63 protein-coding genes and 1 pseudogene are annotated in these 55,603 nt (G+C 39.6%); 15 read left to right on the top strand and 49 right to left on the bottom strand.

Annotated features, from left to right (window positions below):
- The 26 genes from CH76_RS05535 to CH76_RS05655 all read right to left on the bottom strand — a co-directional run.
- A partial coding sequence (locus tag CH76_RS05535; RefSeq protein WP_036144036.1) for an NUDIX domain-containing protein occupies window positions 1-119 on the bottom strand: 119 nt, incomplete at its 3' end.
- Window positions 120-375: 256 nt separating this feature from the next.
- Window positions 376-1,329, bottom strand: a complete 954-nt coding sequence (gene trxB / locus CH76_RS05540) for a thioredoxin-disulfide reductase (RefSeq protein ID WP_036144038.1) — start codon at window positions 1,327-1,329, stop codon at window positions 376-378.
- A 157-nt stretch (window positions 1,330-1,486) separates the two neighbouring features.
- A complete protein-coding gene (locus CH76_RS14060) occupies window positions 1,487-2,167 on the bottom strand; it encodes a hypothetical protein (RefSeq protein WP_235190359.1) in 681 nt (226 codons plus the stop codon).
- Window positions 2,168-2,205: 38 nt separating this feature from the next.
- Window positions 2,206-2,994 (bottom strand): lipopolysaccharide assembly protein LapB, encoded by a 789-nt coding sequence (locus CH76_RS14065; protein WP_235190360.1) that lies wholly within the window; start codon window positions 2,992-2,994, stop codon window positions 2,206-2,208.
- An 80-nt stretch (window positions 2,995-3,074) separates the two neighbouring features.
- A complete protein-coding gene (gene hisIE / locus CH76_RS05550) occupies window positions 3,075-3,689 on the bottom strand; it encodes a bifunctional phosphoribosyl-AMP cyclohydrolase/phosphoribosyl-ATP diphosphatase HisIE (protein WP_036144040.1) in 615 nt (204 codons plus the stop codon).
- A complete protein-coding gene (gene hisF / locus CH76_RS05555; protein WP_036144042.1) occupies window positions 3,686-4,447 on the bottom strand; it encodes an imidazole glycerol phosphate synthase subunit HisF in 762 nt (253 codons plus the stop codon). Before hisF ends, hisIE begins: the two co-directional genes overlap by 4 nt.
- Window positions 4,447-5,181 (bottom strand): 1-(5-phosphoribosyl)-5-[(5-phosphoribosylamino)methylideneamino]imidazole-4-carboxamide isomerase, encoded by a 735-nt coding sequence (gene hisA / locus CH76_RS05560; protein WP_036144045.1) that lies wholly within the window; start codon window positions 5,179-5,181, stop codon window positions 4,447-4,449. The genes hisF and hisA overlap by 1 nt, the downstream gene beginning before the upstream one ends.
- Window positions 5,178-5,774 (bottom strand): imidazole glycerol phosphate synthase subunit HisH, encoded by a 597-nt coding sequence (gene hisH / locus CH76_RS05565; RefSeq protein ID WP_036144047.1) that lies wholly within the window; start codon window positions 5,772-5,774, stop codon window positions 5,178-5,180. The genes hisA and hisH overlap by 4 nt, the downstream gene beginning before the upstream one ends.
- On the bottom strand, window positions 5,771-6,361 hold the full coding sequence (gene hisB / locus CH76_RS05570) for an imidazoleglycerol-phosphate dehydratase HisB (RefSeq protein ID WP_036144049.1): 591 nt from the start codon (window positions 6,359-6,361) through the stop codon (window positions 5,771-5,773). The genes hisH and hisB overlap by 4 nt, the downstream gene beginning before the upstream one ends.
- A complete protein-coding gene (gene hisD, locus CH76_RS05575; protein ID WP_036144052.1) occupies window positions 6,358-7,629 on the bottom strand; it encodes a histidinol dehydrogenase in 1,272 nt (423 codons plus the stop codon). Before hisD ends, hisB begins: the two co-directional genes overlap by 4 nt.
- Window positions 7,626-8,261, bottom strand: a complete 636-nt coding sequence (hisG, locus tag CH76_RS05580) for an ATP phosphoribosyltransferase (RefSeq protein WP_036144055.1) — start codon at window positions 8,259-8,261, stop codon at window positions 7,626-7,628. Before hisG ends, hisD begins: the two co-directional genes overlap by 4 nt.
- Window positions 8,254-9,411, bottom strand: coding sequence for an ATP phosphoribosyltransferase regulatory subunit (locus CH76_RS05585; RefSeq protein WP_036144057.1), 1,158 nt, complete (start codon window positions 9,409-9,411; stop codon window positions 8,254-8,256). Before CH76_RS05585 ends, hisG begins: the two co-directional genes overlap by 8 nt.
- A gap of 174 nt (window positions 9,412-9,585) precedes the next feature.
- Window positions 9,586-10,116, bottom strand: coding sequence for a DapH/DapD/GlmU-related protein (locus CH76_RS05590; protein WP_036144059.1), 531 nt, complete (start codon window positions 10,114-10,116; stop codon window positions 9,586-9,588).
- A gap of 2 nt (window positions 10,117-10,118) precedes the next feature.
- Entirely contained in the window at window positions 10,119-10,760 is a 642-nt protein-coding gene (ppaX, locus tag CH76_RS05595) for a pyrophosphatase PpaX (RefSeq protein ID WP_036144061.1), read from the bottom strand.
- Window positions 10,761-10,771: 11 nt separating this feature from the next.
- A complete protein-coding gene (gene lgt / locus CH76_RS05600; RefSeq protein ID WP_036144063.1) occupies window positions 10,772-11,590 on the bottom strand; it encodes a prolipoprotein diacylglyceryl transferase in 819 nt (272 codons plus the stop codon).
- A gap of 14 nt (window positions 11,591-11,604) precedes the next feature.
- On the bottom strand, window positions 11,605-12,540 hold the full coding sequence (gene hprK / locus CH76_RS05605; RefSeq protein ID WP_036144066.1) for an HPr(Ser) kinase/phosphatase: 936 nt from the start codon (window positions 12,538-12,540) through the stop codon (window positions 11,605-11,607).
- A 61-nt stretch (window positions 12,541-12,601) separates the two neighbouring features.
- The gene (locus CH76_RS05610; RefSeq protein ID WP_036144069.1) at window positions 12,602-12,949 is read right to left on the bottom strand and encodes a cytochrome c; all 348 of its coding nucleotides are present in this window, start codon (window positions 12,947-12,949) and stop codon (window positions 12,602-12,604) included.
- A gap of 134 nt (window positions 12,950-13,083) precedes the next feature.
- Window positions 13,084-14,313: an EAL and HDOD domain-containing protein gene (locus CH76_RS05615; RefSeq protein ID WP_036144073.1), complete on the bottom strand. Its 1,230-nt coding sequence runs from the start codon at window positions 14,311-14,313 to the stop codon at window positions 13,084-13,086.
- A gap of 185 nt (window positions 14,314-14,498) precedes the next feature.
- On the bottom strand, window positions 14,499-15,143 hold the full coding sequence (locus tag CH76_RS05620) for a DedA family protein (protein ID WP_036144075.1): 645 nt from the start codon (window positions 15,141-15,143) through the stop codon (window positions 14,499-14,501).
- 129 nt (window positions 15,144-15,272) lie between these two features.
- Window positions 15,273-16,823, bottom strand: coding sequence for a fatty acid--CoA ligase family protein (locus CH76_RS05625; RefSeq protein ID WP_036144077.1), 1,551 nt, complete (start codon window positions 16,821-16,823; stop codon window positions 15,273-15,275).
- Window positions 16,824-16,928: 105 nt separating this feature from the next.
- Window positions 16,929-18,848, bottom strand: a complete 1,920-nt coding sequence (locus tag CH76_RS05630) for an FtsX-like permease family protein (RefSeq protein ID WP_036144079.1) — start codon at window positions 18,846-18,848, stop codon at window positions 16,929-16,931.
- Window positions 18,820-19,596, bottom strand: coding sequence for an ABC transporter ATP-binding protein (locus CH76_RS05635; protein ID WP_036144152.1), 777 nt, complete (start codon window positions 19,594-19,596; stop codon window positions 18,820-18,822). Before CH76_RS05635 ends, CH76_RS05630 begins: the two co-directional genes overlap by 29 nt.
- A gap of 7 nt (window positions 19,597-19,603) precedes the next feature.
- Window positions 19,604-20,014 (bottom strand): hypothetical protein, encoded by a 411-nt coding sequence (locus tag CH76_RS05640; protein WP_036144083.1) that lies wholly within the window; start codon window positions 20,012-20,014, stop codon window positions 19,604-19,606.
- Window positions 19,992-21,002 carry a sensor histidine kinase gene (locus tag CH76_RS05645; protein ID WP_036144085.1) on the bottom strand — a complete coding sequence of 337 codons (1,011 nt, stop codon included), beginning with the start codon at window positions 21,000-21,002 and terminating at the stop codon, window positions 19,992-19,994. The genes CH76_RS05640 and CH76_RS05645 overlap by 23 nt, the downstream gene beginning before the upstream one ends.
- Window positions 21,002-21,706: a response regulator transcription factor gene (locus CH76_RS05650; RefSeq protein ID WP_036144087.1), complete on the bottom strand. Its 705-nt coding sequence runs from the start codon at window positions 21,704-21,706 to the stop codon at window positions 21,002-21,004. The genes CH76_RS05645 and CH76_RS05650 overlap by 1 nt, the downstream gene beginning before the upstream one ends.
- A gap of 140 nt (window positions 21,707-21,846) precedes the next feature.
- Window positions 21,847-22,839: a lipoate--protein ligase gene (locus CH76_RS05655; RefSeq protein ID WP_036144090.1), complete on the bottom strand. Its 993-nt coding sequence runs from the start codon at window positions 22,837-22,839 to the stop codon at window positions 21,847-21,849.
- A 140-nt stretch (window positions 22,840-22,979) separates the two neighbouring features.
- Between CH76_RS05655 and yhfH the strand changes: the two genes are divergently transcribed.
- A complete protein-coding gene (gene yhfH, locus CH76_RS13690; protein WP_081892634.1) occupies window positions 22,980-23,105 on the top strand; it encodes a protein YhfH in 126 nt (41 codons plus the stop codon).
- A gap of 192 nt (window positions 23,106-23,297) precedes the next feature.
- Here yhfH and CH76_RS05660 read toward each other — a convergent pair whose 3' ends face one another.
- The 7 genes and pseudogenes from CH76_RS05660 to hemE form a co-directional block, all read right to left on the bottom strand.
- Window positions 23,298-23,729 (bottom strand): FixH family protein, encoded by a 432-nt coding sequence (locus CH76_RS05660; RefSeq protein ID WP_036144092.1) that lies wholly within the window; start codon window positions 23,727-23,729, stop codon window positions 23,298-23,300.
- Window positions 23,730-23,735: 6 nt separating this feature from the next.
- Window positions 23,736-25,034, bottom strand: coding sequence for a cell wall metabolism sensor histidine kinase WalK (locus CH76_RS05665; protein WP_235190361.1), 1,299 nt, complete (start codon window positions 25,032-25,034; stop codon window positions 23,736-23,738).
- A gap of 88 nt (window positions 25,035-25,122) precedes the next feature.
- Window positions 25,123-25,806: a response regulator transcription factor gene (locus tag CH76_RS05670; RefSeq protein ID WP_036144094.1), complete on the bottom strand. Its 684-nt coding sequence runs from the start codon at window positions 25,804-25,806 to the stop codon at window positions 25,123-25,125.
- A 2-nt stretch (window positions 25,807-25,808) separates the two neighbouring features.
- Window positions 25,809-26,753, bottom strand: a complete 945-nt coding sequence (locus tag CH76_RS05675; protein WP_036144095.1) for a YncE family protein — start codon at window positions 26,751-26,753, stop codon at window positions 25,809-25,811.
- A gap of 105 nt (window positions 26,754-26,858) precedes the next feature.
- Window positions 26,859-28,292: a protoporphyrinogen oxidase gene (gene hemG / locus CH76_RS05680; RefSeq protein ID WP_235190362.1), complete on the bottom strand. Its 1,434-nt coding sequence runs from the start codon at window positions 28,290-28,292 to the stop codon at window positions 26,859-26,861.
- Window positions 28,293-28,307: 15 nt separating this feature from the next.
- A complete protein-coding gene (gene hemH, locus CH76_RS05685) occupies window positions 28,308-29,234 on the bottom strand; it encodes a ferrochelatase (RefSeq protein WP_036144100.1) in 927 nt (308 codons plus the stop codon).
- 23 nt (window positions 29,235-29,257) lie between these two features.
- A pseudogene (gene hemE / locus CH76_RS05690) lies at window positions 29,258-30,315 on the bottom strand (uroporphyrinogen decarboxylase).
- A gap of 204 nt (window positions 30,316-30,519) precedes the next feature.
- Between hemE and CH76_RS05695 the strand changes: the two are divergent.
- Window positions 30,520-31,032 (top strand): antibiotic biosynthesis monooxygenase, encoded by a 513-nt coding sequence (locus CH76_RS05695; protein ID WP_036144102.1) that lies wholly within the window; start codon window positions 30,520-30,522, stop codon window positions 31,030-31,032.
- Window positions 31,033-31,111: 79 nt separating this feature from the next.
- Here the strand turns inward: CH76_RS05695 and CH76_RS05700 are convergent, their stop codons facing one another.
- Both CH76_RS05700 and CH76_RS05705 read right to left on the bottom strand, forming a co-directional pair.
- Entirely contained in the window at window positions 31,112-32,296 is a 1,185-nt protein-coding gene (locus CH76_RS05700; RefSeq protein ID WP_036144103.1) for an ABC transporter permease, read from the bottom strand.
- The gene (locus tag CH76_RS05705; protein WP_036144106.1) at window positions 32,289-33,029 is read right to left on the bottom strand and encodes an ABC transporter ATP-binding protein; all 741 of its coding nucleotides are present in this window, start codon (window positions 33,027-33,029) and stop codon (window positions 32,289-32,291) included. Before CH76_RS05705 ends, CH76_RS05700 begins: the two co-directional genes overlap by 8 nt.
- 103 nt (window positions 33,030-33,132) lie before the next feature.
- Between CH76_RS05705 and CH76_RS05710 the strand changes: the two genes are divergently transcribed.
- The 8 genes from CH76_RS05710 (at window position 33,133) to CH76_RS14070 (ending at window position 37,376) form a co-directional block, all read left to right on the top strand.
- Window positions 33,133-33,549 carry an HIT family protein gene (locus CH76_RS05710; protein ID WP_036144107.1) on the top strand — a complete coding sequence of 139 codons (417 nt, stop codon included), beginning with the start codon at window positions 33,133-33,135 and terminating at the stop codon, window positions 33,547-33,549.
- 119 nt (window positions 33,550-33,668) lie between these two features.
- Window positions 33,669-34,202 carry a tryptophan transporter gene (locus tag CH76_RS05715; RefSeq protein ID WP_036144109.1) on the top strand — a complete coding sequence of 178 codons (534 nt, stop codon included), beginning with the start codon at window positions 33,669-33,671 and terminating at the stop codon, window positions 34,200-34,202.
- A gap of 99 nt (window positions 34,203-34,301) precedes the next feature.
- Window positions 34,302-34,676 (top strand): YtxH domain-containing protein, encoded by a 375-nt coding sequence (locus tag CH76_RS05720; RefSeq protein WP_036144112.1) that lies wholly within the window; start codon window positions 34,302-34,304, stop codon window positions 34,674-34,676.
- Between the two features lie 179 nt (window positions 34,677-34,855).
- The gene (locus tag CH76_RS05725; RefSeq protein WP_200877335.1) at window positions 34,856-35,413 is read left to right on the top strand and encodes an HTH-type transcriptional regulator Hpr; all 558 of its coding nucleotides are present in this window, start codon (window positions 34,856-34,858) and stop codon (window positions 35,411-35,413) included.
- Window positions 35,414-35,492: 79 nt separating this feature from the next.
- Window positions 35,493-36,038, top strand: coding sequence for a DUF3267 domain-containing protein (locus CH76_RS05730; RefSeq protein ID WP_036144114.1), 546 nt, complete (start codon window positions 35,493-35,495; stop codon window positions 36,036-36,038).
- Window positions 36,039-36,103: 65 nt separating this feature from the next.
- Window positions 36,104-36,289, top strand: coding sequence for a hypothetical protein (locus CH76_RS13695; protein ID WP_081892637.1), 186 nt, complete (start codon window positions 36,104-36,106; stop codon window positions 36,287-36,289).
- A 122-nt stretch (window positions 36,290-36,411) separates the two neighbouring features.
- The gene (locus CH76_RS05735) at window positions 36,412-37,218 is read left to right on the top strand and encodes a peptidylprolyl isomerase (protein WP_235190363.1); all 807 of its coding nucleotides are present in this window, start codon (window positions 36,412-36,414) and stop codon (window positions 37,216-37,218) included.
- The gene (locus CH76_RS14070; RefSeq protein WP_235190364.1) at window positions 37,212-37,376 is read left to right on the top strand and encodes a hypothetical protein; all 165 of its coding nucleotides are present in this window, start codon (window positions 37,212-37,214) and stop codon (window positions 37,374-37,376) included. The genes CH76_RS05735 and CH76_RS14070 overlap by 7 nt, the downstream gene beginning before the upstream one ends.
- Before the next feature lie 20 nt (window positions 37,377-37,396).
- Here the strand turns inward: CH76_RS14070 and CH76_RS05740 are convergent, their stop codons facing one another.
- A complete protein-coding gene (locus CH76_RS05740) occupies window positions 37,397-38,329 on the bottom strand; it encodes a TDT family transporter (protein ID WP_036144115.1) in 933 nt (310 codons plus the stop codon).
- A gap of 109 nt (window positions 38,330-38,438) precedes the next feature.
- Between CH76_RS05740 and CH76_RS05745 the strand changes: the two genes are divergently transcribed.
- Window positions 38,439-39,251: a LysR family transcriptional regulator gene (locus tag CH76_RS05745; protein ID WP_036144117.1), complete on the top strand. Its 813-nt coding sequence runs from the start codon at window positions 38,439-38,441 to the stop codon at window positions 39,249-39,251.
- 67 nt (window positions 39,252-39,318) lie between these two features.
- Here CH76_RS05745 and yhaM read toward each other — a convergent pair whose 3' ends face one another.
- From yhaM to CH76_RS05790, 9 genes are all read right to left on the bottom strand, one after another.
- Window positions 39,319-40,257: a 3'-5' exoribonuclease YhaM gene (gene yhaM, locus CH76_RS05750; protein ID WP_036144119.1), complete on the bottom strand. Its 939-nt coding sequence runs from the start codon at window positions 40,255-40,257 to the stop codon at window positions 39,319-39,321.
- Window positions 40,258-40,272: 15 nt separating this feature from the next.
- Entirely contained in the window at window positions 40,273-42,918 is a 2,646-nt protein-coding gene (locus tag CH76_RS05755) for an ATP-binding protein (protein WP_036144121.1), read from the bottom strand.
- An 11-nt stretch (window positions 42,919-42,929) separates the two neighbouring features.
- Window positions 42,930-44,093 carry a DNA repair exonuclease gene (locus tag CH76_RS05760; protein WP_036144122.1) on the bottom strand — a complete coding sequence of 388 codons (1,164 nt, stop codon included), beginning with the start codon at window positions 44,091-44,093 and terminating at the stop codon, window positions 42,930-42,932.
- Window positions 44,094-44,166: 73 nt separating this feature from the next.
- Window positions 44,167-45,417: an ABC transporter permease gene (locus CH76_RS05765; protein ID WP_036144124.1), complete on the bottom strand. Its 1,251-nt coding sequence runs from the start codon at window positions 45,415-45,417 to the stop codon at window positions 44,167-44,169.
- Complete coding sequence (locus tag CH76_RS05770; RefSeq protein ID WP_036144126.1) at window positions 45,410-46,309, bottom strand: ABC transporter ATP-binding protein; 900 nt, start codon at window positions 46,307-46,309, stop codon at window positions 45,410-45,412. Before CH76_RS05770 ends, CH76_RS05765 begins: the two co-directional genes overlap by 8 nt.
- A 52-nt stretch (window positions 46,310-46,361) precedes the next feature.
- The gene (locus CH76_RS05775; protein ID WP_036144128.1) at window positions 46,362-46,673 is read right to left on the bottom strand and encodes a hypothetical protein; all 312 of its coding nucleotides are present in this window, start codon (window positions 46,671-46,673) and stop codon (window positions 46,362-46,364) included.
- A gap of 5 nt (window positions 46,674-46,678) precedes the next feature.
- Complete coding sequence (locus CH76_RS05780) at window positions 46,679-46,990, bottom strand: hypothetical protein (protein ID WP_036144130.1); 312 nt, start codon at window positions 46,988-46,990, stop codon at window positions 46,679-46,681.
- Window positions 46,990-47,190, bottom strand: a complete 201-nt coding sequence (locus CH76_RS05785; protein ID WP_036144133.1) for a helix-turn-helix transcriptional regulator — start codon at window positions 47,188-47,190, stop codon at window positions 46,990-46,992. Before CH76_RS05785 ends, CH76_RS05780 begins: the two co-directional genes overlap by 1 nt.
- Window positions 47,191-47,199: 9 nt before the next feature.
- Entirely contained in the window at window positions 47,200-47,574 is a 375-nt protein-coding gene (locus CH76_RS05790; protein WP_036144135.1) for a hypothetical protein, read from the bottom strand.
- A 133-nt stretch (window positions 47,575-47,707) separates the two neighbouring features.
- Between CH76_RS05790 and CH76_RS05795 the strand changes: the two genes are divergently transcribed.
- A complete protein-coding gene (locus CH76_RS05795) occupies window positions 47,708-47,893 on the top strand; it encodes a YhzD family protein (RefSeq protein ID WP_036144137.1) in 186 nt (61 codons plus the stop codon).
- Between the two features lie 74 nt (window positions 47,894-47,967).
- A protein-coding gene (locus tag CH76_RS13700) for an IS3 family transposase (RefSeq protein WP_152553292.1) occupies window positions 47,968-49,325 on the top strand; the annotation gives its coding sequence in 2 pieces (ribosomal slippage) (window positions 47,968-48,421 and window positions 48,421-49,325; 1,359 coding nt in all).
- Between the two features lie 62 nt (window positions 49,326-49,387).
- Here the strand turns inward: CH76_RS13700 and CH76_RS05810 are convergent.
- A complete protein-coding gene (locus CH76_RS05810; protein WP_036144143.1) occupies window positions 49,388-49,960 on the bottom strand; it encodes a DUF1269 domain-containing protein in 573 nt (190 codons plus the stop codon).
- Between the two features lie 91 nt (window positions 49,961-50,051).
- Between CH76_RS05810 and CH76_RS05815 the strand changes: the two genes are divergently transcribed.
- Window positions 50,052-50,999, top strand: coding sequence for a PD-(D/E)XK nuclease family protein (locus CH76_RS05815; RefSeq protein ID WP_051910254.1), 948 nt, complete (start codon window positions 50,052-50,054; stop codon window positions 50,997-50,999).
- Here the strand turns inward: CH76_RS05815 and CH76_RS05820 are convergent.
- Window positions 50,975-51,760: an enoyl-CoA hydratase gene (locus CH76_RS05820; protein WP_036144145.1), complete on the bottom strand. Its 786-nt coding sequence runs from the start codon at window positions 51,758-51,760 to the stop codon at window positions 50,975-50,977. The genes CH76_RS05815 and CH76_RS05820 overlap by 25 nt on opposite strands.
- Before the next feature lie 689 nt (window positions 51,761-52,449).
- On the opposite strand from CH76_RS05820, the gene serA reads away from it, so the two are divergent.
- On the top strand, window positions 52,450-54,054 hold the full coding sequence (gene serA, locus CH76_RS05825) for a phosphoglycerate dehydrogenase (RefSeq protein WP_036144147.1): 1,605 nt from the start codon (window positions 52,450-52,452) through the stop codon (window positions 54,052-54,054).
- Window positions 54,055-54,097: 43 nt separating this feature from the next.
- On the opposite strand, the gene CH76_RS05830 is transcribed toward serA, so the two are convergent.
- Both CH76_RS05830 and CH76_RS05835 read right to left on the bottom strand, forming a co-directional pair.
- Entirely contained in the window at window positions 54,098-54,736 is a 639-nt protein-coding gene (locus CH76_RS05830) for an FMN-dependent NADH-azoreductase (protein ID WP_036144149.1), read from the bottom strand.
- A 110-nt stretch (window positions 54,737-54,846) separates the two neighbouring features.
- A complete protein-coding gene (locus CH76_RS05835) occupies window positions 54,847-55,548 on the bottom strand; it encodes a DsbA family protein (protein WP_036144150.1) in 702 nt (233 codons plus the stop codon).
- Window positions 55,549-55,603 lie beyond the last annotated feature (55 nt).

Here is a 55,603-nt window from a genome sequence, read left to right on the forward strand (position 1 = left end):
TAAATTGATTCGCCACGCTCCATTTTACCACCAGGGGCTACATACCAGCCTCGTCGTGGTTTTTGTAATAATAATACCTTGCCGTCTTTCACGGCTATTAAATTTGCGATGCGCTGCATAGCTCACCACCTCCTAGCTTCAATCTATTTTAATTATAACAATTTTTTTGTTATACGACCAAAACAAGCGCGCATACAAAAAGAGATCACTGCCGCCTAGCGCGACAGTGACCTAAAATTGTTGCTACGTGTAACCAGGGGATAAATCGTTACACCCTTAGTATAACCGTTTTTCATTACAGAGCAGCTACAATATCATCAATACTTTATTACATAACTTACTTTTTTTATAGTTGTAAGCGATAAAAAAGCAATATTATACTAAGCTGTATTTTTCTTTAAGTTCTTCTACGTAACCTTGTGCTGCTTGTGCTGCAATACTACCGTCACCTGTTGCTGTAACAATTTGGCGTAGCATTTTTTCACGTACGTCACCTGCCGCATAAATACCTGGCACTGCTGTTTCCATACGCTCGTTTGTTTCGATATAGCCGTTTTCGTTTAAAATATTTAAACCAGCAAACGGTTTAGTTAATGGTAGCATACCAACATAAACAAAAATACCATCTGTTTTAAGGTCTGTTTCTGTGCCATCTTGTGTATCTACTACCGTTAAGCTTTCAACTTTTTGATCGGCATTGCCATTAACTTGCTTCACTGTTTTATTCCAAATGAAGCTCATTTTTTCATTAGCAAATGCACGGTCTTGAAGAATTTTTTGTGCGCGTAATTTATCGCGACGGTGTACTACTGTTACTTTGCTAGCAAAGCGTGTTAAGTACATACCTTCTTCAACTGCTGAGTCACCGCCACCTACAACGATTAACTCTTTGCCTTTAAAGAATGCTCCGTCACATACCGCACAGTAACTTACACCGCGACCTGTAAGCTCTTGCTCACCAGGTACGCCCATTTTTTTGTACTCTGCACCTGTAGAGATAATGATTGTGCGTGTTTTATATTCTTTAGCGCCTGATTTAATTACTTTATATTCTTCGCCGTCAATGATTTCTGTTACGTCGCCGTAAGCATACTCTGCACCGAATTTTTTAGCGTGCTCAAACATTTTAGTTGAAAGGTCTGGACCTAAAATATGTTCATAGCCTGGGTAGTTTTCTACTTCCTCAGTGCTTGCCATTTGTCCGCCTGGCATACCGCGTTCTAACATTAATGTTGATAGGTTAGCACGTGACGTATATACTGCTGCTGTCATACCTGCTGGACCTGCTCCGATAATTACTACATCATAAATTTTCTCTTCTGTTGACATTCTTTATTGCCCCTTTCGATTGTCGTGCCTCTATTTTACCCCAAGCACAAGGGTAAGTCATTTACTTGATACTTTCACTTTACGGCATAGCGTTCGTTATTTCAAATTATATGCCTATGGGGGTATTATTAAGCATAAAAAAAGAGCGCTCACACGCTCATTCAAATACTGGTAGGTAATCTAATAAATCATCAATGTATTTGGTTAAGGTGCTCGTGCTCATACTGTATTTTTCGGCTAAGCCTTTTTTAGTAACAGGCTCATCATGTGCCGACAAAAATAAATATTCATTAGCTGCTGCAAGTGCTTTAGGGTTTTTAAATTGATAACCTTGATTAATAGCATTTTCATACAATACAAACCACAGTTGGTAAAGCGGTAATGTCGTTACACTTACTGGCACATACTCATATAATAGCTCAGCTACTTCACTCGCACGCATAAATACCTTTTCTAATGGTTCTTCCATTAAAAATTCATGCCCTAAAATATAAGCAAGGTACATTTTTTCTAGCCCTGTGTAAGAGCTTAAGTCAATTAAATCAGACTGACTTAAAATTTCGATTTTATATTGCGACTTACTAATTAAAAATAAAGCGAAAAGGTGGTCACTGCTATATTCACTAGCTAGCTTGTCTTCGATAAAAGCAAGCTCCTTTGTTTCGGCAACGTCATCACTATAATGTTGCTGCCATGGCGCATAGCCTTCCTTTTCAGGATCCATAGCAACTAAGCTCGCCCAAGCGCGCTCTCCTTGCTCCTTAGCTCCCGAAAAATAAGCGGCATGTGCAAGCCAAAAATAAAAGCCTGGGTCACCTTCGTAGCCTCGCTTTTGCATACTGTTTAGCCATTTGTAAGCACCTTTATACTCACCAATTAAGCTAATGTTGCGCCGAGTTTATAGCGGTTTTCCCATGCATAAGGCTGAATTTTATTTAATAGCGTCACATAACTCTCAAGCGCTGCTGTGTCTTTTTCGTAGTAAGCAATGACAGCTAAATTACAAAGCGCATGCAAATTACCCTTGTCACCGCGTAAAACGGTCGCGAGTGTTTCTTTGGCATCATTAGCTTCACCAATGTAAAAATACGCGAGCGCTAAGTTATTATAAGCTGACCAAAATTCAGGATATGTGATAAGTACATCCTCTAAAATCCCAATAGCCTTTTCAAACTCACCTTGCTCCATTAAAATGCGCGCTTTTTCTTGCGCTTGAATTTCTTCTAATGAGTGCTCCTCTGTCCCTGGCATAGCTTCTGCTTCGTAATCGAAAAATGTAATAATTTCTTCGGCTTCCTCAGCATAAGGACCTTTGGGAGCGATTGCTAAATATTGTGTCGCATAGCTTTTAGCTTCTTGTACAAGACCTAAGCAACCTGCGCTTTCAGACATAAAGAAAATAGCCTCCGCATTTGTAGGCTCTAGCACATGTGCCTTTGCTACAAAGTCGTAAGCTTCGTGATAGTTTTCAACTTCTAAAGCTAATATCCCAAGCTGTAAAAAGCTTTTGGCATCTTCTGGTTCTAGCTCTACAGCTCGTAAAAAATATTTACGCGCTTTTTCTATTTGTCCAAAATGCATGGCATCCATGGCTTTTGTATAATAAAAATCACCCGTCGGAAGAAATGAAATAACGTTTTGTGGTTGTTGTTTATTATTTTTCAATCATTTTTCCTCCAAAACAAGAAATAAGGAACGCATGACACGTTCCTTTACAAAGTAAACTTTATTATACCATAGGTTGTTTATTTTTCCTCGTGACGTTTCTCTAATACTTGTAAAACATCATAGAAGCTAACTTTTTGTTCTTGCAGTAAAACTAGTAGGTGATACAGTAAATCTGCCGATTCCCATTTTACTTCTTCCGTATCACGGTTTTTTGCGCCAATGACTACTTCAGTTGCTTCTTCACCAACTTTTTTACAAATCTTATCAATGCCCTCTGTAAATAAATACGTTGTGTACGCACCCTCTGGCATTGCTTGTTCACGCTCAGCAATTACAGCCATTAGGTGTGGCAAAATGCCAACTGATCCCGCTTTAGTATTTTCTTGTAGCAGTTCTGTAAAGCAAGAACGAGCGCCTGTATGACACGCTGGTCCGCTTGGTAATACTTCAATCACTAATGCATCTTGGTCGCAATCTGTACGAATACTTACAACTTGCTGTGTGTTACCACTTGTTGCACCTTTATGCCATAGTTCTTGGCGTGAGCGGCTATAAAACCATGTCTCGCCTGTAGTCATTGTTTTTTCAAGTGATTCTTTATTCATATAAGCTACGGTTAATACTTCTTTAGAGCGCGCATCTTGCACAACTGCTGGTGCTAACCCTTGTTCATCAAATGTAATTTCAATCATCGTACCGCTACTCCTTTATCACGTAGGTAGCTCTTTACTTCAGCTACACTCGTCTCTTTATAGTGGAAAATCGAAGCAGCAAGTGCTGCATCTGCTTGTACATCCCCTGTTAATACTTGATAAAAATCTTCTGCACTACCCGCTCCGCCACTCGCAATAACAGGTACGGTTACTGCCTCGCGTACAGCACGCGTTACAGCTAAATCAAAACCTGATTTTTCGCCGTCACGGTTCATGCTTGTTAATAAAATCTCACCCGCGCCTAAACGCGTAGCTTCTTGCGCCCAGTCTACAACTGACCAAGTCGTTTTATTGCGACCACCATGTGTATACACCATCCATGTTTGGTCTTCCTCACTATATTTAGCATCAATAGCAATGACAATGCACTGTGCCCCAAACTTTTTAGCGCCTTCTGTTAGTAAACTAGGGTTATCAAGTGCAGCCGTATTGACAGACACTTTGTCAGCACCTGCGCGTAAAATGCGCTCGATATCTTCAACTGTGCGAATACCGCCGCCAACCGTAAAGGGAATGGCTAATGCTTTAGCTGTTTCACGCACAACATCAACCATAGTAGCCCGTCCTTCATGCGATGCCGAAATATCTAAAAACACTAACTCATCTGCACCTTGTTCATCATAGTATTTAGCCAGTGCTACAGGGTCACCTGCATCACGTAGGCCTTCAAATTGAATGCCCTTTACTACACGACCATCTTTAACATCTAAACAAGGAATAATACGTTTTGTCACCATTACTTTGCCTCCTCAAGTGCCTGCTCTAATGTAAAACGATTAGCGTATAGCGCCTTACCAATAATGACACCACCAACCGTTGTTGTAGTACTTGCCTCACGCACTGCTGTAATATCCTCAAGTGAGCTAATACCACCTGACACGATAATGTTAGCGCCTGTTGCTTCAGCTAATGCCTTATTGGCTGCAACATTTGGTCCTGCTAATGTGCCATCTGTTGCAATATCAGTAAAGATAAAGTGCTTAGCACCTGCCTCAACAAAATACTTACCTACATCAATCGCCGATTTATCGGAAGTTTCTAACCAACCATGTGTTGCTACCATACCGTCTTTAGCATCTAGACCAATAACAATGCGCTCTGCACCAAAATCTTTAATCATTTGTGCAACAAGCTCTGGCTCACGAATGGCTAAACTACCAATAATGACACGGTCTACACCATTATCTAAATAAAAGCGTACGTCTTCTTCTGTACGAATACCGCCGCCAATTTGCACACGTAAAGGCAGCTCTTTCGCTACACGAATGACATCTGCCGAATGCACACGCTCGCCGTCCTTTGCGCCGTCAAGGTCCACCATATGAATATTACTAGCTCCTGCTTCAGCAAATTTTTTTGCCATCTCAAATGGTGAATCACCATAAACGGTTTCTTGCTCATAATCCCCTTTAAATAAGCGCACACATTTGCCGCCTAGCATATCGATTGCTGGGTAAATTTCAATTGTCATTTCGCCACGTCCTTTAACCATCGTTTAAGTAGTTGTTTGCCTAACTCGCCTGATTTTTCAGGGTGAAATTGCATGCCTGTAAAGTTAGCATATTGCACAACTGCAGGGACTTGTACATCCCCGTACTGAGCGCTAGCTACGATATCCGCTTCATTTGTTTGCGTTGCATAAAACGAATGTACAAAGTAGACAAAGTCTGTCGTACTTTCTACGTACGGTTTATGCCAAGTTAACTCACTCCAGCCAATGTGCGGCACACGTACAGCTTTTGCATCAAATGTTGTAATATGTCCCTTAATAACACCAAGCCCACTTGTTGGTTGCACTTCTTCACTTGCCTCAAATAATAGCTGCATACCTAAACAAATACCAAGCACTGGTTTTGTTTGTTGCGTAATAAATCCATCAAGCTTTGTTGCACGTAACTTATCCATCGCATCAGGAAATGCACCCACACCTGGCAAAATTAACGCATCTGCCTCGGCTAGCGCTTCGCTGTCACCTGCAATAAAGTAATCGCAACCGAGGCGTTTAATTGCCTCGGCTACGCTAAATAAATTACCCATACCATAATCGATAATGCCTATGTTCATCCCAACAGTCCTTTCGTAGAAGGTACTCCTTTAACGCGTGGATCAATTTGGATTGCCATATCAATCGCACGTGCTAACGCTTTAAAGATTGCTTCAATAATATGGTGTGTATTATGACCGTATGGCACAATAACATGCACATTCATACGTGCTTCTAACGCAAACTTCCATAAAAACTCATGTACAAGCTCTGTATCAAAAGTGCCGACTTTCTGCTTTAAGTCAGGCGTGCGGATTTCTAAATGGGGACGATTTGAAAAATCCACTACCACTTGCGCTAACGCATCATCCATTGGTACAAAGGCATTACCATAACGCTTAATACCAACCTTATCTCCCAATGCCTCACGAATAGCTTGCCCTAATACAATACCTAAATCCTCTGTTGTATGGTGGTCATCAATATGTGTGTCACCATTTGCAATAATCGTACCGTCCATTAAGCCATGCTTAATAAATAAATCGAGCATATGGTCCATAAATGGCACGCCTGTTTCGATTTTTGATTGACCTTCACCATCTAAATTTATTTCAACTGCTACTTGTGTTTCGCTTGTAGTGCGTGTGATCTTTGCTGAACGTGTCATTTTTCCCATCCTCTCGATTCTACTGCGCGCGCATGTCCTTCTAAACCTTCAAGACGTGCTAGTCGTGCAATTTTAGGCGCGTTGTTTGCCCAAGTTTTTTCGCTGTAATATACAATGCTTGATTTTTTGACAAAATCATCTACACCTAGCCCACTCGCAAAGCGGGCTGTGCTGTTCGTTGGTAGCACGTGGTTTGTCCCTGCAAAATAATCACCTACAGGCTCTGACGAGTAGCGCCCGATAAAAATACCGCCCGCATGGCTAATTTGCTCAGCCACAACCTCTGCATGCTTTGTCATAATTTCTAAATGCTCTGGCGCTAATGTATTTACTGCCGCTACTGCCTCATCCATAGTTTTTGCTACATAAATTGTACCGAAATTTTCGATTGCTTTACGTGCAATAGCCTCACGCGGCAATGCTTGTAGCTGTTGCTCAACCTGCTCGGCAACTGCTGTAGCTAATGCTTCACTTGTAGTTACTAAGATGGCACAAGCCATTGTGTCATGCTCTGCTTGCGATAATAAATCTGCCGCTACTTCATCTGCATAAGCTGTATCATCAGCAATAATCGCAATCTCGCTTGGCCCTGCAATCATATCAATGGCTACTTCACCAAATACTTCTCGCTTTGCTAATGCTACAAAAATATTACCTGGGCCTGTAATTTTATCTACAGGCGCAATCGTTTCTGTACCATAGGCTAATGCTGCAATAGCTTGTGCACCGCCAACCTTATACATTTCGGTAATACCTAAAATATGTGCGGCTACTAACACACCTGCTGGTACAACACCCTCTTTATTAGCTGGTGAAGTGATTACTATACGCTTTACACCTGCAACCTGTGCAGGAATAACATTCATTAGCACACTTGAAGGATATGCCGCAGTACCACCTGGTACATAAAGCCCTACTGCATCAATTGGTGTGATTTTTTGCGCAAGGTAAGAGCCATCTGCAAGTGGCATCGTATAGCCATCGCGTTGTTGGTAACTATGATACGCTCGAATATTTTCAGCTGCTTCGACAAGATCTTGGTAAAGTTGTTTATCAAAGGCGCTAACTGCTGCTTCTATTTCAGCTGGTGTTACTTGCAAGCTCGCTAACTCGAAGCCATCCCACTGCTTAGTGTAGCGCTTCACTGCAACATCACCCTGTGCTTTAACATCAGCTAGCACTTGGCGAACGGTTGTTAGTTGTTGTTCATTACCTTGCTCAAGTGGGCGCTTTAAGGACACACCCTGTTGTAGTGTTACGATTTTCATTTAACGCCCTCCTCAATTGTGTGTTTCAAGCGCTTTGCTAAATCTAAAATGCGTGCACTCTTCATACGGTAACTTACGGGATTAGCAATTAAGCGGGAAGAAATATCGGCAATATGCTCATACTCCACTAAGCCGTTTTCTTTTAATGTTCGACCTGTAGATACAATGTCAACAATACGGTCAGCTAGGCCAATCATTGGTGCAAGCTCAATCGAACCATTGAGCTCAATAATCTCTACTTGCTCGCCAATACCTTTATAATATTTGGTTGCGATATGTGGATATTTTGTCGCTATACGTGGTGCGATTTCGTCCATTTCTGTATTAGGTAAACCTGCTGAAGCTAAGTAACAAGCACTTATTTTTAAATCTAATAACTCATGCACCTCACGTTGTTGCTCAAGCAGTACATCCTTACCAGCAATACCGATATCAGCTACCCCATGCTCAACATAAGTTGGTACATCCATAGGCTTTGCTAAAATAAATCGGATGTTTTCTTCTGGTATTTCAATCATTAGTTTACGAGACATCTCAACCTCTGCTGGAAGGTTAAAGCCTGCATCAATTAGCATTTGATAGGCTTCTTCAAAAATACGCCCCTTAGGCATCGCAATTGTTAACTCACTCATTTGTCATCGCTCCCTTTGTTGCTTGTACAATACGTGTAAAGTTACCCTCACTTACTTTTGTAGCAACGGCACTTAACGTAACACTTGTACCTTGTGCTCTTAGCTCACGTGCCAACTGTAGCGCTGCGCCAAAGGTATCATCTGTAAAAGTAACTAATACACGCTCTTGTGCCACTACTGGTAACGGTAATACCTCAAGCAAGCGATCTACGCGTAGACCAAAGCCTGTTGCACCTGTTTGCACGTCAAACTCTGTAAGCAGACCATCATAGCGCCCACCATTACCTAATGCAAAACCACTGCCACTCGCAAATACTTCAAATAACATACCTGTGTAATAATTCATATGACTTGAAAGGGTGAAATCAAAATCAATATATGCGCCTAAACCTGCTGCTGTTAATAGCTGGTCTAGCTTTTGCATATATTGTAGTGCTTCGTTTTTACGCACATATTTTTCAATGTCTTCGATTTTTTCGATGTTCGTTGCCTCACCAATAAATTGCATAAGCGCATCTGATTTAGCTTTTGGTAAATCAAAAGCATACACAGCTTCCTCAAAGCCTACATAATTACGCTTAACTAATAAGTTACGTAGCTCATCCGCTTCACTTTGACTCTCTGTATAGTCACGTAGGACGCATTGTAAAATACCTGCATGCCCAATCGTCACCTTAAAGTCATTTACTTGCAATTCTTGTAACAACTCAATTGCTGTCGCCACTACTTCGGCATCCGCATAGACCGTCTCGTCACCAATTAACTCAATGCCCATTTGCTCAAACTCTGCAGGACGCCCACCTTCTACTTCTTGTGCACGAAATACATTAGAGAAATAGCCTAAACGTAGCGGGGTTTGTTCTTTTAATAACTTGGATGATGCCGCACGGACGATTGGTGTCGTCATCTCTGGACGCAATACTAATGTGTTACCTTGATTATCAAATAACTTAAAGAGCGATGCATCTTGAATAGCTGAGGCTTTACCGATCGTATCGTAATACTCTACACTTGGTGTTTTGATAAAATCATAGCCACGAACGCGTAAAAACTCACGTGTTTGTTGGCGCAGTGCCGCTGTTTTATCATAAATTTTTGGTAGCGTATCGCGCATACCGACTGGTTTTTCAAACATTTTAATTGAAGACATACCTGTCACCCTTTCACTTTAGTTCACTAGAGAGCTAGAACGTTAAAGTAATTTTATCGCAAACATTTTTGGAAGTCAACGGAATTTACCGATTATTATCTGTATTATCACATATTTCACACTTGTTAATTGTTACTAATTACCGACGTTTATAAAAAAAGAGCCAGCATCGCGCTAGCTCTTAAAAAATGCATCGTTTTTACGACGCTCATCCATCTGTTCTTTTGTATAAATAATTTGCATAGGGTTACCACCTGCTAAGCAGCCCGCTGGTACATCACGATGCACTAAGGTCATGGCAGACACAATAGCACCGTCACCAATCGTTACACCAGGCAAAATGGTTGAGTTTGCGCCAACCATTACATTTTTGCCGATGATGACATCACCTAGTCGATATTCTTCGATTAAATACTCATGCGCTAAAATTGTCGTATTAAAACCAATCACACTATTATCACCAACTGTAATACGTTCTGGAAACATAGTGTCAGGCATTACCATTAAAGCAAGCGATGTTTGTTTGCCAAGTGTCATACCTAAAAATGTACGGTACAAAAAATTTTTAACACGCAGTGATGGCATAAAACGCCCTACTTGAATTACAACAAAGCATTTCATCACCTTAAAAAAGGAAACGGTACGGTACAGCTGCCATAAAGAGTTAGACCCTTCAACAGCGTAGCGTTGTGTTTTACGTGCCATACTTACTCCCCCTTAACAAGAGGAATAAAATCACGCATATCTTGCACAATATAAGTAGGATTAAAGCTACGTAAGTAGGCTTCTCCCTTTAGTGCCCACGCTACACCTACAGAAGCAACGCCCGCATTATTACCTGCTTCAATATCATGTGAGTTATCACCAATCATCAGCGCTTTGTCTTTTGTTACGCCTAATTGACGTAAGGCTAACTCAACAGGCTCTGGATGAGGCTTAACATGTCTTACATCATCCGAGCCTATCTTAACATCAAATAACGCAGTGATACCCAATCGTTGTAAGCCTAGTTCAATCATATCATTACGTTTTGTTGATACAATCGCAAGCTTAGCTCCCATTGCCTTTAATGCTGTTAAGGTTTCCACAACATGCGGGTACTCAGTAATTAACGCATCGTGATTTGCTTCATTAAATGCACGGTACGCTGCAATAAGTTGTTCAGTTTCACTTGGCGCAAGCGCATCAAATGTTTGCTTGAGCGAAGGCCCAATAAATTGCGCACAGTCTGCTACTTGGTATTGCCCAGGAAATCTTTCGTTTAGCACATGGTGAAACGATTGTAAAATCAATTCATTTGTATTAAGTAATGTCCCATCAAAATCAAATAACAATGCCTCATATCTCATAGCTGTCACTCCTACTTATCTTTATAACGCACCACTGGTTTAATCATCGTACGACGGTAAACAAATAAAATAATACCTACCGCAATCGCAATAATTGATACAACTTGCGCTGAGCGTAATTCGCCCACTAAATACAAGCTATCCGTACGTAGCCCCTCAATAAAGAAGCGACCAATAGAGTACCAAACTAAATAGAAAATAAATAATTCACCACGACGTGGATTTAAACGACGGATGGCTAGTACAATAAGTAAACCAATCACATTCCAAAAAGACTCGTAAAGGAAGGTTGGGTGCACATAGCTACTTAATTGTTCTACATACATTTGTTCAATCAACCAATTTGGCAAGTGTAGGCCCTCTAAAAATGAACGTGTAACCTCTCCACCATAAGCCTCTTGATTAATAAAGTTACCCCAACGACCAATAATTTGACCGACTAAAATACTCGGGGCAGCAATATCAGCTAATTTAAAGAAACTAATATTTTTTTTGCGCGTGAAAATATACGCTGTAATAAAGGCACCAATTAAAGCACCATGGATGGCAATACCGCCCTCCCATATTTGGATAATACGCTCAGGATGCACACTATAATAATCCCAACGCATAATTACGTAATACGCACGCGCTGAAAAAATAGCAATAGGCACTGCCCATAATAATAAATCGGCAATCGTGTCTTCTTCAAAGCCGAGCTTTAACGCCTCTCTTTGTGCCATCAAATAAGCAATAATAATCCCTGACACAATTAATACACCGTACCACTGTACAGGGATTGGCCCTAAATGAAAGGCAGTTGGGTCAATACGTAATAATAAAAATTCCATAACTTGCCCCTTCCTTAATAATCTTCACTTTCGTTGGCATTAATGACATCATCTAAACGGCGAGAAAACTCCTCTGCTGCATTAATGCCTAGACGCTTTAGGCGATAATTCATCGCCGCTACTTCTAATAACACTGAAACGTTTCGACCAGGACGTACAGGAATTGTTAGCTTAGTTAATTCAGTATCAATAATTTTCACTTTTTCTTCCTCTAAACCTAGACGATCATATACCTTTTCGTCATCCCATATTTCTAGCTCAACTACTAGGGTAATACGTTTGTATGGTCTCACAGCACTTGCGCCAAACAATGTCATAATATCAATAATACCGATACCACGTATCTCAAGCAAATGTTCGAGCAGTGGTGGTGCACTACCTACTAAAAAATCCTCTGCTTCTTGTCGAATTTCCACGCTATCATCCGCCACTAAACGATGTCCCTTTTTAACGAGTTCTAGTGCTGTTTCACTTTTACCTACGCCACTCTTACCAACAATAAGCACACCAATACCATACACATCGACTAACACACCATGTACAGCTGTAGTTGGTGCTAATTGGCTCTCTAAATAATTGGTCAACTTACTCGAAAAACGCGTAGTAGTCATCGTTGTTGTTAACACAGGCACTTGCATCTCATTAGAGGCTTCTATTAATGCCTCTGGTACATGCATATCACGCGCTACAATAATCGCTGGCGTATCAGGCGAGCAAAGCCTAAGCATACGCTCTTTCTTTACTGAGTCATCAAGCATGTCAAAAAAAGATACTTCAGTCTTACCTAAAAGCTGTACGCGGTCTGCTGGATAGTGCATAAAATATCCTGCCATCTCCAGCCCAGGTCGTGATAAATCACTAGTCGCAATATACCTACCAAGCCCCTCATTGCCGCTTACTACCTTTAAATTAAAGCGCTCCATTACATCTCTCGTCGCTACTACTGGCATTTAATTCACTCCTTTATGTAAAAAAAGGTTGTTGGCGCATGCACCAACAACCTTACTGTTATTATTTTTGATCTGCTAACCATGTTGCTACTTCTTTAGCGTCGTCGCCTTTAATAAGACCCGCTGGCATACCTGGAAGATCTGGGCTACCATTTTCAATGATGTCTTGGATTTCTGCGGCATCTTTACCTGTGCCGATTAGTGAAGGCGTACTGCCTTGACCTTTAAGGTCGCCACCGTGACAAGAGATACATTTTTGCTTAGCGATTGCTTCGCCTGCTGCTACCTCAGTTGTGTTGCCACCATCATTTGCTGATGTGTCTTTGTCTTTAGCAGCGTCATCGCCACCGCCACATGCAGCTAGGAATAATGCTGAACCGAATACTGCTGTTAATAATGCTTTCTTCATTTGAACCCCTCCAAATAATAGTAGTAAAACGTACATCTCTTAGTATAACAAATCTCTTTTACATTATTAAAGAGAAAGACCCCAGTATACAAAGAAAGCATACGCCTATACATCATATGTTCACAATTTTTGCATTATGCAAACGCGTTTTCTGCCCATTCATTAGCTTCGTTATGAATTTCCTCTAATTTTTTAGGTGTAATATCAAAGTAATGCATACCCTCATCAATCTTAGTCCAATCAATTTTATCCATACCTACCGCTAAATTTAAATAAGGTGACATTGTCGTTGGTTGCCCTGAAATCGTCTCCATAATTTCTTCGGAAAATGGCATCTGTTGCATAATCAAATACATAGGGCGCTGTAATAATGTGTCCATTAAAGAGAACATCCCAATTAAAAAATACTCTGAGAAGTTACTATGCTTATCATGTTTTGCTAAAATCTCACATACTTTGGCACGGTAAAGCGCTGAGTGCATAACCTCTGTAAAGACATCACTGTCATGATTTTTATTATTTTCGCGCATAGCTAATAGATAAATCCAGTTACGTAACTGCGCGATACCCAACATCATTACAGCCTGCTTAATTGAACGCACCTTTGTACGACGGCGTGGTGATGTATTAATTAAATGTAGTAGTTTATAGCTGAGTGAAATGTCTCGCTCAATACTCTCTGCTACGACATCCATATTTGGCTCTTCCTCACGCAATAACGAAATAAGCTGGAAGTATTGAATTGTGTTAACTGGGATGTCTGTAGACATAATCACCTGTGGTTGCTCAAAGAAGTAACCTTGAAACAACTCATAGCCCGAAACTTTAGCAATTTCAAATTCTTCGCGTGTTTCTACCTTTTCGGCAAGCAAGGCAATATGTGGGAAGGAGGTTTTAACACGGTTTTCGATTTCTAAACGCTCTTTTAATGGCGAAAGTAAAAAATCCACCTTAATGTAGTCAATATGCTCAAATAATTCGTCATAAATTTCTACAGACTCATCTAACACAAAGTCATCTAGTGCCACTTTGTAACCTTTTGCCTTTAATTTAATAACGCGCTCAATTAAATCATAGGTAATCGCAACGTCCTCTAATATTTCAATCACAACTTGTGATGGGTTTAAAAAATCTGCTAAATTACTCATTAAAAGATTTTCGGTAAAATTAACAAAGGCTGGGCGTCCCTTAGTGACCTCGTCAATGCCAATCGACAAGAACGAATTGATTAGCACATCTACTGTGGCTGCATCTGAGTCAACTAGAGGAAACGAATTTTTATTTTTACTACGATAGAGTAATTCGTACGCTACAATATTTTCATTTATATCTAAAATAGGCTGTCTGCCAATAAAAACTTCCACTGTTATTCCTCACTTTATAATTAGATTATACTGCTTCATTATACCATTCGTTATTACTAAATACTTATTGTTTTTACTTTTATACGTTATTTTCCACATACTAGCTTTATATACCCAGCTTGCCTTACTCATAGCCTATAAGTCGTCTTGCATAAAAAAAGAGAATGTACCTTAGGGCTGCATCCTCATTTTTTTCCAAACTTTGCTTTAATGATACCAATCACTGCTGGTAGCACCGAAACAAAAATAATAATTAATAATACAACAGAGAAATTATCCTTCACGACAGGGATATTACCAAAGAAATAACCCAAGAATGTACAGATGAACACCCATAGCACTGCACCAATTACGTTAAACATAATAAAGTAACGATAATTCATGCGGCTAGCCCCTGCAACAAACGGAATAAAAGTACGAATGAATGGCATAAAGCGCGCAATAACAATCGTTTTACCACCGTGCTTATTAAAGAAGTTTTGTGCAATCTCTAAACGCTCACGATTAATGACACGTCCAAGGAAACTGTTTTCAGGAATTGCCATGCCAACTTTATGACCAATGTGATAATTTACAGTATCACCAATAATAGCGGCACTTAAAAATACTACCAATAAAATCGGTAAGTTAAAATGACCGAGCGCAGCAAATGTACCACTCGCAAATAATAATGAGTCACCTGGTAAGAATGGAAAAATAACGAGCCCTGTTTCGACAAAGACAATCGTAAATAAAATACCGTATGCCCATGCGCCAAACTTCTCGATGATTTCGCCTAGGTGCACATCAATGTGCATAATAAAATCAAACAAAAAATAGATAATATCCATTGTATAGCTCGCTTTCATAATGTTGTAATTACTGTAACGTTACTGATTCAAAAAGGTTTCGGCTTTTATCATAGCATATTTTGCACAAAAAAATTCTTCTTACATTAGCATAAGAAGAATTTTTTTCATTTATGACTTACGTTGCTCCTTTAAAGAACGACGTAATATTTTGCCCGTTGTATTTTTAGGAAGCTCCTCAATGATTTCGATTTCCTTTGGTACACGGTATTTCGCTAAATGCTCTTTGCAGTAGGCCATCAGCACTTCTTCTGTTACTGCTTCGTCCTTCACTACTACATAAGCATGCACGGCCTCGCCAAAGTCAGGATCAGGGAAGCCAACAACTGCCGCTTCGATGACTTCAGGATGTGCATAAAATACTTCTTCTACCTCACGTGGATAAACATTATAGCCGCCTACAATAATCATATCCTTTTTACGGTCTACAATATAAAAGTAGCCTTCTTCATCCATGCGCGCAAGGTCGCCCGTGTATAACCAACCATCTCGTAAAGCAAATGCAGAGTCCTCTGGCATTTTATAATAGCCTTTCATAACATTTGGGCCGCGTACGATTAATTCGCCCACTTCACCAACAGGCACTTCCTCACCATACTCATTAACTACTTTATTTTCTACGTTATTAATGGACATGCCAATTGAGCCTGCTTTGCGCTCGCGTACTAACGGGTTAAAACATGTCACTGGTGAAGCCTCGGATAAACCGTAGCCTTCTGAGATGCGTACATTAAATTTATTTTCAAAGTTATGAAGCAGTGATACAGGCATCGCTGCCCCACCTGATATAGCTAAACGAATCGTTGCGAAATCAGCAACATCACTATTTGGTAATTGATATAAGAAGTTAAACATCGTTGGCACACCAGCAAATACAGTTGCCTGTTGCTCCTTAACTAAATGGAAAACTTCCTTAGGACTAAACTTTGGAACTAAAATAATCGTTGCGCCACTAATTAATGGTGCATTAACAACTACGGTTAATGCAAAAACATGGAATACAGGAAGCGTTGCGATAACTTTATCATTCGCTGTGTATTGTAAATATGCGCCAATATCACGAGCGTTAGAGTACAGATTACCATGCGTTAGCATCGCTCCCTTTGGAACACCTGTCGTACCTGAAGTGTATAAAATAACCGCAGTATCATCAATCGTCACAGGTGTAATAGGCGCAACCTCATGCGCTGCGTGTAGCAATGCTTGGAATAATGATGTCTTGGCATGAATCATCGTAGGTAAAAGCTCTACACGCTCCATAACATCATCTTGTGTTTCACAAATAATATAATGCTCAACTTTCGGGAAAAGCTGCTCGCCTTCCGCCACTAAAGGTACTAGCAGGTCGAGTGCGATAACTACCTTAACATCCCCGTTGTTTACGATATAACTAATTTCACTTGGCGTATAAATTGGATTAACTGGAATTACTGTAGCGCCAATGCGCATGCTAGCATAAAGCGATACGATAAAGTGCGGCGTGTTACCAAGTAGTAAAGCAACATGATCGCCTTTCTTTACACCAAGCGTTGTTAACGCCTGAGCAAATTTCCCTACTGCATGCTCTAATTCACCATAGCTCGTATCCTTCCCCATAAAGTGATACGCAATCTTGTTTGGCTGTTGCTCAGCTTGACTTTGTAAACTCGTTACTAAATTCATTACTACCATCCCCTTTGTGAAATGAATCGTCATTCAGCATTATTATACAAAAATAATCTTAGTAAAACAACATATTTCCGTCATTAATGTAACATTTTACGTATTTTACGAGCGAACATGCGCAATATAGCGCCAACGAATCAAGTAAAAATAAATCACTTGAATAGCTACAAGGAAGCTAAATGCTAACAGCACTTCCTTCGCAATTGAAATATTTACAAGGTCTTTTAAAAAGACTTGTAGCGCAGCAAAGGCAAAAGTACAGTGCAGTAAAGCTAAGCCCCATGGAATAAAGAATTGCGGGAATAAATAACGGTTCACTAATTTTTTTAGCTCACTGTCGGTTAACCCCATACGGCGAAGCACAGCAAATTGTTGTTGATTACGCTCCAAGGCTGCATGTAATTTAAAGTAAATAAAACTACCTGATGCTAGTAAAAATACCGTAGCAACAAGTAATACTACCAATGTAAATAATGAATACGTCGCCACAATATAGGAATAATTTAAGCCTGCATTTTCAAGCTTGTATGGCGGATTTTGCCCAAATATCGTAGTCCCCTCACTTGCGAGCGCAATATCCTTTGTTTCCATCCAGTTGTTAACATCAAAAGTAAAGAGGTGATACACAGGTTGTGCTACAGTTGGATCATTTGTGATATACCAAAGTTTTTCAAAATCCTCATCACTTAAAATAATAGAGTTTACGCTAATAACAGCTTTAGGAAAAATAACCTTTGGGTACACACGGTCAATCTTTATAGCAATATCATTTTCCTCAAGTACTGTATGCACAACCTTATCTTTTAATACCCGTAAATCCTCCTCCGTATTGGGGATAAACATCGCCTCTCCCTCTAGAAGGTTAACCATTGGGTAGTTGTAAGAGTAAAGCAGACGATTAATATCTGACTCACGCAATACTTCAACTTCATTTTTGGTTGCTGATGACGTCTGCTTAATGACAACGAAACGTGTTAAATGATAAGAAAGCCCTCGCTCTTCAAGTTGCTCCGTTAATGAACGTATATGCTCACCCTCATAAGGATTGTCCGCATCTCCTTTATAAATTAAGCCCATTGGATTAATTAAATTATACTGTGTGGTATAGGACGACATCGTCGCTAATACACCTACAGATAAAAAGGCTAATGTTGATACCATTGTGACAATGAAAAACATTTTGGCGTTATTTTTCATAATGTGCATTTGTTCAGCAATAGCTAATAAGCGAAAGCGTCGCCAGTTTACTTTGCGCTTGCGACGCACTGCATCTAAAATAAGCAACGTTGTATCACTAAAAAAGTAATACGTACCAAAGGTAATAAATAAAGGAACAAAAAGGGTCAATGTAATGTAATGCGTAAAATAAGAAGTAAAAATAACAAGACCATACGCAAAGACAATATAAGCAACGCCCTTAACCGCACGTTTGACAGAGTAGCTTGAGCCTGTTTCGATTTGGTCAATACCACGCAGTAAGTCTAATACTTTGTGCTCCCGTGAAAACGATACACTTAAATACGAAATCATCACAAATGCGCTTGTAAATACACCAATTGTTAATAAAAATGGTGACCACCCTAAATATAAAGGCAAGTCTTCTAAATACAGCATTTCACGCACAATCATAAAGAAAAACTTTGAAAAGGAAAAACCGAAAATAATACCAATAATGATTGAGGTAATACCAATAAGCATTGTTTCGATAAATACGAGGCGGTTCAGTTGCATGCGCTCCATACCGAGATGTAGTAATATCCCAAATTCCCTTGAACGTGCTGCTAAAAAAGCACTCATAGAATAAAATAAAAAGAATAGCGTAAATAGCACTAAAATAACTTCAGCGCCCGCCATCCCCACTAACGAAACTTCGCCAAGCACACCTGCGCCTAAAGCGGGGTGAAACATTAGCATTGAATAGATAAAAAATACCGCTACTGAAAAACAGCTCGCCATAAAGAAAGCTGCATAAATACGGCCATTTCGAAATACATTACGGTAAGCGAATTGTCGAAAGGTCACCGACTTGCCCTCCTCCAAGTAGACTGAGTACATTTAAAATACGTTGGAAAAACATTTGGCGGCGATCATCCTTATAAATCTCGTTATAAAATTCACCGTCTTTAATAAATAATACGCGGTCGCAATAACTTGCCGCGATTGGATCATGCGTCACCATAACAATCGTCGTCTTTTGTTCTTCATTAACATGTAATAATAGCTCTAGCACATCACGCGAAGTATTAGAGTCTAAATTACCGGTAGGTTCATCCGCTAAAATTAAACTCGGACGATGAATCAATGCACGGCCAATTGCCGTACGTTGTGCCTGTCCGCCTGAGATTTCATTTGGTCGCTTATGCAAAATGGACTGCAGATGCAAGCGCTCTGCAATAACCGCTAAGCGCTCCTCCATCTCCTCTAACGGCAAGTTGTCTAATGTTAACGGAAGAATGATATTTTCTTCGACCGTTAAAGTTTGTAGTAAATTAAAGTTTTGAAATACAAAGCCAAGCTGGCGACGTCTAAAGTACGCCAGCTCGTTTTCTTTTAATTGGTGTGGGTTGACGCCATTCATTAAAATCGTACCTGACGTTGGCTCATCCACAGTAGAAATCATATTTAATAAAGTTGTTTTACCGCTACCTGAAGGACCCATCACTGCCAAAAACTCACCTTCCTCTACGGAAAAGCTTAATTGATTAATGGCACGATGGGTAACCTTTCCCTCGTACACCTTCGTCATATTGTCGATTTCTAAAATTGGCATCATTTACTCACTCCATTACAGCTACTTTTGGTAATACTACTTCAAATGCAATTTCAAAGGTATTGCCGCTAAATGGTTTCGTCACGTCACCTTCATTCATTAATGAAAAGCAATGCTCCTCTACTACAATGTCCCACGCATCTAGCTCACCTTTAATAATTTCACCTTGCACACAGTAATGCCCTGTATACATAATTTTTTGGCCTTCTACCTCAAATGCATTAATACGGCATGGATTTAATAAATCAATACCTAGCTTAGCAGCAAAAGCAATGACGCTTGCTGACATTTGCTCGGTAACATACCGAAAGTTTTTACACTCACCACATAAGCAGCAATTTTCCTTATTAGCATAGGCTGCTTGTGTTGCCGCTAAATCTACTTCTAGTTCCCAATCATGCACGAGAATGCTCGTCATGTAACTCCCCCTTAAATGTGACGGTTACTGCTGTGCCTTCACCCACATTTGAAGTTATCACTAAGCCATGCCCTAGCTTTTCGCATACCTCTTGTGCTAAATATAAACCCATACCCGTAGATTCGCCTGTTTTACGCCCGTTTTCTCCTGTAAAAAATGCTTTCGTTACGCGGCTTAAATCCGATTTAGGGATACCAATGCCTTCGTCCCTAATTGTTAACGCCACCTCATCGCCTGTTGTTGCTGTAATATAAATCTTTTTATTTTGCTCAAAGGTATATTTTACAGCGTTCGTAACAAATTGGCTGATGACAAAACGCAACCACTTAGAGTCACTCGCTACGATGAGTTGCTCATCAACTTCAATTACAGGATAGACGCGGTTCGTAATAAAAAGGCGTTTGTTTTCATTAATAATACTTGTAATTAGTTCACGCACATTTACTTGTTCAACATGCATATCGTCCTCAAAACGCTCTAAGCGTGCATTAACAAGCACCATTTCAAGCCCTCGCTTTAAACGGTCAATCTCCTCTTGTAAGCTATGCTTATCAAGTTCGCCTTCCTCCTGCAGTAGTAACTCAATAACTGCAATAGGTGTTTTCATTTGGTGTACCCATTGATTCATAAATTCATCATGACGTTTTTGATTAGCATATAGCTCTTGTACTTCACGCTGGTAGAGCTTATACAGTTGCTGAATGTAGCGCTCTACATATTTTGCTTCTGCTGTGCTCGCATTTTTTTGGAGCACATCTTCAAGCGTTTCAGGTAACCTCATAATTTTACGGTAATAGCGCTGACGCGGTATAAAGCGCACAATTAAAAAAGAGGCGAGTAGCACAAGGCTTATCGCCAACGAATAAATAGCTGTGCTACTGTTACGAAAGCCATCTAACCAGTAAATCGCCATAATAAAAACAATGAGCACAAGTTCAAATATTATGAAGGAAACATGGTCGCGCAAAAATAATTTCACGCTACTCATTAATACTCCTCCTCATGTAAAATAAAACGATAGCCAGCGCCACGTACGGTTTCTATTGTAGATTGCACACCGTAGTCGGCTAACTTTTTACGTACACGCGTCATATTTACATTAAGCGTGTTTTCGTCTACAAAGGCCTGATCATCCCAAAGCTCCTCCAATAATTGCTCGCGAGAAACTACCTTAGGTGCCTGTCCCATTAGTAACGCAAGAATGACGCACTCCTTTTTTTGGAGCGGTACTTCGTCTGTCTTTGTATGTAACTCCATACGCTCAAGGTGCAATGTTAATTGACCAAGCTTAATCGTACGCTCCTCCTGACGAGCGGCATACTCGCCGTAAGTACGTCGCAAATGACTTTTAATCTTTGCAAGTACAATCTCATAGTTAAATGGCTTAGTAATAAAATCATCACCGCCATTTTCAAGCGCAAATACTTGGTCCATCTCTCCTGAGCGTGCCGAAATAAATAATATTGGGCATGTGGTATGTTGACGTAGCTGACGACACCAATAATAGCCGTCGTAGGCTGGTAAATTTATATCTAATAACACCAAATGGGGTTGAAAGGCCGTAAATTCTTCGATTAATGCGTCGAAGTTTTCAATGACTTGCACATCATATTGATACTTACGTAGTGTATCCGCAAGTAATGAAGCAATTTTTGTATCGTCTTCTACGATAAAAATGCGATGCTTATCCACAACAACGCCTCCTTCTCTACTCTATAGTATAGCAAAAAACAAATAACACTTAAAATTTCTACTGTCAATAGGACGCACTAAGCTTACTTAAGGTTCATGAAAAAAATAAGCAACCGCGTCCTATGCACGGTTGCTTATGCTTAATAAATTAATTGTAAGAAGGCTTGCTGTGTGACACCACCAAATAATTTTCCGGTATCAAAAGGTGCAATAGCCTGCGCAATTGCTTCTTTACTATAAGCCTTACCTTTGAGTGCCTCTGCTAACTCAGCTACTTCGCCCACACCAAAGAAATCACCAAAAATCGTAATATCCTCAATTAAGCCTTTACTTACCTCTAAACGAATATCTACACTACCTGATGGGAAGCGCTGTGTTTTTTGTAAGTTAAAGCGTGGTGACTTGCCATAGTTCCATGACCATTGTTGGTAGCGCTCTTGCGAAATTTTATGAATGGCTTGCCAGTCTTCGTCCGTTAACTTATAGTAACGAATATTTTCTTCGCCACCAAAAATAGATTTTAAAATTTCCATACGAAAATCTTCAATTGGCATTGGTTGTTGTAAAAAATCTGCGATATTGGCTACGCGAGAGCGAATCGATTTGATTCCTTTAGAGGCAATCTTCTCCTGTTTAACATTAAGTGCAGCTACAACAGCATCAATCTCTGTGTCATACATCAGCGTACCATGACTAAACATACGACCGCGTGTAGAAAACTGTGCATTGCCCGAAACCTTTTTACCCTCTGCTAAAATATCATTACGTCCCGAAAGTTCCGCGTTAACACCCATTTTAGCAAGTGCATCTACTACAGGCTGTGTAAATTTTTTGTAATCTAAAAAACTGTTACCATCATCCTTCGTAATAAAACTAAAATTTAAATTACCGTGGTCATGGTATACAGCACCCCCACCTGATAGGCGACGCACTACAATAATATCGTTGTCCTCTACATAATCTGTATTAATTTCTTCAATCGTATTTTGGTTTTTACCAATAATAATAGATGGTTGATTAATATAGAACAGTAAAATGGGTTCTTGCTCAACATCCATTGTTTTAACTAAATACTCTTCAATCGCAAGGTTAATGCGAGGATCGTAATTTTTTTCGTTGTCTACAAATAGCATGGTATTGGCTCCTTCACCTGTTAATACTCTTTATTTTACAACATTTTTGAATTTTAGTGTTGACGAACGCAAACTGTTATAATACAATTAGAAATATCAAAACAGTATTAGTACAGATGATCATAGAGGAGGAAAACATTATGGTAGAAAACGTTGTAGAATTTTTCAAGAACTTACCTGCAAAGCAATGCACAGAATGCGGTGAAAAAATCGAAGAACAAAGCGAATGCTACAGCAACACTTGCGAAAAATGTAACTGTCTATAAGCATTTGTCTAGTAACTGTTAACTTGGGCATGTGTTATTCCCTACAACAGCAGCCCCGCAGTTCATGCGTACCCTTAACGCTTATGAATTGTTAATTAAATCTCTTACACTCAAACCCGCTCGCACAGCTCAAAAATTGCGTAGCGGGTTTTCTCATGCCAAAAAAAAGAGAAGCCGCAGCTCCTCTCTTAGTTAACGCATGTCATTATTGTCATTTGGTCCCTCAGGAATAACCTCATCCATAGTAGGCTCACCAATTTTAATTTCCTGCTTTGGCATGACATGCATACCACTCGCTGTTGTATGGGCAAACATATAATAAATACCATCTTGTTCTGGCTCTACCTTTACTTGATAAATGCCATCGCCTTGATATTCACCATCTAACATATAGCCCTCATCACGCAAGCCTGACTGCCAAAATTCAAATTGCACATGGGCATCTTCAAGTTCTTTGCCAGCTTGTGTTACACGTGCCTCTAATGTTAAAGGTGCAAGTGGTGCTTCTGTTGGTGTTTGGATTTCTACTTCTACGATTTCTGGCACTTCAGGCTCTTTAGGTGAGTCACTACAGCCCGCCACAAGTACAGCAGTTGTTGCTACTGCTAACCACATTTTTTTCATCGCTTATCATTCCTCCATTACTGGTACGTCCACTACTACAGTTGTACCCTTGCCTACTTCACTCGTTATCGTCATCGTAGCACCTTGTTGTTTAACGAGCTGATCGACAATAGATAGCCCTAAACCGCTTCCACCGTCCGAACGGCTACGTGCTTTATTGACGCGGTAAAAGCGCTCTGTAATATGTGGTAGGTCCTCAGCAGGTATGCCAATACCCTCATCCTTAATCATAACACGAGCAAATTGACCATGTTGTGTTGCTTGTAGCGTAATACAGCTACCTTCACTAGAATAGTTTACGGCATTCTCGATTAAATTTATAGCGATTTGTTTAAGCTTTTCTTCATCTGCCATCACAATTAACGCATCATCAAGCGTAACAGCAAGCGTAATGTTTTTCTTAGCCACTACAGGATACATTAACTGCTCTACTTCACGTAAAGTCTCAGCTAAAGGTATAGGGTAAAGCATTAGCTCTTCCTCTTGCTCATTGTTCATACGCGCTAATTGTAAGAGTTCGTTCGTTAAGCGTTCCATACGATTCGCTTCGCGTACGAGTAAACCAATTGTTTCGTCTTGCTCTTCTTTTTTAATCATACCACTTTGGATTGCTTCGCTATATCCTTTTACATAACTAATCGGTGTACGAAGCTCATGTGAGACAGTCGCTAAAAACGTTTTTTGCGCCTCATCTTCTTTATGAATGGCCTCAGCCATTTCATTAAAAGCCTGTGATAGCTTACCAATCTCGTCCATAGAGCTTACAGGTACATGAATGTTATAGTCACCTGCTGACATTTTATCAACAGCCTGTTGTAAATCGCGTAGTGGGCGCATAATATGACGTAAACCTTTTGATACTAAAAATGCAGCTACTAGTGCAAATAAAAATGCACTGAAAAATAAAATTAATACTTCTTGATTGGTTAGCTCACTAATTTTTGCTAATGGGAAGTAAATATAAATAATCCCCTCAAGGCGATTTTGGTCCACTAACGGGAACATTACAGAAATCACCTGACGCTCAAAGCGCGGCTCGTACCCCATTGAAGATACATACTCGCCCGCTAATAGTTTTTGACGCTCATCAACACCAATCAATGTATCATAATCAATATCAAAAGGTACGCAGGCGCTAAGCTCACGCGGATTACGTACCGCAAATACATTAAAGTTAGAATAATTGTTATACGTTTCGATATCTAAAATTAATTGGTCGTCCACGCGACCTCCCTTATACATCGTCTGTAACTTTGTACCAATCTCCTCCATGGAGCTTTCTGCATCTTGTACATACAATTGCAAATACAAAACTCCGTTAGAAAATACATAAAAATTACAGTGAGCGCAATAAAGGTGACGATTAATAACCAAATACGTGTGGAGAGTTTCTTCATTTTTTCGGCTCGAAGCGGTAGCCTACGCCCCAAACAGTTTGTACATACTCACTCGCTTGCTTACCTAGTTTTAAGCGTAGCGTTTTAATATGTGTATCTACAGTACGTGTACCACCCGCATAGTCAATATCCCAAATTCGCTCTAGCAATTGCTCACGTGAGTAAGCTGTACCTGGGTTAAGCATAAATAAATAAAGGAGCTCAAATTCTTTTAAAGTAAGCGGCACAACTTTATCCTCTACATATACCTTGCGTGCCACTTCATCTAATTTAATAGGATCAATGGCAATATATTTTTGTTGGATTTCTAACTCAGTCGCACCTGTACGGCGTAATACCGCATTAATACGTGCTACTAACTCATCAATTGTAAAAGGCTTTACAATGTAATCATCTGCACCAATTGTTAGTCCACGTACCTTATCTTCACTTGCATCACGCGCTGTTAAAAAGATAATAGGTACTTTAGAAGTTTCGCGTATACGTGTGCATACTTCAAAGCCATTTTCATTTGGCATCATTACATCAAGTAAAATTAAATCAACTGTATTATGACGAAGCGCATAGTATGCTTCCTCACCACTGCTCGCTGTGATTGTTTCAAAATGCGAATTTTTTAACATCATCTCTATTAAATGGCGCATATCACGCTCATCATCAACAATTAGTACCTTTGTCAAAGTTAATCCTCCCTAACTAGCAATTTAAATGGTCCCTTTTGTACATCTAGTTCCTTTATTACAACCCCATCCGTAATAGCATATAATTTATGGTCATCATAGCCCGCTACAAAAATGGTATCACCCACCGTAGCAATGGCGAAAGGGTTAGCCCCCACATCCTGTTTCCATAATGCTGTGCCATCTGGCTTCACTGCGTAAACAGTATTACGTCCATGACTGACCACATATATTTCTTCGTTATGCTGTGCAAACTCAATTGGCATTAGTGGCATTTCTAGCTTGCCAAGTAGCTCACCTGTTTGTAAATTATAACGTTTTACATCCGCATTAGGACGTACACCCTCACCATGACCACCTAGCCATAGCTCATTTGTATTGTCTGGCACAATTAAACCATTGGCTGACTTATCAATAGCAAAGCTACGTTTCTCTATCAATGTATTTGCATCTAGCACTTGGAGTACTGTGTCTTTATAGTTAATCACGAATAACTCATCGTCATGAATGAGCATAGACATCGGGTAGTTGCCCACTTGAATTTGCTTAAGTGGCTCACCCGTTAAACTATACATATGCACGCGATTGGTATCGCCATTAGCTATATATATTTTAGCTTGCTTTGTATTGTAATAAATATTTGTAACACCTGTACCTGTCTTCAACTCGTACTTCTTTTCGCCTGTCGCGAGTGAATAAGCAACTGCCTTATCTAAGCCAAAACCATAAAGAATTACGGTGTCCTCTACTAAAGTTGCACCTGTATAGGCCTTATCCAAGTGCCAAGTCGCAAGCGGCTCACCCTGCGGCGTAAAAAATGATAGCGATGGCTCTAATATATTCACTGTTGCCACAAAGTTTTTTGCTGTAATTGGTTCATGGCGTTTAGCTGAGCAACCCACTAACATTATGCTAACTACTAGTAGTAATAGCCACTGTTTTCGCATTGTTCTCACCTCTCGTATTATCATACTTCATAAGTGTGAAGTTTCCATGAAACAATGGCGCTTATATTTTGAACATGTTATGACGATTAAAAAAAGCAGCGGCTCTCATTTACATGAAAGCTGCTGCTCGTAGGGTGCCAATAATTGCGCGGCGATTTGTTGTCCTTGTGCGACACATTCTGGGATGGATATCCCTTTAAATGAGCTCCCTGCAAGATGCACATTAGGATATACCTCGTGTAATTTTTGTTCAACGCGTGCAATGCGCGCCTTATGCCCCACTGTATATTGTGGCATAGCGTCCTTCCAGCGTGTCACAATCGTAGTTAGTGGCTTACCACTAACACCAAGTGTTTGCTGTAAATCGGCTAATACATTTTGTTCAATCTCTCGGTCGGAGAGCTCTACAATTGCCTCATCACCCACACGCCCAATATAACTACGTAACACTACATAATCCTGTGGTGCTGTCGTTGGCCACTTTAAATTGCTCCATGTACATGAGGTGATGGTTAAATCACTATTGCGTGAAACAAAAAAGGCAAGTGCCTTCAAGTCTGCAAATTGTTCTCTTTTAAACACCATATTTACCGTGGCAATTGTTGCGGCTGTCATATCATCTAACTCCTGTAGCATTTGCTTGTCCGCAAATAACCCCTGTGCTACATGGTAGGGTGTGGCAATAATAATATCGTCTGCCTGCATAATCGGCTTATGACTTAACTGCACAGTCATTTCCTTGTCTGCATTATACGCAATTGCTTCAGCGCGTACTCCTTTTAGGATCGTGCCTGGTTTAAGCGTCGCTTCCATTGCTTCGACCATTGTTTCTAAACCATTTTTAAACGTATGAAAAATCCCCTCAGCTTGCTCAGGGACATCACCGTAAAAAAGGCTCGATTGCGCTTTACGCATACCGAGCAGTAGGCTGCGGTGCTTTTGCTCTACGTCATATAACTCAGGAAATGTTGTTTGCAAACTTAACTGCTCTACATCACCTGCATAAACGCTTGCTAACAAAGGCTCAACTAAGTTTTCTACGATTTCTGCGCCAAAACGACGGCGTAGGAACGGACCTACTGGTTGGTCAACAGGCAAATGCGTGCGCGGGATAACAAAGTCACCCGCTGCACGCACTTTACCACTGACTGAAAATAATCGAGATGTTATAAAGGATGAGATATGCGGCGCATCGCCAGCTAACAAACTTTCGGGTACTGGGTACAGTTCATTGCCAAGTGCAACATAGGTAGGGCCTAAATGGTTACCTACTATGCTGTCTTCGATATGCAAGTCCTGTGCCAGCTGTTGCACACTGCCTGTACGGTCAAAAAAGGACTCAGGACCTTTCTCAACAATAATGCCATTTTTACGGTGTGTGTGAACTTTCCCACCTAAACGGAGTGAGGCCTCCACTAATGTGATGTCAATTGGCAATTGCTTAGCAATAGCAGCGCGCTGTAAATAATACGTTGCTGTTAAGCCTGTAATGCCGCCCCCGATGATTACAATTCTCCGTCTTCCCTTTGTCACTGTCATCATCACTTTCTGTTATTACTGTAACTTTTTATTGATAGCGCTTACCATCGCATCAATAAATAATGGATCTGTATTTGGCATAGCTGGGCGGTAATAGTTTGCCCCAACCTCGTCACAAACTACTTTACATTCATAGTCATTGTCATAAAGCACTTCTAAATGCTCTGTAACAAAGCCTACTGGTGTGTAAACAAATGAACGGTAGCCTTTAGTATTGTATAAATCACGCGTTAAATCCTGTACGTCTGGTCCTAACCATGGATCTGGTGTTTGACCTTCAGATTGCCAACCAACCTCAACATTTTTAACACCTGTTGCTTCTTGGATTAACTTAGCTGTATCATGCAATTGTTGCTCGTACGGATCGCCTAATAGCTTGATTTTCTCTGGTAATGAGTGAGCTGATACGATTAAACAAGCTTTTTCGCGCTCTTCTTCTGACATTTCGTTGAAAGTCTCACTTACTTTATTAGCCCAGTATTGGATAAATGATGGCTCATCATACCAAGACTCAACACAAGTTACATTTAAATTACCTGCTTTTTCGGCTTCTTCAAGTACACGTCCATTATATGATTTTACTGAGAATGTTGAGAAATGCGGTGCTAAAACGATAGATACAGCTTCTGTAATACCATCTGCATGCATACTAGCTACGGCATCTTCAATAAATGGCTCAATATGCTTTAAGCCAATATATAATTTGTATTCTACTTCATCTTGCACTTCATTTAAGCGTGCACATAACGCCTCTGCTTGTGCCTCTGTAGCTTTCGCTAATGGCGAAATCCCACCAATTGCAGCATAGCGCTGACGTAAGTCTTCTAAATGTTCAGGTGCTGGCTTACGACCACCACGAATATGCGTATAGTAACGCTCGATATCTTCTTCTTTATAAGGCGTACCGTACGCCATTACTAACAATCCTCGCACTTGTTTCATGCGTGATTCACCTCTTTTTTAGATTAACCGCGTGCTGCGATTTGTTTTGCACTGTATTCATGAATAAACGCTGTTAAACGCTTTAATACCTCAGGGTCTACTTCTGGGAAGACACCATGGCCTAAGTTAAAGATATGGCCTTTTGCTTCTAAACCTTGGTCAATAATATCTTTAGCGCGTGCTTCAATGATTGACCAATCTGCAAGTAGTAGTGCTGGGTCTAAGTTACCTTGAACTGGCTTATTAACACCCTTAGCTAACGCATCCTTAATTGGTAAGCGCCAGTCTAAACCAACTACATCAATCGGCAGGTCATTCCATTCATTAACAAGGTGCTTGCGCCTACACCAAATTGAATAAGTGGAATATTTTCTTCACGTAGTGTTGAGAAAATGCGTGTCATTACTGGCTTAATAAAGACACGGTAGTCTTCTACGTTTAATGCGCCTACCCAAGAGTCAAAGATTTGTACGGCTTTAGCGCCCGCTTTGACCTGTGCACGAATATCAGCAATAATCATGTCTGCCAATTTATCCATTAACGCAAACCAAGCTTTAGGCTCAGAAACCATTAATGATTTTGTTTTATTATAATTTTTTGAAGGACCGCCTTCAATCATATAGCTCGCTAGTGTAAATGGTGCACCCGCAAAGCCAATTAACGGCACATTTAATTGTTCTTCCGTTAACATCTTGATTGTTTCAAGTACAAATGGTGTGTGTTCTTCTGCATTAAACTCACCTAGTTTTTCGATATCTGCAACTGTACGTACAGGATTAGAGATTACAGGACCAATGCCCGCTTTAATTTGTACATCAATACCAATGCCTGGTAGCGGCGTTACAATATCTTTATATAAAATAGCTGCGTCTACGTTGTAGTTATCTACAGGTAGGCGGGTTACATATGCACATAATTCTGGCTGCATTGTAATTTCTTCTAGTGAGTATTTCTTTTTAATTTCACGGTACTCTGGCTGTGAGCGTCCCGCTTGGCGCATATACCAAACTGGTGTGTGCTCCACCTTTTCGCCGCGTGCTGCGCGAAGTAATGTATCATTAAATTTTGTCATGAATAACATCTCTCCTTCAAAATAAATAACTTATATGTAAAGCTAAACATCCTTATTTACTATATACGGTCAACGCTACTATTGTATAGCATCAACTGACAAATGTCATAAAATCGTTCTTTATATGCGATTCTTTTGACAAAATCTTGTATTATCGTTTAAATAGAAGATAAGATTCAGACTTTTTTCTTAAACACAAGGAGGCAATTTCAAATGAATATTTATTTAACTTCAGGCACACCAGAGTATATGGAGCAAGTTCGTGCAAAATACCCTAATGAAAAAATGGTCGTACTTTATGGCGAGGGTAATGCTGTACTGCTTCACGAAACAGAAGGCAAGACGGTATTCCAATCACCACGTAAGTTTGAGGCCATTGATTCAATTAACGAATTACAAGGCACAGGCTACTATGTCTTAAATAATATTCCTGTCACTGAAGAGGGTCGCCCAGTATTTGAGCACCGCTTCCTAAGCCGTAAAGGATCAATTGAAAATGAGCCTGGTTTTGTAGCCTTCCGTTTAATGCGCCCTATTGGCGAAGAAACATACATCGTTTTAACAGAGTGGGTTGGCCCTGAGTCATTTAAAGCATGGACAGAGTCGCAAGCATTTAAAAACTCACATGCTGACAAAAAACCTGAGGCTGCCGCAAAACCACCAGTAAATATTTTTGCAGCTGCATCCTATGTAACAACATACCAAACAGCTAAACAAGAAGACTAATTATACAAGCAGCCTAAGCAAACTTAGGTTGCTTTTTTCTGCACAAAAAAACTGAGCACCATTCGGCACTCAGTTATCCTTATTTTTTCATCACTTGTTGTGTAAATAAACCAACTACAATCATAATAACACCCGTCACATAAAAGTAAGGCTGTGTAACATGACTAAGCGTAACAATGATTGCCTGCACAATAATAAGCAGACGTACAATACTTGTAGCTGCTTCCTTCTTCTGTGCAGCTGGTACAGGATAAAGCATATCCATCCGGAAGGCAGATTGATTGGTTAATGCTTGTTGTAACTGTAGCGCTGTTGCAAAAGATAAAGCGCCTGCAATAATAAAACGTACAATCGTAATATCTACAAATGCTGCTAGTAGCGCGGCAATAAAAGTTAAACGCACCCATAAATAAAAATGATCATTTGTTCGTACAAACATACGCCACGTTAAATAACGTTGCGTATTTTTTTTACCGTATGGTGCTAACACATAAATCATGTCCAACCATTTTCGACGACGTATAGCACCGCGTAGATGCGGTACGTCGGTAAAATAATTAGCAAAGCGATAAAAACGCAACATACGATTTTGTTCGATCGTAATAAAATGCTCATACGGAAACGGCTGGTTTTGCACTTTGGCTTTTAATACACGCATATAAATTAAGTGGGTAATAAAACCAATAGCTAAACCGTAATACCAACCGTTTAGATAAGTGGCTAATGTTAGCACCACCAAACCGAAACGCAGTAAACGGTCAACCCAGACAAAGCGCCCACGCATATAATAACGAAATGCAAACTCACTGTGGATACTCATATATTTTAGCGCAAGTGCAATCGCGAGCCCCAGCCATAATAGTGCTGTTGATAGCGGCGTTACTACTTTTAATAAAGGGATAAAAGCCACATAGGCTACTACAATGACAATAATGCTTGTTGTAAAACTAAAACGTAAAGCTTGTGTAAAGTATTCATTCATTTTATTTTCGAGTGGTAATAAATACACTGCATCAGGCTCACGTAGTAATGTTGCTGGTTGGCTAAACATAATAAGCATACCAAGCACAACCCCTACCAATAAAGCTGCAGGAAAGTCGGGTTGCACCACATTAAGCCATGCACTATATTGGTAACCTCCCGCGCCTAATAAAAATACCAATACAATTGCAATATGTCCTGTAAATATATAACGCATATACTTTTGTAGTTCGGCAGTATAATGTGTAAGACGTGTTTGCCAAACATCTTGTAAATTACGCATGGTCTTGCTCCTTTGTCATTGCAATATACAAATCATCTAGCGTAGCATCTGGCATTGCAAATGCCTCGCGCAAATCCGCCATTGTTCCCTGTGCACGAACACGTCCCTCATGCAGTAAAATAATACGGTCACAATAACGTTCAGCTGTTGATAAAATATGCGTAGACATTAAAATCGAAGCGCCCTCTTGTTTTTTTGCATCCATTTGATCAAGTAAAGATTGGATACCCAGTGGATCTAAACCTACGAACGGTTCATCAATAATGTATAGCGCCGGCTCCACTAAAAAGGCACACATAATCATAACCTTTTGACGCATCCCTTTCGAAAAATGCGAAGGGAACCACTTTAAGCGGCGCTCCATTCGAAACTCTTTTAATAATTTTTCAGAGCGCGTCTTCACTGTTGCTTCATCTAATCCGTAAGCCATACCCGTTAATGCTAAATGCTCCTCAAGTGTTAGCTCATCATAAAGTACGGGCGTTTCAGGAATATACGAAAATGAACTACGGTACTTCTCCATATCTTGCTGTAATGTAACACCTTGCAATGCAACTTCTCCTGCATCAGGCAGTAACGTGCCAATAATATGCTTAATGGTTGTACTTTTACCTGCACCATTTAACCCAATTAAACCTACAAGCTCGCCCTCCCCAATCGAAAAGCTCACCTCTTTAATAACAGGCTTGCGTGTATAGCCGCCTGTAACGTTCGTTAATTGTAAAACTGCCATATCTTCCAACTCCTATTCTGTTTATAGTTTAGCAAATATCAACGTTTTGTTCAGTTATTTGTATGATAGAATAAGTTTAATACAAACTAAAGGAGGAATTGCAATGAACGATTGTATTTTTTGTAAAATTATTGATGGTACAATTCCAAGTATAAAAGTATACGAGGACGAGCATGTGTATGCCTTTATGGATATTACACCACTTGCTAAAGGTCATACATTATTAATTCCTAAACAGCACGTAAAGGATTTATTTGATATGCCAAGTGAGCTAGCAGGTCATCTGTATTCTGTTGCACCAAGTATTGCTAATGCCATCAAAACAGCTTTCAATCCAAAAGGCTTAAACACATTAAATAATAACGGCGCAGCAGCTTACCAATCCGTGTTCCATTACCACCTACATTTCATTCCACGTTACGAAGAAGACGGCTTAACACTTGTGTGGGAACCAATCAAACCTGAAATGGCAGAGGTACAACAAGCAGCAACTGCTATTGCGGATGCACTAAACGCTTAATTTTCTGAATAATCATTGCATTTATGCAAAGACACTTGTATAATTTAGCCAAGTTTCGCTAGCGCTCATGAGGAGACGTTAGGAGACCACAGTTTAGACTAGTTGAGGAGAGATGAGTTATGAAGACGAAGAATCTTGTTTTAATGGCACTATTAGTAGGTGTCGGTGCGGCATTGTATATGGTCGTACCTGGCTTTATTGGGGGCATGAAGCCAGACTTTATGCTGACAATGATGTTTATTGGCATTTTATTATTTCCCTATGCAAAGGAAACATTTTTGCTTTCACTAGCAACGGGTGTACTATCAGGCTTATTTACAACATTCCCAGGAGGGCTTTTACCAAATATTATTGATAAGGCAATTACAGGCTTTGTTTTTTTAGGCGCGGTGACCGTGCTTGCTAAAGTCGTTCAGCGTACTTTTGTACAGCTTGCATTAATTGTAGCTGGCACAATTGTATCAGGCGCTATTTTTTTAGGCACAGCATTATTTGTCTTCCAAGCAAATGTACCTGTTGGCTTTGCTGCATTATTTGTTGGGGTGGTACTACCTGCAACAGTATTTAACGCCATTGCCTTCGCTGTTATTTACCCTATCATTACAAATTTAGTAAAGCGCTCGTCATTTAAAACAGCAGCAACTCATGCGTAAGCCAAAGCGACTTGTCTTGTGACAGGTCGTTTTTTCTTTTCGAACACAATATTATGGGTATAATAAGAGTACACACTTAACTTATTGGAGGAATGTTTTATGAAAGCAAAGAATTTTTTATTGGGTGTTACAGCTGGCGTAGTTGGTGGCATGGCAGTAGCGGCATTTATCGCCCCGCAATCAGGTAATGACCTACGCACAACATTAAAATCAAATACCGCTAACCTAAAAGCACGTATTGCTGATACACGTGGTGAAGTAAATAATGTAAAAGCTTCTATTACTACACTAACTTCAGTTGCAAAAAATAATATTCCACAGATAGTAAATGAATTAAAAGAGACTATTCAACGTTTCCAAAAAGAAATCGAACCAAACACAACACACCTACAACAAGAAATTGGTTCTTTACAACAATCTATTGGCGAAATCGAGAAAAACATTAGCGAACTTAGAGAATCCACACAAAATTAAGCAAGCCTAACTATAGGCTTTTACTCTCACTAAAATATTAAATAGTTGATATTTTTAATATAAATGACGCAGAAAATGATAATTTTTCTGCGTCATTTTATTTTTTATTTTTTCTAACTTTAAAGTCTTTTCCTTTATTGCTATAATATTTTTAAAATGCTAAGAGAAAGTAGTAGGTGATTGCTATGTCAGATGAGTTATACACAAAAAAAGAGGCAATGCTATACAGCCAGCGCATTGCACAACTGTCAAAAGCGCTATGGAAAGCTGTCGAAAAGGATTGGCAGCATTGGATTAAACCCTATGACCTTAACATCAACGAGCACCACATCTTATGGATTTCATTCCACCTTAAAGGAGCGTCTATTTCTGATGTGGCGAAGTTTGGCGTAATGCACGTTTCTACTGCGTTTAACTTCTCTAAGAAATTAGAAGAACGCGGCTTCCTATCATTTTCGAAGCGTGACGATGATAAACGCAACACATATGTTGAGTTAACACCTGAGGGCAAGCAATTAATCTTAGAGCTTAACGCCAACTACCACAACACACAGCACACTGTGTTAAACGGCTCATTAGCCCTTAAAGATTTATACGGTCGCTTCCCTGAGTTTTTAGATGTAATGGCTGTTATTCGCAACATTTATGGGGATGATTTTATTGATATTTTCGAACGCTCATTTCAACACTTTCGTGAGTCCTTCGACGATTTAGAGCGAGAGCACTCGGATCATTAATACTAAAGGAATGTTGTCGCCTTTAAAAGCGCTTAACATTCCTTTTTATTTTTTCTATAATGAGAGAGAGGTGAACATAATGCACTGTTGGAAAATCTTAAATATTTATAAACAATACGGCTTACCCCGCATTTTATTATGGACGGTTATCGCATTTATTTTAACGCTTTGTACGAGCTACTTAGCCTTTACCTTTACGTATACAAAACCATTTAATGATGATTACTTTCTTATTTTCGCATCGCTTGTCATTGCTCTTTACCCCATCCATAAAGGTGTGCATTACTTAACACTGCTAGACTATAAGGACGAGGTTGAAACTGAATGGAAAATAATGTACAGCTACGTACCAACATTACATCTGCGCATTAAAGAAATTTTGCCAAAGCGCCGCTATATTGTTACACGCCTAGCACCTTTCATTACAATTAATAGTGCTATCATTATTAGTATGCTACTGGCACCCAATGTCATTCATTATGGTTCAATTTTACTCGCCTATCACACGAGTATTTGTGTAATTGATATTTTATATGTTAAAAATCTACTGCGCTCCCCTAAAGAGGCTCAAATTGAAGAAACCCCGCGCGGCTTCGAAATTTTAGTACCGCCAAACATTAGGTAATGTTGCTTGTATTTCATTTCATATTTTTGCTATGCTAAGAGGAACGAAAGAGGGGAGGAATAGATTTGCTACTATTCTCTGTAATTCTATTCTCGGTATTTTACTTATTCCAAATTAACCGCATGACGTTTGCCCTTTGCGAACGTAGAGAGATTCCCGAAGAGAAGCAACCAAAAATTTATCGTACTGTTAATATTTTAATTACGATTTTACTGTTTTCTTTCTATCTCGAGGTCATTACAGCTGGATAAGCGAGCTAAAAGGAGTTGCTAAAGGCAACTTCTTTTTTTTGGATGGAACCATTTTTGTTTTAATTTCGTTTATGATATAGTGTAACTTGCATGAACTGAATAGTGGGGAGAGAAAATTATTTATGAAGAAAAAAGCATTAACGTTCACACTTGCTGCCTCGGTAGTAGCATTAGCTGCTTGTAGCGGTGGAGATAGCTCTGACCTTGTAACATCAAAAGACTTTGGTAAAATTACAACGGCTGAGTTTAACGATATGTCTAAGCAACTTACTGGACCATTCGTGTTAAAACAAATGATTACTGAAAAAGTGTTAGCTGATAAATATGAAGTTTCTAAAGAAGAAGTAGATGAAGCCTTTAAACCTGTTGAGGAGCAATATGGTGATGAGCTTAACTCAGCACTTGCTGCAAACGGCTTAACAGCTGACGGCTTTAAAGATTCATTACGTCTGCAATTACTACAAAACAAAGCGCTACAAGAACACGCTGTTACAGATGAAGAAGTTAAAAAAATCTACGAACAAGGCAAACAAGAACTTAATGGTCGCCATATTTTAGTAGAAGATGAAGAAACAGCACAAAAAGCGATTAAAGAAATCAAAGACGGTGCATCATTTGGTGATGTAGCGAAAAAATATTCGACAGACCCAGGCTCTAAAGAAAAAGGCGGCGAATTAGGTTGGTTCTCTCAAGGTACAATGCTTGAGTCATTCAATGATGCTGCTTATGCATTAGAGTTAAATAAAGTAAGTGAACCTGTAGCTTCTGACTTTGGCTTCCATGTTATCGAAATTACAGACAAGCGTGATGTAAAAGACTATCCTAAATTTGAGGATAAAGAAAATGAAATCCGCGAAGGTCTTGTAGAAAAAATGATGCAAACTGGCGAAGCACAAGTTGTGCTAGAGAAGTGGTTGGCAAAATGCTAAAAGAAGCTGACTTTAAAACAGAAGATCCTCTGTTAAAAGATGCGCTTAATTTATTCACTAATGGTCCTGAAGCCCAAGCAGAAGAAAAAGCTGACGACGCTAAGGAACAACCTGCTGAAGAACCAGCAAAAGAAGAGAAAAAAGAAGACAAGAAATAAGCTAAAACACCTCGCCTACCTTATGGTAAACGAGGTGTTTTTTTTGCAGACTCCCATAAAAATTGTAGATAGCGTACTGTCACATACCCCACCATTATCGTAGCAATTGTAGCTTCTATTATAATAAGCGCTGTTACAAAATGATTGCTATAGCCAAAGTGCTCATAAGTTTGTAGCAAGGCCGTTGCACTAATCACAAGTGGAAAGGTAAACGCCGCATAACTCGGGTAAAACGGCAGGCGCAGTAGCCTTGGTAGTTGTGTTAATACGACTACATACAATACTTGGGCTAGTATGAGTGCTACTAACAGTAATAAGGGTGAAGGCTCGCTAAAGTGAGCTAAGATGCCTGCTAAAATAAGCGATGTAGGCGCACATAAAATTGTAATAAGCGGTAAGGCTGGCTGTTCTATATCGCGTAAAACAAAAATGCGTAGTATGACAGGTGGCAATAACACAAGCAAAAATGCCATACAAGTATAAGAAACTGCTGTCATTAGCATCGGAGCTTGGTCGCCAGCAGTTAAAGGCATTACACCCATACCAATGTACATAATAAACCAGCTAGGATAAATTTTTGTAAGCGTTAGTGGTTCGCTCAATACAAAACGGTAGGTAAAAAATAGCATCAGCGCAAAATGTAGCACCACAGCACACCACCAAATCATTTGCCATACTTGACTCGTGGTCATGTACAAACTACTTGCAACCATTACTGCCATTGTAAAGGTTGGAGATACAGCGGCAATTACAGGATTTTGTAACTCTTGCCATACTTTTTTAGGAAACAGCACTACTTTAAGTACCAAGCCCATACCAAGCAGCATCCCTGCACCACTTAACATAGTAGTAACTAATTGAAGCTCAAACGCTAATAGCAGTTTAGCAAGTGAAAAAAGAGCTAGCACTAACCCACTCATAGGAATCGGTATACGACTAATAAAATTACGCATTCATTGTCATCTCCTTTGTTAGCTTTAGTATAAGCTACACCTTATTATTTTAAAAATACATAAATCTAATTATACTTATTATAAAATCTAATAATAAGGATGTGTTAGTATGCTTGAACAGTTACGCATATTTACAAAAGTTTATGAACAGCGCAATTTCACTAAAGCTGCCGAATTATTATTTATTTCACAGCCTACATTGTCAGTTAAAATCAAGCAACTTGAACAACAGTTAAATGTCACGCTATTTATTCGTCAGGGACCTAAAAATAGTATCCCAACTGAAGCAGCACATATTTTTTATGACTATGCGCTACAAACACTTGATACGTATGAACAAACGATTGCTAAGATGCAACGCGATGAGCGCATGCGTTGCACTATTGGTTGTTCTCATACGATTGCTGTACATTATTTCCCTATTATTTTACCCAAGCTTGCGATGCAATTTCCTATGATTGATTTTTCGCTGTCATTACGTAACTCTGAGCAAGTAGCTGAAGCCGTTACTCAGCACTCACTCACGATAGGTCTCATCGAAAAACCAATCGATACACACCCACTCGCTAAAAAAACAGTGGCTACCGACGAGTTAGTGCTCGCTGGGCAAAGTACGAGCCAACACTGGCTAATGCGCGAGCCATCGTCTGGTGTACGGTTTTTTAATGAACTCTATAGAGCTGAACACAATAGTACAACGCCTCTAATAGAAGTTGATAACAATGAAATGATTATTGCACTGTTACAGCAAGGCTTTGGTAAAAGTATTTTATCAAAAGCAAGCTTACCAAAACATATCCCTTACGAAACTTTGCCTTCACGCTATAAACGTGAGTTGTATGTCATTTATCATGAACAACAATTGCTCACTCCTGTAGTCCAAGCAATTATTGCAGCGTTCGCCACCATCAAAGATAGTTAAAAATCCATGTAACAAAAAAATGCACCCCCATTGTTAGTATGCCTAACAACGGGAGTGCAATTTTTATTTAATCAATTGTTGGTTTATAAAATGAACGATTATCTAAAGCAAATAAACGCTCCGTAAATTCGCCTGCTTCGGTTTGACGAAGCGCACGGTTTAACATATTCATTTTAGCATCAATATTATCTATATAATGTAGCATTTCTGCCTCTGCTAGCATTGGCTTTTTAGGGCTTCCCCACTCTTCTTTACCATGATGAGATAGCACCATATGTTGCAGTAACATAACTTCCTCACCTTCAATGCCTAACTCTTTGGCTGCTTCGGCAATTTCAGAAACCATAATTGAAATATGGCCGATTAAGTTACCCTCAACTGTATAACTTGTACCAACAGGACCCGTTAGCTCCGTTACTTTACCAACATCATGTAGGATGATGCCTGCATATAATAAATCCGTATTAAGTGTTGGATAAAGCTCGCCCATTGCCTTGCCTAAGTTAAGCATAGATACAACGTGGTCAATTAAACCTGATGCGTAGTCATGGTGATTGCGCATAGCTGCTGGGTAAACTAAAAAGGCCTCTTTATGCTTTTCAAGTAATAGTCGTGTAATGCGCATAATATTTGGGTTTTTAATATCAAATAAATAACGTACGACCTGCTCATACAACTCTTCCTTAGGTTGTGCTGCTGAAGGAACAAGGTCACTAATTGTTACACCCTCGTCTTCCTTTACTACACGAATCGCTTTAACACGTAATTGTTTACGTCCACGGTAATCTTGAATCTCACCACCAACATGTACGATTACACCTGCACGGTACATCTCTTGTTGTTCTTCTTTAGTATCCCAAAGCTTAGCTTCAATATCGCCACTTTTATCTTGTAACACTAAGGACATAAATGGCTTACCTACTGTTGTAATGCCTGCGCTCGCCTGCTTAATTAATAAAAACTGGTTAACCGCTTCACCAACTTGTAGTGTTGTAATACCCGTCATCATAGCCCACTCCTTTTATAATTGCTGTACCTCACCTTGTTGCCAAATATCTGGCGCCTGACAAGTGAAGTAAATAATTTGTCTTTCCTTACTAATTGTTCGTATTAATTGTACCATGTACATAAAACGGTTTCGATCGAAATGCACGAAAGGATCGTCCATCATAAATGGTAATGGCGCGCTCTTTTCTAACGTTTTGGCTAACGCAAAACGTAATGCAGTATAAGCTTGTTGCTTGGTTGCTTGTGATAGCTCAATAATGCGATAACGCACGCCACCTACAGCTTCTACTTCAAAATAGCCATCTTCATTAACAAACACTTTTGTATAGTGGCGATTAGTTAATACTGAAAAATACTCACTAGCATAGGCAAGCACTTGAGGTAACTTACGCTCACGCAATTGGCTAAAGGTTTGCTCAATCGCCGTAATTACAGCTCGCTCTGTTGCCCATTGTGCTGTTGCCTTATGAAAAGCTGCTTTTTCCTGCTCATACGCCTGTACAATAATACCGTAGCTTTCGTCTTCTTCTTTGCTAAGCAGTAACTGCGTCAATGTTGCTTGCTCTTGCATCTTCTCTTGCAATGATTTTTCCGTTGCTTGCTCCTCATAATTTAACGTCTCTAATTGCAAAGCAATTGTTTCTGCATCTAAGGTAGTAGGTGTAGCTACTGTAATTTGTTCATTTAACTGAGTAAGTCGTTCATTACGCTCTTGTACTAGCTCCCACTCATTGTATGCCTCGTATAACTCACGCTCATCTGCCACTGTCATTTTAGCAAAGTACTGTTGTTGTTGTTGTGTACGTTCGTCAATTAAGGCTAATAAACGGTCAACCTCTTTATCAATCGCCGCAATACGTTTTGTTGCACGACTATACGCCTCATAAGCTACTTGCATTTGTTCGCGTAGCTTATGCACACTCGGAAACGCCTCTGCTAAACTAACATCTGTCTCAACAATTTGTTGTACTTGCTCTACAAGTTGCTGCTGTTGTTGCTGTGCTTCAGCAAGTAACTCTTTTTTTGTAGCAATAGTTTGCGCATCTTCTTGCAGCTTACGTATACGAATAAATAATTCCTTCATTAGTGAGCGGTCTGTTACTGGCTTTGTATAAAAGGCTTGTACATACGTTTGCAATACTGCCTCTTGCTCGTCTTGTTGTAGCTCTAATGTTTGTATGTCCTCTTTGATTTTCATATAACGTTGTTTATAACTATCAATCTGTTGCTCCACAAACTGCTCAGAGGACATGCGTAAACGAAGTTGTACTATATATAAAAACACAAGTACGCAGGCAATACCTGCAATAAAGGTATACACATTTTGCCACCACCATGACATAAGTAAAAATAACACGGCCGCAATAGCCGACATAAATTTTACAAATTGCATTTGGCGTATGCGTTGCTCACGCTCTTCTTTGCGACGCATACGTATCCCCTCTGTATCTGTTGTACCTTCTAATGCTTCTAACTCTTTATGTACATCATTTAACGTATGAAGTTGCATAGATAGCTGTGCGTCGATTTCTTTTAACTGGCGCACCACTTGCTGAAATTGTTCTTCCTTTTCAATGGAAACATCCTGCGCCAACATAACGGCTTGCTCCTCCGCTTGATCAACACCAAGTAAACGAAACTGTTTCGCATTATCACGCTCTACTATCAAGATTTCTTCCTGTAAGCGCGCGATTTTTTCCATAGTTTGATGCCAGCGTGTTTCATGTGTCAGCATTTCATTAGCCTGTGTATAACGCTCGTGATTAAAGCTTAAAGCTGGCTCTTCTTGTTGACGCTCCTGTTGCAAATTACGTACAGCTGTTTCACTTGTTAAGATTTCTTCCTTGATAAAGGTAAAGTGCTTCATTTCGTCACGCGCAAAATCTAGTACTTGTGCGACCTGTAATGCCGCTTCAATGCGTTCACGTTCAATTAATAATGGTAGCTGTTGTTGTAGCGTTACGTAATATTGCCAATTTTGATGGAGCTTAACCTTCTCTGCACGTAAACGCTCAATTGTACGCTCTACCTCTTGTAATGTCTTTGCTTCACTCTCGTAGCTCGCGATATTGCGTTTCATATCTTTAATTTGCTTTTCTAACTTACTAATTTTTTGCACATGCCCATCTAGTAGTTGAGTAGTACTAGCATCACGCGCTACTTGCTGTGCCATAGCTGTTAGTTTTTCGATATCTGTAGTGCCTGATGCCAACAGCACTTGCGAGAGCGCCTCTTCTGACAATCGCTCCATTCCCTGCAGCTCCTCTACAGAAAAAGCAAAGATTGCTTCTAAACTTTTGCGTGAGTAACCATATAATAAATGAGGTAAGAAGGCTTCGTCCTTACGCTCTTTTGTTGGCAGTGTGACTACTACATCACCACTTGGCTTTGTACCACGCACGCGCTCAATTTCGCACTCTCCGTAAGCTTGGTGAACAATGGTAATTTTACCGCCATAACTCACTGTAGCTCTAGGCTCATAATTACGCTGTGCTTCTTGCTTAGTAGGAAAGCCATAAAACACTTGTAAAATAAATTGTTGAATGGTCGTCTTCCCCGCTTCGTTATCCCCATAAATTACACTAAGCCCATCGTGCAATGTAATTTTTTTATTTTCATGCTTACCAAAGCCATAAATGTGAAGCTCTTTAATATACATGGCATCTCACCTCAATTTTCCTGCATTTTACGTAAAAATAATTGCTCTGCCTCATGCAGTAACGTATGCATATCTAAAGCCTGCTCCTGCATCAAACGTGCTACCGTACCACTTTGGTAAATATCAGCCAGCACATCTTGCCACTCATCTGCTGACCAGCTATGCATAGTATCAATCACCTGTTGCGCTGAGTTTGTAACAGGGCGCGGCGCTGATGTTACAGCATCAATTGCCGCTAACCATACGAGTGGTAATTGCTCACTCTCCATATCACGCAACACCGCTAACCACTCAGCAGGTTTAGTGCTATGCCAAAGTTTGCTCCCCTCTGCTGTGAGGTTAGTTAGTGTAATTTGTACAATCGTAGCACGGTATTTATCACGTAATGCATTACATGTTTTATGGCAAAGTACCATTAAATCATTAGCATAGCGTACCTCACTCGCATCTACCTCTTGTTTCACATACAAAATAGCAGATGTATGTACAAAGTGCATTGAGCAACTTTCCTTTGTTAATGTCACATCATAAAAACCTTTATTTCCGACCTCCGTTACACTCGTACTCTGCGGTGTACCACAATACACCATACGTGGTGACTCCTGTATAACGACTTGCTGATGGCGGCCACCTAAGGCAAGATAATCATAGTGTTTTGTTGCGGCTTCCGCTGGCTTTACTTCACCATATAGCATCGCAATATGTAGCATTTCTTTATCCGCCTGCGGGTAGGTATCTAGTAAAGCAGTAGGCATGTCTCCATGTGCGTAGCTACAGCCTGTCAGTTTAATGCTTTCATTTGCAAGGGGTAGCGTTAATGTTGTTGTTTTTGTTGGTAACACCGTAACATTATCAGGCAACGTAAAACGGGCCCACTCCCCCTCCGCATAATCGCTTGCCCCGTAACTTATAATAACGGGAATGTTGTAGGCTTGTAATTGCTGTAGCCCCTTTTGCAATTCCTTTTGCGCACGCAAGCTTCGCATGCTACCATCATAGCTATCCCCAACGAGTAGCACAAAATCTGGTTGCTCATCAATCGCGTACTGTACAATTTTTTGCCATGCTGAAAATGTACTTTGTCTAACAGCCTGCAAAGCACTATCGGACAACTCAGACAGCCCCTTAAACGGACGATCCAAATGTAAATCTGAACTATGTAAAAAGCGTACCATTATTTTCACCTCGTTCCTCATTATACTAAAAAAAAAAGACGCTAGCGCATCATTCTACGCAAGCGTCCTTAATTTATTCTTTTCCGAGCTGAACAGCCTTTTTAATATCTTTTAACGAACGTGATGGTCCATACATTAATACGCCACCGCGGTAAACGCGTGCACCAAACCAACCTAATATACCGATAGTAATGAGCATGATAGCAATCGCAAGCAATGGCTCCCACATTGGTAAATCTAATAAACCAACGCGCATAAACATCACTAGTGGAGTAAAGAATGGGAAGTATGAAGCCCATTTTAAATAAGCGAGCTCTGGATTACCTAATCCTGTCATTGCAATAATAAAGGCAATCACGATTAAAATTGTCATGGGCATAATCATTTGTTGTACATCTTCAATACGGCTCACTAACGAACCAAGTAATGCTGCAAGTGTTGCATACAAGAAGTAGCCTAATAAAAAGAAGATGGCCCCGTATACAAGCGTCATCGGATTGACATCACTAAACTTTACAAACTCGCCAATATCACCTGTTGCACTTGAAGTACGTACTGCAATAAAACCGGTAAGCCCTAGTAAAATCATTTGGACAATACCTAACATCCCAATACCAATCACTTTAGCAAACATATGCTTCACAGGGGACACACTAGAAATTAAAATTTCCATCACGCGTGAAGATTTTTCCGTTGCTACTTCTGTCGCAATCATACCTGAATATAAAATAACAGCAAAATAAATTAAAAACATTAGCACATAAACTAATACTCGCGCCTGACCAAGCTCTGCCTCAGACTTAGCAGAAGCTGAAATATTTTTTTCTTCAAACTGTACAGGTGCAAATAATGTTTGTACTTCCGTTTGTGTTAACGACAGTTTCTCTGCTTGTTTTTCAGTTTGAATGGCTTGCAAAATTTCTTGTAACATAGCACCCTTGTCATCCATCATGCTTGAGGTTTGATAGGTTGCTACAAGTTGCTCATCTGTCGTTAGTTCGACCTTAGCAAAAGCATCTAACTTCTCTTTCTTTACCTCATCAATTAACGCTTGTTCGTCCTTCTTAGAGCGCTTTATCGTAAAGTCATACGATTTATCATCAAGATGTTGGGCGATATTTTGGTATAGCGCATCATCCGCTACAAGTAAAGTAAGCGTATCTGCCTCACCGCTACCCGTTAAGTCACTTACCTTATCAATAATAGTCGTAATATTAGTCATCAACACAATACCTAGCATCATAATAATGGTTGTAATAACAAAGGACTTCGTTTTAGCCTTGGTCATAAAAGCTTGTTTAAAAATTATCCAAAACTCACGCATGCTCTTTCCCCACCTTTGCGATAAAGATATCTTGTAAGGACGGCTCTTCAATTTCAAAATGACGGATTGGTCCTTGTGCTAATGCACCTGTTAATAGCGTATTAGCTACGGCCTCATCATCAATTTGGAAGACAGCACCTTCTAATGATGTTTTCACTTCATTAACACCTGGTGTGTTAGCTAGCACTGCTAAATCAAAATCTGATTTAATGCGTACATTCTTTTTACCAAAATTACGCTTCACCTCACGCAGTGAGCCTTGCACCAGTTGCTTACCATGCGACATAATTGACAGTTGCTCACAAAGCTCCTCAACATGATCCATACGGTGACTCGAAAAAACAATCGTTGCACCATTATTACGAAAATCAATAATGGCATCCTTTAGCATCTCCACATTAACAGGGTCTAAGCCCGAAAATGGCTCATCTAAAATTAATAACTTAGGATCGTGCATTAAAGAAGCAATGACTTGGATTTTTTGTTGGTTACCTTTCGAGAGCTCCTCCACACGTTTTGTTGCATACTCAGGCACTTCAAAGCGCTCTAGCCAGTGAGCGATTGCACGTTTAGCATCACCCTTGCTCATACCACGCAGCTGTCCTAAGAAAATCAGTTGGTCTTCAACTTTCATTTTAGGATAAAGTCCGCGCTCCTCAGGTAAATAACCAATTTGCGGGCTAGTTGCATAGGAGATTGGTTTGCCGTTCCATAGTACATGTCCTTCGTTTGGCGTTAACAAGCCTAAAATCATACGGAAGGTTGTTGTTTTACCCGCTCCATTGGCACCTAAAAATCCGTACATCGAACCTTGCTCAATCGTTAAATTTAAATTATCTACTGCTGTAAAATCACCAAAGCGCTTTGTTACATTTGTTATTTCTAATGTCATACCGTTTCACTCCTTTACTATTTGTACGATAGTATTGTCCATCACGTTTCATTTAATTTCGTTTACTTGCAATAACAGCACCAATTAGCCAACTACTAAAATGCACAATCCATAAAAAAGTTAGCACAAAAAATGCTGTACCAATCGGTTCAATAAACAAGACTACTAACCACACAATAGCTAAGGCTATTGATGTTACCATCCAAGCAAAAGAACGTCCTTGCGTATGAATCGTAACGTAGCGCTCATCTAATGCACGCTGTTTTTTTAATGCCCTACGCTGAAGCGGCAATACAATTGCTACAATTAATAAAGCTAAGGGTAAACCTAATAAGAAAGCGAGCCAATCAAAGTTTTCATACATCGTTTTTATCCCCTATTCTTCAATCGTTGGTAATACAGCCACTGCACTGCTAAATGAATAATATAAGTAGCCAGTACAAGTACCGTTGCTAACGAAAATCCTTCAACAATATAAAGTACAGCAAACACCGCAACAAGTGTTAATGCTGTTACACCCCAAGCAAGTGAGCGCGATTGATATTGCATCACGATATAACGCTCATCATAACGTTTTTCACGCTCGCCCTTACGCTTAATGAAATAAACTGTCATAAGTGACAACACAACTCCTATTACGCCACCAATCACAAAAGGTATAACATCAAAGCCCTCTCTCATTAAGCTTCCTCCTCAAAATTAAATAATTCTTCAATGGTGCAATCAAATAATTTAGCTAAACGATAAGCAAGCAGGAGCGAGGGATTGTAACGCCCCTTTTCAATCGAAATAATCGTTTGACGCGACACATCTACAAGCTCTGCTAAATCATCTTGGGTCCAACCTTTTATTGCACGCTTTTCTTTAATTACATTTTCCACTGTGCCACCTCACATCTTCTTAGTTACTACTAACAATGACACATATAAAATAAAAATTGTAGCTGGTAGTAAAATTTGCAGTAAAGTTGCTGCACTAACTTTTAGTACATCCGTATTAACAAGTAGTGATAGTACTAGCATGACTACAAAGGTAGCATAAAAACTATAACTAGCACTCGTCCGTTTAATTGTTTTACTGCGTTCATCCGTACTGTCTAAATGCTCACTAATTTGCGCTAGCACTAAACACATAAAAGCCATGCTATACGGCGTGAGCACACCCACTCTAAAACCACTTGTCGTCAACTCGATGACTGTCGTAAATACAGCAAACCCCAAAAATATAATACCTAGTGCAGTAAATACCCCTTTACTTTCTTTCACGTCATCACCGCCTCATGTAAAGCTAACTTTACGTAAAGGTTACTTTACATTCTAATTGATGTCAAGTAAGCTTTACTTATTTTTTCTGCAAATAACGTATACTATAAGTATCACGGGAGAGAGGATGATTCACATGGATTTATACAAAATCACATCTTTTAAGCCAACAGGGGAATTGGTTGTGGATGAAAACTTCGAGGCAGAAAATGATGACGTGGCAAAAACAATTGGTGAGCAAAAGCTGCAAGAACTCGGCATTGCAGAAACTACACACCGCGTTGTATCACCACGTGGCAAATTAATTTTATTTCATGTGTAATAAAAAAAAGCGTTCCCACTCATGAACTGCACCCCATTTGTTAGACACATCTAACAAGGAGGTGCCGTTTTTCTATGGCTAAAATGAGTGCAGAAGAAAAATTAGCAGCGGTTCAAAGATATGTAAATGGAAAAGAGAGTTCAAGGAAAGTAGCGGCAGATATTGGGGTATCCCATCGTTACCTATTAACTTGGGTGAAACAATATGAATATAACGGTGTAGAGGCCTTTGTAAAACGATATACAAATTACACGAAGCAGTTTAAACTAGACGTACTTAACTACATGACTGAACACGGTACGTCCTTATACGAAACCGCTGCCATTTTTAAAATAGCGGCTGCTTCAACGATACGAAATTGGAAAAAACAATTCGAAGCACAAGGAAAGGATGCCCTTCAGCCAAAGAAAAAGGGGCGTCTATCCATGAAAAAAGAAACGGCTAAACAATCTAAGAAAACACCAGTAGAAGGCTCTACTCAAGCACTCCAAACTCGTATTAAACAGCTTGAAATGGAAAACGAATATTTAAAAAAGTTGAATGCCTTAGTTCAAGCCAAAGAAAAATCACCACGAAAGACAAAGTAAAAGTCATTTGTGAATTAAGGCATAAATATTCGGTGAAAGCACTTGTGGCATTCGCAGAAATTAAACGCAGTACTTACTACGATATAGTGAAGAAGATGAATCGACCAGATCCGAACGCTGATTTAAAGGTCGAAATCCAAGCGATATACGACGAACATGAAGGTCGTTATGGTTATCGTCGTATTCGTGATGAGTTAGCGAATCGTGGGCAAAAAGTGAATCATAAGAAGGTTCAACGCATCATGAAAGAGCTAGGTTTAAAGTGCTTAGTACGTATGAAAAAATATAAATCGTATAAAGGCACAGTGGGTAAAATTGCGCCAAATATTTTAGATCGTAACTTTCTAGCAGAAGCACCGAATCAGAAATGGGTAACGGATATCACAGAGTTTAAATTATTCGGAGAAAAGCTTTATTTATCGCCTGTTTTGGATTTATTTAATGGCGAGATTATTACGTATAAAATTGGCTCAAGACCTACCTTTTCACTTGTTTCAGACATGTTGGAAAAGGCTCTAGAACGCTTACCAGAGGACCACCAGCTACTGATGCATTCCGATCAAGGCTGGCATTATCAAATGAAACAATATCGCCATGCCCTAAAAGCAAGAGGCATTGTGCAAAGTATGTCTCGAAAAGGCAACTGTTACGATAATTCAGTGATGGAGAATTTCTTTGGGATTATGAAGTCAGAATTCCTTTACTTAAAAGAATTTGATAGTGTGGAGCAGTTCAAAATAGAACTAGAAAAATATATCAACTACTACAATACAAAACGGATCAAGGCAAAATTAAAAGGCATGAGCCCGATACAATATCGAACACATGCCCAACAAGCTGCCTGAAATAACCGTGTCTAACTTTTGGGGGTCACTTCATCAGTTGAGTAGGAACGCTTTTTCCACTATTATTTCTCTGGTGCTGCGTCATCATCGTGATTAAATTTATCTTTAAACCAATGTTTGCGTGCTTCGCGACGTAATTCGCGCTCTGCTTTATGCGCCTCGTCGATTTCTTCTTGTACTGCAGCTGCTGAGAAGCGTACAACTTCCCCACCTAACTCTGTTTTAACAGCCTCATCAATCACATGCTCTGAGTATTCAGAAGCGATAGCAATTACACCAACTGAACCTTCAGTTAAAACGTTAGCCGTTTTTTGGAATGTAGACATTGCGCCTTTAACCTCGCCAATATCGCTAATGTTGCCGATAATTGAGCCTGTTGTCCAGCCAAGTAACATACCAAGTGGACCACCAATGATACCAACAAATGCGCCGATTAAACCACCAGCAAAGAAGCGGTCACTGCCTGTTAAATCTGCAGCATCCTTCACTTCAAAACCTTTATCCTTAACATTTTCCACTACAGCAAGTTGTTCAATTTCTACTTTACCTTCAAGATGCAAACCTTTTAACTTTGAAAAGATTTCGTACGCTTGACTGTTCTCTTTAAATGTCATTACTACTACTCTTTTTTCCATTTCAATCGCTCCTGTCTTATAATTAAGTGGTAAGCTACGCAATCTCTTGCGTTTCCATTATCTTACCATACTGAATAGGAGGCTTCACGCGATGGCATTCGAAATTAAACCCTTCCCTGAATTTTCATGGTCATATTCTCGTCACAAAACCTTTGCATCTTGCAAACGCAGTTATTATTATACTTACTACGCAGGGCATAACGGTTGGCTACGCGGTAGCTCTGAGGCACAAAAACATGCTTACCGCTTAAAAAAGATGCAGACATTGCCACTGGCTGTTGGGCAAATTGTGCATGATATTTTAGCAAAAACAATTCAAGGTATGTATCAAAACAACAGACATACAACAGCAGAAGCCTTACAACAACGCGCTCGCCAGTTGTTAAATGATATGTATAAAAGTTCAATACAACCTGGCGCGTGGTTTGAACGCCCTTCAAAAAATCCAATCTTTCAAGAGATGTATTACTTTAAACAATTGGACAAGACATTACTAAGCTATTATAACGGTTTACTGTTACCTTACTTCGAAAACTTTTTTGCTAGTCAAACGATGCAAACTATCACACAACAAGCTGTAACTTTTAAACAACTTGAGGATTTTAGTTATATGAAAATTGATGGCACTAAAGTATATGTCGTACTAGATTTACTCTATGTCGATGCTACTCAAAACTGGCATATTACTGACTGGAAGACTGGTAAACCATCACCTGAAGACCGTGAGCAACTTATGTTATATGCCTATTATGTACATGAGCATTACCAAGTACCCTATGCTAACATCCAACTCCATTTAGAGTATTTAACTACACGAAGCTGCGAAACATTTACAGTAAACGAAAAAATGCTAGCTAACATTTTTTACTTATTTGAACAAAGTACCTTGCATATGAAAGGGCTAATGGCAGATATGATAGAAAATGAGCCGCTAGCCGAAGAAGACTTCGACCCGCAGCCCACTAGTGGTAAATGTATGCGTTGCAACTATTTAGAAATTTGTAATGCGCAGGATTATTTCCCTTCAAACTTAGGCTGACGTTTAGCAACAAAAGCCTCTATACCCTCTAAATGATCTTCAGTTTTACGCATGCGTGATTGCGCTGCCGCTTCTCTTGTTAAGATATTTTGAAGCATTGGTAGCTTTTGCGCATGTATAATTTTTTTTGTTTCAATCATTGCTAAAATGGGTGAGGCTAAAAGCTGTCCAATCATTTGGTCTGCCATTGCAAACACATCACCCGTCGATGCCACATAATCAATTAAGCCAAGCGCTTGTGCTTTCTCCGCGTTCATTACCTCTCCTTGCCAAATCATTTGCTTTGCTTTCATCGAACCTAGACGCTCTGTCATAAAGAAATGACCTCCGCCATCAGGCACTAAGCCAATACCAATAAAATTCATAGCAAGCTTGCTTGTTTCATCTACAAAAATAATATCTGCACCTAAAGCTAAGCTAAATCCAAGCCCTGCTGCTGCACCGTGCACTGCTGCTACCGTAATCATTGGTAAAGTATAATAAGCTTCGACCATATTTTTTAAATGTACCATCATTTCATCAATATCAAAAACATTCGTTTTATCAAGCATAGCCTTAATGTCCCCGCCTGCCGAAAAAACCTTTCCTTCGCCTTTAATCAGTAAAACCTGAATAGTTGTCTCTTTTTTTAATTGTTCAAAACAATGCGCTAGTTCTGTTATCATCGTCGTATCCATCGCGTTCATTGCCTGTGGACGTTTTAATGTTAAAGTAGCACTTCGGTCTAGTCGCTCTAAAATAATCGTTTCATACGTCTTCATCCATCCCACTCCTAAAATTCATAATATAGTCATATATTCGACTTAATGTTCAAAATACCTTCTTTTTCGACATTTTTTACGCATACGCTTTAACCAACTACTACAAAAAATTATCTGTTTATTCATTTAATCAGGTACTATTTCTCTCTATGAAAGCGTTTTTTATTTCGCAAAAAACCTTTTTCTCTTCCTGTTCATTTCAATCACTGTCCTCTGCAAAAACACGAATTATATTTTGTTATAAACTAAATTAGTTCGTTATTTGGTGTTTTTAACAAAAACCTAAACAGCATTTATTATTATTTTTACTTTTATCGTTGACATAACTGAACAATAGGGCGTATGATGGTTTTAGTTCAACAACACAGATACACACTTTAAAAATACAGTGATAGAGACATGCGACTTATGTAAAATCCTCAGAGAGCTAATGGTTGGTGCAAATTAGCGATTTTACGAAGTACGTTCCACTCTAGATGTAGACAAGAGGAAATGCTTGTACGTTCATGCACGTTACGCATATTGCTAAGACTGACCTGCAAAGGTTGGTAACTTAAGGGTGGTACCGCGGATTATACAATTTGTAGCCTTTCGCCCCTTACAACACAATACTATTTTGTGCTGTAAGGAGTGAAAGGCTTTTTTTATCACTATCCACCCCATCATATTATTTTAAGGAGCTAATAAACATGACTTCACTTGACCAAATTAACATTTTAATCGCAGACCCACTAAGCGAGGATGGTATTTTTCCATTACGCGAAGAAAAAGATTTAAACTTAAACGTTGTCGTTGACACAGGCTTATCACAAGAGGAGTTAATCGCTAAAATTGGTGACTTCCACGTGCTATTAGTACGTAGCCAAACAACGGTTACTCCAGAAGTAATCAAAGCGGCTAAAAACTTAAAGTTAATCGGACGCGCTGGCGTTGGTGTGGATAACATCGACCTACAAGCTGCTACTGAGCACGGTGTAATCGTAGTAAATGCACCAGACGGTAATACAAACTCTGCAGCTGAACACTCAATTGCTATGATGACATCACTTGCTCGCTACATCCCACAAGCTTATAACTCACTTAAAAATGGGAAATGGGACCGCAAATCATACGTAGGTGTTGAGCTTAAAAATAAAACATTAGGTGTTATCGGTATGGGACGTATTGGTGCTGAGGTTGCCTACCGCGCTAAAGGTCAACGTATGAAAGTTGTTGCATATGACCCATTCCTTACAGAAGAACGCGCTAAAGAACTTGGCGTAACAAAAGGTACAGTTGACGAAGTTGTTGCTGCTGCTGATTTTGTAACAGTGCATACACCATTACTACCTGAAACACGCAACATCATTAATAAAGAGCGCTTTGCTATTATGAAGGACGGCGTACGCATCATTAACTGTGCGCGCGGCGGTATCGTAAACGAAGATGATTTATATGATGCAATTAAAGAAGGTAAAGTAGCAGGTGCTGCACTTGACGTATTCATTGAAGAGCCAGCAACAGATAATAAATTATTAACATTACCACAAGTGATCGCAACACCTCACCTTGGTGCATCTACGATTGAAGCACAAGAGTCAGTAGCTGTTGACGTATCAAACGATATTATTAAATTCTTTACAACAGGCACAGTAACTAACCCAGTAAACATGCCTTCAATCCCTAAAGAATTACTTGCGCAAGTAGAGCCATTCTTTGAGCTTGCAGAAAAACTAGGTACATTCGTTACACAATTAACAACTGAACCAGTAAAAGAAATTAACCTTTCTTACGCAGGAGATGTTGCTAACTATGATGTACGCCCATTAACATCAAACGCATTAAAAGGCTTACTATCTAAAAATCATGGTAACCATGTAAATGATGTTAACGCACGTTACTTAACAGAGCGTATTGGCGTTAAAATTAACGAACATAAAACAACAACAGCAAAAGGCTTCACTAGCTTAATTACTATCGAAATTAAAACAGCTAATGAAGTACACTCTGTAGCAGGTACATTATTAAATGGACTTGGTGCACGTATCGTTAAAGTTGAGGACTATGTAGTTGATGTAACACCAGAGGGTCACCTATTATATATCCGCAATACAGATAAGCCAGGTGCTATCGGTCGCGTAGCTACTAAATTAGCTGAAAAAGATATTAACATCGCTACGATGCAAGTAGGTCGTGCACAAGTTGGCGGTAAGGCTGTCATGATGTTATCAGTAGACAATGAGGTAACAGCTGAGGACTTAAACTTTGTAGCTGAACTAACAAATATCGACGAAGTAAAAGCCATTAGCCTATAAGACAAAAAAAGCAACTGCGAGAAATTATCGCAGTTGCTTTTTTTTATGCATTAATTGAAACATTTTTAACTTCTTTAGCTACTTGTGCAACACGCGCTAAGCCATCTGCAATAATTTGCTCAGCTTGTTGTGGTGCTGCGTTATGACCTTCAATAATTACTTCAGCCATAATTTCTTGACCAAAAATACCTGTTACTACATTACGCATATAGTTTACAGCCATTTCTAGTGGCGCTGCCTCTGGGTGAGAGTAAACCCCGCCGCGTGCATTTAGTAAAATAACTTTTTTGTTTGGTTGTAATGCAACCATTTGACCTTGTTCGTTATATTTAAATGTAAAGCCAGCTTGGAATACATAATCCATAAACGTTTGCAGTTTTGCTGGGATTGTTAAGTTCCATAATGGGAAAGCATAAACAATCACATCTGCTTTTGTAAATAAATCTTGTACTTTTTGTTGTGCTGCAAGCATTGCTTGCTCTTGCTCTGTTAATGCTTCACCTTGTTGTAGCTTACCAAAAATCGCGAAGAAATCTTGACCAAAGTATGGTGTATATTCTTCAAATACATCGTAAACTGTTACGTTATCTACGTCGATGTTTTCCATAAATGTTTCATACATTTTACTTGAAATCGCCTGTGAAGATGGGCGGTTATTTGCTTTAACTACTAATACGTTCATAATTGATTAACTCCCTTATTTTTCGATTATCTCGAATTCAAGATATATTACTATCATAAGAAAAACGCGTTGAATTGTCAACGCGTTTAGCTTCAGACTTTTGACTGAACTTATAAATCGCACCCATCATCTGTACAAACGCCAGCGCCTGTACCACCCTGCATTTGAAGTTTACTACCTTCTTCTTCAGCAACTTGCTGTAGTGCTTGTTCAAACACTTCCTGTGGTTGTGCACCTGAAATACCATACTTACGATTAATAACAAAGAATGGCACACCTTGTACGCCCATCTCACGGCTTTCTGCAATATCTGCTTGTACAGCATCCGCAAAGTCATTACTTGCTAATAAAGCTTTAACTTCTACCTCATCTAACCCAACTTCTTTAGCTAGTGTTAGTAATACCTCGTCTTGCCCTATACGCTGACCACCTACAAAATGACGATTAAGCAATAGCTCGTTTAATTCGCTAGCCTTGCCCTTTGTTTCAGCAAATTTTACAAGACGATGTGCCTTTAACGTATTTTCCTCTTTTAAATCCGAAAAATCATACGCTAACCCTACTTCTTTAGCACGCGCTACAATACCATCAATCATACCTTGTGCCTTCTCAGGTGTTACTTGATATTTGCGCGATAAACTATCTACTACTGCAACCTCTGAGTCTGTTGGTGTTGTAGCATCTAGCATATAACTTTTAAATACTACATCAACATTATCCTCAAGTTTTAATGAACGAATAGCGTCCTCTAATTGTTTTTTACCAATATAACAAAACGGACATACATAGTCTGACCATACTTCAATTTTCATGTAAGTAGCCTCCCTTATTATCCCCCTCATTGTAACGAGCAGTCAACTACCCCCA

This window comes from Lysinibacillus sp. BF-4 (genome assembly GCF_000743635.1).
Lineage (GTDB): Bacteria > Bacillota > Bacilli > Bacillales_A > Planococcaceae > Metalysinibacillus > Metalysinibacillus saudimassiliensis.

Excerpts from the sequence above, each read along its gene's own strand:
- CH76_RS05820 (WP_036144145.1), bottom strand. The coding sequence starts at position 51,760 with ATGAAGACGTATGAAACGATTATTTTAGAGCGACTAGACCGAAGTGCT.
- CH76_RS05695 (WP_036144102.1), top strand. The coding sequence starts at position 30,520 with ATGAATATTTATTTAACTTCAGGCACACCAGAGTATATGGAGCAAGTT.
- CH76_RS05760 (WP_036144122.1), bottom strand. The coding sequence starts at position 44,093 with ATGGTACGCTTTTTACATAGTTCAGATTTACATTTGGATCGTCCGTTT.
- CH76_RS05715 (WP_036144109.1), top strand. The coding sequence starts at position 33,669 with ATGAAGACGAAGAATCTTGTTTTAATGGCACTATTAGTAGGTGTCGGT.
- CH76_RS05635 (WP_036144152.1), bottom strand. The coding sequence starts at position 19,596 with ATGCCAATTTTAGAAATCGACAATATGACGAAGGTGTACGAGGGAAAG.
- CH76_RS05780 (WP_036144130.1), bottom strand. The coding sequence starts at position 46,990 with ATGAGAGAGGGCTTTGATGTTATACCTTTTGTGATTGGTGGCGTAATA.
- hisB (WP_036144049.1), bottom strand. The coding sequence starts at position 6,361 with ATGACACGTTCAGCAAAGATCACACGCACTACAAGCGAAACACAAGTA.
- hisG (WP_036144055.1), bottom strand. The coding sequence starts at position 8,261 with ATGAGTGAGTTAACAATTGCGATGCCTAAGGGGCGTATTTTTGAAGAA.
- CH76_RS05730 (WP_036144114.1), top strand. The coding sequence starts at position 35,493 with ATGCACTGTTGGAAAATCTTAAATATTTATAAACAATACGGCTTACCC.
- CH76_RS05735 (WP_235190363.1), top strand. The coding sequence starts at position 36,412 with ATGAAGAAAAAAGCATTAACGTTCACACTTGCTGCCTCGGTAGTAGCA.
- CH76_RS05620 (WP_036144075.1), bottom strand. The coding sequence starts at position 15,143 with ATGGATATTATCTATTTTTTGTTTGATTTTATTATGCACATTGATGTG.
- hisD (WP_036144052.1), bottom strand. The coding sequence starts at position 7,629 with ATGAAAATCGTAACACTACAACAGGGTGTGTCCTTAAAGCGCCCACTT.
- ppaX (WP_036144061.1), bottom strand. The coding sequence starts at position 10,760 with ATGAGATATGAGGCATTGTTATTTGATTTTGATGGGACATTACTTAAT.
- CH76_RS14070 (WP_235190364.1), top strand. The coding sequence starts at position 37,212 with ATGCTAAAAGAAGCTGACTTTAAAACAGAAGATCCTCTGTTAAAAGAT.
- yhfH (WP_081892634.1), top strand. The coding sequence starts at position 22,980 with ATGGTAGAAAACGTTGTAGAATTTTTCAAGAACTTACCTGCAAAGCAA.
- CH76_RS05640 (WP_036144083.1), bottom strand. The coding sequence starts at position 20,014 with ATGACGAGCATTCTCGTGCATGATTGGGAACTAGAAGTAGATTTAGCG.
- CH76_RS05740 (WP_036144115.1), bottom strand. The coding sequence starts at position 38,329 with ATGCGTAATTTTATTAGTCGTATACCGATTCCTATGAGTGGGTTAGTG.
- CH76_RS05585 (WP_036144057.1), bottom strand. The coding sequence starts at position 9,411 with ATGTCTTCAATTAAAATGTTTGAAAAACCAGTCGGTATGCGCGATACG.
- CH76_RS05660 (WP_036144092.1), bottom strand. The coding sequence starts at position 23,729 with ATGAAAAAAATGTGGTTAGCAGTAGCAACAACTGCTGTACTTGTGGCG.
- yhaM (WP_036144119.1), bottom strand. The coding sequence starts at position 40,257 with ATGACGGGTATTACAACACTACAAGTTGGTGAAGCGGTTAACCAGTTT.
- serA (WP_036144147.1), top strand. The coding sequence starts at position 52,450 with ATGACTTCACTTGACCAAATTAACATTTTAATCGCAGACCCACTAAGC.
- CH76_RS05830 (WP_036144149.1), bottom strand. The coding sequence starts at position 54,736 with ATGAACGTATTAGTAGTTAAAGCAAATAACCGCCCATCTTCACAGGCG.
- CH76_RS14060 (WP_235190359.1), bottom strand. The coding sequence starts at position 2,167 with ATGCAAAAGCGAGGCTACGAAGGTGACCCAGGCTTTTATTTTTGGCTT.
- CH76_RS05755 (WP_036144121.1), bottom strand. The coding sequence starts at position 42,918 with ATGTATATTAAAGAGCTTCACATTTATGGCTTTGGTAAGCATGAAAAT.
- CH76_RS05710 (WP_036144107.1), top strand. The coding sequence starts at position 33,133 with ATGAACGATTGTATTTTTTGTAAAATTATTGATGGTACAATTCCAAGT.
- hisH (WP_036144047.1), bottom strand. The coding sequence starts at position 5,774 with ATGAACATAGGCATTATCGATTATGGTATGGGTAATTTATTTAGCGTA.
- CH76_RS05625 (WP_036144077.1), bottom strand. The coding sequence starts at position 16,823 with ATGAATTTAGTAACGAGTTTACAAAGTCAAGCTGAGCAACAGCCAAAC.
- CH76_RS05745 (WP_036144117.1), top strand. The coding sequence starts at position 38,439 with ATGCTTGAACAGTTACGCATATTTACAAAAGTTTATGAACAGCGCAAT.
- hisF (WP_036144042.1), bottom strand. The coding sequence starts at position 4,447 with ATGGTGACAAAACGTATTATTCCTTGTTTAGATGTTAAAGATGGTCGT.
- CH76_RS05775 (WP_036144128.1), bottom strand. The coding sequence starts at position 46,673 with ATGTATGAAAACTTTGATTGGCTCGCTTTCTTATTAGGTTTACCCTTA.
- CH76_RS05645 (WP_036144085.1), bottom strand. The coding sequence starts at position 21,002 with ATGAGTAGCGTGAAATTATTTTTGCGCGACCATGTTTCCTTCATAATA.
- CH76_RS05835 (WP_036144150.1), bottom strand. The coding sequence starts at position 55,548 with ATGAAAATTGAAGTATGGTCAGACTATGTATGTCCGTTTTGTTATATT.
- lgt (WP_036144063.1), bottom strand. The coding sequence starts at position 11,590 with ATGGAATTTTTATTATTACGTATTGACCCAACTGCCTTTCATTTAGGG.
- CH76_RS05810 (WP_036144143.1), bottom strand. The coding sequence starts at position 49,960 with ATGGAAAAAAGAGTAGTAGTAATGACATTTAAAGAGAACAGTCAAGCG.
- CH76_RS05675 (WP_036144095.1), bottom strand. The coding sequence starts at position 26,753 with ATGCGAAAACAGTGGCTATTACTACTAGTAGTTAGCATAATGTTAGTG.
- CH76_RS05610 (WP_036144069.1), bottom strand. The coding sequence starts at position 12,949 with ATGAAGAAAGCATTATTAACAGCAGTATTCGGTTCAGCATTATTCCTA.
- CH76_RS05815 (WP_051910254.1), top strand. The coding sequence starts at position 50,052 with ATGGCATTCGAAATTAAACCCTTCCCTGAATTTTCATGGTCATATTCT.
- hemH (WP_036144100.1), bottom strand. The coding sequence starts at position 29,234 with ATGAAACAAGTGCGAGGATTGTTAGTAATGGCGTACGGTACGCCTTAT.
- CH76_RS05765 (WP_036144124.1), bottom strand. The coding sequence starts at position 45,417 with ATGCGTGAGTTTTGGATAATTTTTAAACAAGCTTTTATGACCAAGGCT.
- CH76_RS05770 (WP_036144126.1), bottom strand. The coding sequence starts at position 46,309 with ATGACATTAGAAATAACAAATGTAACAAAGCGCTTTGGTGATTTTACA.
- CH76_RS05705 (WP_036144106.1), bottom strand. The coding sequence starts at position 33,029 with ATGGCAGTTTTACAATTAACGAACGTTACAGGCGGCTATACACGCAAG.
- trxB (WP_036144038.1), bottom strand. The coding sequence starts at position 1,329 with ATGTCAACAGAAGAGAAAATTTATGATGTAGTAATTATCGGAGCAGGT.
- CH76_RS05655 (WP_036144090.1), bottom strand. The coding sequence starts at position 22,839 with ATGCTATTTGTAGACAACGAAAAAAATTACGATCCTCGCATTAACCTT.
- hprK (WP_036144066.1), bottom strand. The coding sequence starts at position 12,540 with ATGCCAGTAGTAGCGACGAGAGATGTAATGGAGCGCTTTAATTTAAAG.
- CH76_RS05700 (WP_036144103.1), bottom strand. The coding sequence starts at position 32,296 with ATGCGTAATTTACAAGATGTTTGGCAAACACGTCTTACACATTATACT.
- hemG (WP_235190362.1), bottom strand. The coding sequence starts at position 28,292 with ATGACAGTGACAAAGGGAAGACGGAGAATTGTAATCATCGGGGGCGGC.
- CH76_RS05795 (WP_036144137.1), top strand. The coding sequence starts at position 47,708 with ATGGATTTATACAAAATCACATCTTTTAAGCCAACAGGGGAATTGGTT.
- hisIE (WP_036144040.1), bottom strand. The coding sequence starts at position 3,689 with ATGATTGAAATTACATTTGATGAACAAGGGTTAGCACCAGCAGTTGTG.
- CH76_RS05590 (WP_036144059.1), bottom strand. The coding sequence starts at position 10,116 with ATGGCACGTAAAACACAACGCTACGCTGTTGAAGGGTCTAACTCTTTA.
- hisA (WP_036144045.1), bottom strand. The coding sequence starts at position 5,181 with ATGACAATTGAAATTTACCCAGCAATCGATATGCTAGGCGGCAAATGT.
- CH76_RS05720 (WP_036144112.1), top strand. The coding sequence starts at position 34,302 with ATGAAAGCAAAGAATTTTTTATTGGGTGTTACAGCTGGCGTAGTTGGT.